Below are 57,671 nucleotides of genomic sequence, written 5' to 3' on the forward strand. Positions count from 1 at the left end.
AACAAAACCTTTGTCCACATCAAGATTTAGTTTTTCTATCCAAACCTGAAGATCAAGAAATTAATTTTATTACTGATTTTAGGCTGAAAATTTCTCAGTTTGTTACTAACATTTTAAAAGATGAAAAATTTATTTCTTTTCTAAAACAGCATAGATTTTATGCTAAAACAGAGGAAAACTTAGAAGAACTCTACAAGTATTCCGACTTCTTTTCTTCAATGCTAATCTTCTTACATGAAGCAGGAGAAACTATTCCTTTTGAAAAACTACGTATATTAGGTTTTGATAAAGATGAAGAGATTGATTTTCCTTCAATTACAAATGAATGGATTCAAATTTTATTTCAACACTTATTGGTAACTGATCGTGAAAACCTTATTGAAGATGAAGTTTATTTAGATTTTTTAGAAAAAAGACTTCGAAAATTGGCAGTTTTCAGTAAAAACAAAGTCAATTTAGTAGGAAATGAACTTTTGTATAAATCACTCAGTAATAGTCCTAGCAAATTAAAAAGTATTACCACCATTGTTCAACAAGAACAACAAAATTTACAGGATGATTTGCGTTGTGTTATTTTATCTGATTATATCAGAAAAGAATACCTAAATTGCTCTTTAACTGAAATAAAAGAAATAAAAAAACTGGGTGTTGTTCCTATTTTTCATCATGTTAGAATAGCTACAAAAAATAAAAATAGTTTAGCAGTTCTTACAGGTAGTTTGGTAATTATTCATAGTAGTAATATTGCAAAGCTTGGTTTAATTGATACTATTGAAAACTACAATTATACTCCTTTAAAATCAGACACTGAATTTGTAATTCTTACAACTAAAAACTCATCTAAACATAGTATTGTTGAAGTCATTACGCAGCTTTTTGAACTCGGACATATTAAAGTGTTAGTGGGAACAAAATCACTATTAGGTGAAGGTTGGGATGCTCCATCTATTAATAGTTTAATTTTAGCTTCTGTTGTAGGGTCATTTGTTACTTCAAATCAAATGCGTGGTCGTGCAATTAGAGTAAACAGTAAAAACCCTAATAAAGTAGGCTTAATTTGGCATTTGGCATGTATTGATATTTCAGATGAGTTGGGAGGACGAGATTTTGAAATTCTTTCACGTCGTTTCGATGCTTTTTTGGGTATTTCTAATGATGAAAAAGCTGTTATTTCTAACGGGATTGAACGTTTACAGCTTCCTGCTAATTTTATTGATGAAGATATTGATAGTTTAAATAAACAAACCTTTGCGCTTTCTGAAAACAGAAATTTGATTGCTAAACAATGGAAAAATGCCGTTAGTCATGGAAAAGGAATTAGCAAAGAACTTACTTTTTATAATGAAAGGAACAAGCAGTTTCCCAAACAGAAAAAGTTATACTATCAAGATATTGTAAAGTACGCGATTGGCGAAATTATTGTTGGTTTATCCTTTTTTATCCCTGAGTTTATCATTAAAAACTTTAACGTACTCTTACAAAAAGGAATTATTTACTTCCTTTTTGCTTTGTCATCAGCTTTGGGATTAACTTTTGGTTACAAAATTTACAAGTCTACACAACTATATCTATACTTCGGATTGATTCATAAGAAAATAGATAAAATGGCATTCGTCATTTTAGAATCTCTTAATGAATTAAATCATTTAACAACTCCTTTAAACAAAATACAAATTCAAACTCAATTATTAGCTAAAGGAAATGTTTCTTGTACTATACATGGAGCAAATAGATATGAGAATACTTTAATTATAAAAGCTTTGAATGAGCTACTCCAACCTATTGATAACCCTAAGTATTTATTGATAAAAACAAATTGGCTTCGTAAAAAATTAAAGCTACATAATTTTTTTTCTGTTCCTGAAATTTTTGGTGTTCGTAAAAAAGAATGCCTAGTTTTTCAATCTTGCTGGAACAAACATCTTGGTAAATCTAAGTTGGTGTATACTCGAACTATGAATGGAAGGAAGCTGTTATTAAAGGCACGTCTTTTCCATATTCACAATGTAAACAATGAATTGACCAAGAAAAATGTTGTTTGGAAGTAGGTTTAGTTATTTACAATTGTATTTTTACGTGAGCAATCACAAGAGTTATTGTAGGGACGGATACAGGTTTAGAGTTGTGAATTGATTTCAAATTGTATTTTTACGTGAGCAATCACAAGTAATGGATGCGATAAGAGGGCATCAAGTAGGTTGTGAATTGATTTCAAATTGTATTTTTACGTGAGCAATCACAAGGGGCTTTTAAATACCCTGTTGAAAGGGTAGGTTGTGAATTGATTTCAAATTGTATTTTTACGTGAGCAATCACAAGACAATGCTTCACAACCTTGTGTTTCTCCTTGTTGTGAATTGATTTCAAATTGTATTTTTACGTGAGCAATCACAAGCTACCGAACCATTAACCACAGCATACAGCGGTTGTGAATTGATTTCAAATTGTATTTTTACGTGAGCAATCACAAGAAATATCCCGATTGAAACCTTCGTTATTTGGTTGTGAATTGATTTCAAATTGTATTTTTACGTGAGCAATCACAAGTAGGGTTAATCGCTTCTCAACCATTACCGCGTTGTGAATTGATTTCAAATTGTATTTTTACGTGAGCAATCACAAGATTAAACATGAAAAGATTATTCTTGACCGAGTTGTGAATTGATTTCAAATTGTATTTTTACGTGAGCAATCACAAGTTTACGCTGTCGTTAATGGTTCCGTGGGTGGTTGTGAATTGATTTCAAATTGTATTTTTACGTGAGCAATCACAAGACTGATAAATAAGAGGAAACCTAGGAACTAGTTGTGAATTGATTTCAAATTGTATTTTTACGTGAGCAATCACAAGAAAGCGGGTGTAGTGAAACTGGAAGTAGTGGTTGTGAATTGATTTCAAATTGTATTTTTACGTGAGCAATCACAAGTCGTTAATGGTTCGGTAGGTGTTAGGGCACGTTGTGAATTGATTTCAAATTGTATTTTTACGTGAGCAATCACAAGTTCCGATTTTTATATCCTTATCAATTAACTGTTGTGAATTGATTTCAAATTGTATTTTTACGTGAGCAATCACAAGATATATGGAAAAGGGCTTACATCCTGACCCGTTGTGAATTGATTTCAAATTGTATTTTTACGTGAGCAATCACAAGTGCTAAATTAGCACTATCTAATGCAACAACGTTGTGAATTGATTTCAAATTGTATTTTTACGTGAGCAATCACAAGATAACGTAACGGTGTTTAACGGACTTTTACGTTGTGAATTGATTTCAAATTGTATTTTTACGTGAGCAATCACAAGGTAAAAACAAGGCGGGTGCTTACATTAGAAGTTGTGAATTGATTTCAAATTGTATTTTTACGTGAGCAATCACAAGCACCATCGTCTAAATCGTGAATCATTATGAGTTGTGAATTGATTTCAAATTGTATTTTTACGTGAGCAATCACAAGAAGAATCTGATAAGGATGAAAAGGATGACAGTTGTGAATTGATTTCAAATTGTATTTTTACGTGAGCAATCACAAGAAAGTAGTAGAACCTTATGAGCGACTTGATGTTGTGAATTGATTTCAAATTGTATTTTTACGTGAGCAATCACAAGATTTATTGCTTGGAAAAGAACAAAACACATGTTGTGAATTGATTTCAAATTGTATTTTTACGTGAGCAATCACAAGGGAAAAAGTACTAAGGCTATGAAGACAGCTGTTGTGAATTGATTTCAAATTGTATTTTTACGTGAGCAATCACAAGGTATGAGCTTGCTGAAGCTTGGAAGTTCTCGTTGTGAATTGATTTCAAATTGTATTTTTACGTGAGCAATCACAAGGTTGCATTGGCAGGTTGTTGATGTTATTGAGTTGTGAATTGATTTCAAATTGTATTTTTACGTGAGCAATCACAAGCAAAGTTAGATTTAAAAGAAAACTTATCTAGTTGTGAATTGATTTCAAATTGTATTTTTACGTGAGCAATCACAAGACGCTAGTGCAGTACCACACACCCAACCAAGTTGTGAATTGATTTCAAATTGTATTTTTACGTGAGCAATCACAAGTATCGAGCATTGAATATCTCTTTTGAGCGGGTTGTGAATTGATTTCAAATTGTATTTTTACGTGAGCAATCACAAGTAAAAAAGTTAATTAGATGTATCAATTATAGTTGTGAATTGATTTCAAATTGTATTTTTACGTGAGCAATCACAAGTTTATGAGATTGAACACCTCTCATTACCCAGTTGTGAATTGATTTCAAATTGTATTTTTACGTGAGCAATCACAAGATACTGTTTGGGAGGCTAAAACGAAAGGTAGTTGTGAATTGATTTCAAATTGTATTTTTACGTGAGCAATCACAAGCTCCAACTCAAGAAGAGATAGAGAGAGCTAGTTGTGAATTGATTTCAAATTGTATTTTTACGTGAGCAATCACAAGAACTTGTTCTAGCTTATCTATAATGTTTCCGTTGTGAATTGATTTCAAATTGTATTTTTACGTGAGCAATCACAAGGTAACTATTTAAAAACCTCCTGTTTTCGGGAGGTTTTTGTATTTTGTAGAAATAGAAAAATTAAAATAATTCTAACTGTTGCACTGGTGTAGGCTTTGGAATTTCTTTTTTACCATGAAAAATTTCCATCATTTCAAATTGCTTATCGGTTATTTCAAACATGCAAATTTTTCCATATTTGGGCAGCATACTTTTTACTCTTTTTGCATGTACTTTACTATTTTCTCTACTCGCACAATGCCGTATGTATATAGAAAATTGGAACATGGTAAAGCCATCATTCAATAATTTTTTTCTAAAGCCACTAGCTGCTTTTCGTTCTGTTTTTGTTTCAGTAGGTAAATCAAATAATACTAGTATCCACATAACTCTGTAAGCATTGTAACGTTCTTGACTCATAATAACTTAGGATATAAAATAGTACGTCTTTCTCCTGTAAAACATTTATACAAACTTGCCGTAGTGGTAGTTACTGCAACCATAAGAGGTCGTTTTTTCTCATCAATTAACACATCTTCAGTAGCCACTTGTAAAAGATGTGTTTTGGCTTGTTTACTTAATTCCTCTTCAAAAGGGTATTTTGTTATATATTCTAAAACTAACTTATCTATAAAGGGGCGATATGGCTCCATAATGTCATCTGCTAAACAATATGGATTGTATTTGTTTTTATGAAAAATACCTTGTGCAGGTAACATACCGCTACTTACTATAGCTCTTGCTACTATACTCCGTAAAACAGCATATCCAAAATTCAAATAATTATTAGGAGCATCTCCAAAACGCTCTCGTTGAAAATCGGTTAAAATATATTTCCAATAATGGTTAGCTGCCTTACCCTCCATATTTGTTTCATCCCCTGAAGTAACTTTTTCTAAATACGTTTGCATAGCTTCAACAGGACTGCTATTATGTTGTAATAATTGTTTCTGATTTTCTATTTTGGCTATAACTGTTTGCTTCCATAATTGTTTTTTTAAAGGGATGGAACTATTTAATTGGTATCGCCAACGTTCGGTAAGTTCAGAGTGTCCTACTAAGGGAAGCATCAATCCGTTAGGTAAATGATGATTGTCACAATGTATTAATGCAACGCCATTTCCCATCAATTGGTTGATAAGTTGGTTAGATATAGTTATTTGATAATGATCTAATAGTAACAAGGCTATATCTTCTATAGGAATTGTTCCTTTTACATCTTTAGTTTCTGGACACTCTACAACTAATTGATTGTGTTTTAGCTTTAAATATGTTGGACTTCCTATATAAATGGTTCTTTTTAACATAGTCTTTCTAATTTTTAACGTTCTACTTTTTCTATTATGCCCAAACGATTAACTTTTAATTTCCAACAAATAGATTTTATCATTTTAGGCTTTCCTTTTTCATCAAGTTCATTTAAATCTTTTAATTGAACCCTTTCGTTTTTATTATTCGATCCATTTTCATTAGAAATTATATTAATTGAATAATATTGAGATACAAAATGACATTCCCCTTTTGTTGCACTTACCATCTTATATACTCTATTAACTTGTTCTTTTGATAAATTAGAAAAATCAACCAAACTAGGAATGTCTTGTTCTTCTTTTGTTGGTACAAAAACCAAATCATTAGGTGATATGAAGAATAAAAATTCTCCTTTTTCTTTATCAATTGGAATTAAAGGTTCGTTAAATGCTTTATTTTTTGCTCTCCATTTTTGCCAATCGATTACTTCTTTTAAAGGAATGGTCTCGTATATTCTTTCTTTTTTACTAGCATTCCAGTAAACCGCAAAAAAGAGGTTAGTACCTTTTGCAGCCTCAACATATTTTTTAGTTTTATTTACGTTTTGCTCATTAGTAGAAACTTGAAATCTACTTCCTTCTTCATAAACCCTAACAGCATGTATTGGTTGGTGTTTTTTACCATTGTTAAATTTTATAATATTTTTATTTAATGCATCAACTCCTTCAGGATTAAACGCCAAATCAAATCGTTCTTTTCCATTCTCATCTATATATTTTTTAACGTGCTTTTCAAGTATTTTTTGAATGCCATAATCTGTAATAGATTCTAATTGTTTTCTGGTAAACGAATCAGATAATTTAACTCTATAAGCTGTGGCGTTTTTCGTCCATTCCCTAACTTCTATTTTATCTATTTTTTTACCATCTTGCTCAATAGGATTCTCTTTTAAATGTTTTACTATTTTCTTTTTATCTGAATCATACAATTTATTTAAAGCTTTTACTTTTTCTCTAATTGTTTTGTTTATTATAAGTTCAGGGTGTTCAATAAAATTTTTAACACTCGAAAGCCTCTTTTTCTTTTCCTTTATATACACCTTCCCATAAACCGTTTCTTTATGTAATGGTTTACGAATTGCTCTATTATCTCCTTTTATTTGTAGAACTAGTTGTTTATTTAGACTTCCTTTTTTATCTTTTACCCATTGCCAAGTTTTATTATTGGTTTTGGTTATTACTCTTGTGTTTTTCTTAAAACTTACAATTGTTTTTTCTAAGCTATATAAAACATCGGTTGTAAAATTTTCCCAAGGTTTTTTATATGAATTAAAAACTTCAATAGTTTCTGTATTTCCATTTCTTTTACGAGCTACTTTTTTAAGATTACATAATTTAGAAACTAGTTTATGATTTTTTCTTTCGGTTTCTAATGAGGTAATGTAATTAATATGATCTCTTGTACAACAAGCAATTACTATTGCATCAAGTGTATGGTGTCTATGGTCTATTCGTTTTTTATTAACTCCAGTTGGTGTAACTAATCTAAAAAATTGTTTACCTATATTATTTCCTTCCCTATCTTTCTGATAATCTAAATATCCATATTGGTTGGAGTTGTTGAGAAGGTTAAGTCGTTCAAAGCGTGGTTGAATCAATTTATTCCATTGCTCATTTAATCCCCAGTCATGTTTGAGCTTTGAAGTGATAGCTCCAGAAACAGAAATAAGATTTTTAGAGGTAGCCTCTTTCTCACCTTCTTCTCTAACAATATTACTAAGTATTCCTTTTATAAACTTAGCTATATACCTACTATCATTTAATTGCCTGTTAATAAACCCTTCAGGTATTTCCTCACTTAATAGATTTTTAAGTTTTGTTCGGTTCTTTTTAAAGTATTGGGTGCAATGATTTTCATACTCACTTAAAGTTAATAATTTTATCCCATGTACTATACTTCCTCCTTTTGCTTTTAAATATTCATAGGCAGTTTTATTACTTTTATCTTCATTAATACTAGCTTCACAAATTACTTTGTTGCTAAATGAATCGTCAAAATAACGTGATTGGGGAATAATATGCTCTATTTGATATTCGTGTGTAAATAACTTACTTATGGAAATTGGTTTGCCCGTATATGGAGAAATATACCCTTGTTCTAACCACAATTTATATCTTTTGATGTCTGTAGCACTAGGGTTAGTATTTTTTTTAATTTTTTCTATTTCATCTTCCTTTACTTTATTATAAGATGCTTGTGGATTTTGTGTAACCCCTTCTTCATATATTTTTAATATTTCTTGATGACTAGGAGAATATGATCGAGCACCATCTTTGTACATTTCTTCTAGTAATAATTTAACTCTATTGTTTGTTTTTTCGTTTTGATTTTGTTTTTGAGAAATGCGTTTACGCTTATCTTTAGAGTTTTTAATATCTCTTCCTAACTCTACATGAATTTCACTAAACTTAAATTCTTTGTCTATACTCAAATTGTAGCGCCAAATGTCTCTAACAGTTCGTAACGTTTCTAAAGCTACTTGTTCTACAATTGGATTTTTTAAACTATGTTGCTTAAACTTTTCGAAATAACTATCAATATCTTTAGGTGTTTTCCATTGCGTAATTAATGAGGCTTCTGAATGCCTTTGGTAAACAGCGTAACATGCTTGGTAAGTATTTAACCCTGTTAATGGATTATCTATAGAATGTTTTAAAAAACTTTTGATAAATTGTTTTGATATAGTATCATCACTAACCAACTCAATAGCTTTATTTAAATTTTCTTCTTGTATATTTTCGAACTTAAGATGTTTGATACGTTCATAAATTTCGGAAACAAAATCTTTTACTTTTTCTGAAATAGTCTTTTCATTCCAATATTTACCTCTACGCATTAAAGGAAGTAATTTTTTTATTGCTTTTCCTGAATAAGCTCCGTAATCTGATGAGTACGGTGGGTGTTTTTTAAATGCCTCAACAAAAGAGTTTTTATCTAATTCTTGTTTCATGGCAAAATTTCCTAAAGCAGTTTCAAACTCTTTTTTATCAGTTACCGAATAAATAATATGCCATAATTGTAGCTCTATTTCTGATGTTAAAAACTTAAAAACGTTGATGTTTCTTACTTTCTTGAGTCGAGTTAAGATACTATTGCGGGTTGGGTTCATCGGATATTTTTTATCAACCACGTAATTCCATCTATATATATCTTTCTCTTTTTTATCAATCTTTTTTAAATCAATAAAATATTTGATGATATTTTTCTGCTCTATTTCTTTTTTATCATTTAAGAAATCGTATAAATCAGCAACATCCTTTTCAGTTGCTAAAAACTGAGAAGTAACATCAATATCTTTTTCTTCTCCTATCTTATAAATTTTTAGATTATGAATAAATTGCCACAATCTAAACTCAATAAAATAAGGGTGTGATTTTGATATGACTTTTAAACCTTGTGTTATTTTCTCACCTTCTTTAATAAATACCCTGTTTTCGTAAGGACAAGAAGCTATATTCGATTTTTTACTTTTTAATGGACGTTGATAAAAAATAATATCGTCCATAAATAAGTAACGAAACATTTCATCTTTCTTTTTGCTGCATATATTATTTTGATGCGCTTCGTTTTTAGAATATAGTTCTTTAACACATTGAATGTAAAGATTCGTGTCTTTTAACTCTGTATGGAATCCTATTTGAGTTTTTAATATTTTTTCCAGTTCTTCTTTATAGTATTTACGCTCAATGGTTTTTATTAATTTTCCATTTACCTTTTGAGATGGATTCTTAAGTAAGAAATCGTAAATAAAAGTCCCTACTGTTTTGTTAGAATTATTAATATCTTGTTCTGTTTTTTTCTTTACAAGATTCCAGTCATCTTCTTTAGGCATTCTAAAACTACGTTTTATATTTCCTTCTTTATCTAGTTTAGGTTTCCCATCCTTTTCTAACTGAGTCGTAACTATAAACTCTTTTACTTTACCAATCCAGCTATCTAATGACTCTTTACTTTGCCTTTTGTAAACAAATCCATTTTCTAACTGCACATTATACCAAACTCCTTTTGTATTTTTATCTTGGGTTTCTTCAATTTCTACAACTTTTAAAGTATAAAACTCTTCATTTTTACCACTGTTTTCTTCTTCTTCACCACGTAGTTGATAATATCCCCTTTTTTGATTAAAATTTAAAAGCAACCAAGCTAGTTCTTCTTTTTCAATCTTTTGAGTTAAGGCTTTTTTACGCAGGTAATAGATCGTCCAATCATAAGGAAGCTTTGTTTCTCTTCCGCTTTTATTTGTGTAAAACAATTGAGGTTGCTCTTTTTTAAATTCAGTAACCATTTCTAAAAATGATTTTTGAAATATAAATTCATCTTTTCCTTCTGGGTTAGGTCTGTAATTTAACTTAATCTCTTGCCCTTTTTTAAATTGACCTAATTGTTTTTTAAAATCAATTGTATTCGCATAATGATCTGGTAAAAACTGAAGAATATTTAGTACTCTATGCAAACGGTCTCTTCTTAAATTATCTCTTTCGTAAAGTCGTCGTACACCTCTGTAAGCTGTTCTGTCTGCTGTTTGAGAAATTGATTGCCCAGTACCAAAATTATTCATAGTTCCTTTATCCATCGGAATAATTCGCACGCCATTATCTATAACTTTTCCTTCTTTTTTTTCAAAATCGCTTTCTACCAACGCCCAACCAATTGAGTTGGTACCTAAATCTAAACCTAGAATTTTTTTAGTCATTTTATTTCGCTTTTTTATACTAGTTCACAACACAAGAGTGAACTTATGATACAATATTTTTATCTTTAAGAGGAAGAAGTCGCAATTGCTTCATTAAGAAACGAATTACTTAATGATTTAAAAATAAGTAAAAAAAAGTTATTCGATATACGACAATCCGTAATCGACTAATTTAAAAAGGTGTATATTAGCAGTACAATTTTGAAATCAATTCACAATAAGGATTATTCCGTTGTGAAAACATTTAAGCTGCCTCGACTTTCAATTCGGGGCTTTTTTATGTTTGTATATTTCATGAATTCCTGTCTAAAAAAAATGTGAATCAAAACATTTAAAAAGCAAAAATATTTTGTTGCTTTCTGTATACGAGAGTATCTTCAAAATAAAAAAGACAAAACTAATTTGTTTTGCCTTCTTCTTTATTCGTTTTGGTTTTAAACTACACCCAGTTTTTAGGTTTAGTCAACACCTCTAATAATTTTGCTTCTTCAGAACCTTCTTCTGGATGATGATTGTATTTCCATTGTACAGTTGGTGGTAAACTCATTAAAATACTTTCGATACGCCCATTAGTTTTTAAACCAAATAAGGTTCCTCTATCGTGTACTAAATTAAACTCAACATAGCGACCTCTACGCACTTCTTGCCAATCTTTATGTTCTTGAGTATACGTTATATCTTTTCTTCTCTCTACAATCGGCATATACGAGTTTAAAAAGCTGTTTCCTACTTCGGTAACAAAATCATATCGATCTTGTATAGAGAACTCTTCTGTTTCTTTTAAATAGTCAAAGAACAAACCTCCTAAACCGCGTGCTTCATTTCGATGAGTATTCCAAAAATAGTTGTCACAGGTCTCTTTAAATTTCGGATAAAACTCTGAATCGTGTTTATCACAAGCTTCTTTACAAACACTATGAAAATGTACTGCGTCTTCTTCAAATAAATAATACGGAGTTAAATCTTGTCCACCACCAAACCATTGTGTAACTATGTTTCCTTCTCCATCATACATTTCAAAATATCGCCAGTTAGCGTGTACGGTTGGTACAAACGGATTCTTTGGATGTATTACTAAACTTAATCCGCAAGCAAAAAAATCTCCACTTTCTACACCAAACTGCTTTCTTAATGCTCCTGGTAACTCACCAAAAACTTTAGATATATTTACGCCGCCTTTTTCAAAAATATTCCCATTTTCAATCACACGAGTTCTACCTCCTCCACCTTCAGCACGTTCCCATAAATCTTCTTGAAACTTGGCTTTACCGTCAATAGCTTCTAATGTTGATGTTATGGTATCTTGTAATTCTTGGATATAGGCGTAAAATTGTTCTTTCATGTGTTTGTTTCTGTTGAAGTGCAAAAGTACTTATTTTGGTAATTTTTTAAGCTGTATTTTCTTAATAGTTTCTGTAGTTGCTGCAGTTACAGATAATGGTAATACGAGGATTACTCCAAGTATAGGAATTAATAAAAATAGCATAAATACAATTCCGTTTCCTATTGCTAATCCTTTATTCTCTTTTACAAAACTGATACTTTCTCTGTATTTAAAATGACGTTCAAGCGTATAATCCATATTTCCGAAACCTGCGTAATAAGCTTGCATTAAAAACAACAATATGGTTGAAATAATACCTATTACCGGAATAAACCCTAGTAATAAAATAGGAATTGTAAACAATAACTCTCTTGTTAAATTTCTAAGGTTTATTCGTATTCCTCTTATTAGCTGCTCTTGAAAAGAAGTAATTCTGTGTGTATGATCTTCCCCTCTTAAATGATCTTCCCCTCTTAAATGGTCTTCTATTTTTTCTGAAACTGGACTCATAAAAGGTGCAGATAGCGCCATTACAATATGTTTATATAACACTAATCCAATTACTACAATTAGTAGTCCACTTATAAAAGTACTAATTACCTCAAAAGCTTCTTTTCCAAACTCCCACTTCCAAAAATTAGCTACGTAGTGCCCAATATTATCGGAGAATGTATACGCCATAAAACCAACAAATGTTGCTGTTAACATGCTTATAAACATCGGAATAATAAAATATTTCCATAATCTTAATTTTGAAATCATTCCAAAAGCCCCAAAATAGGCTTTAACTCCTTTTATAATATTTTGTATCATATCTTTTTTTGTGAAAATAAAAAACCTCTTTCAATAAAGAAAGAGGTCTATGAAATATTGTTGAATCAATTTATTTTAAAATTGGTGCTAAAAAATCTTCAAAATTCTTTGTGTTGATTTCATTGACTTTATCCCAACTTACTTCTTTGGTGGGTGTTGCAGCCCCTCTTTTAATATTAACAAATTGTTTGTCTTTACTAATTAAATAAGCTGTTGGATAATCTAATTTGTGAACAAAACCACTGATATCTAAATATCCTTTTTGAACTTTATCGATATCTCTCGCAGGAACTAACTTAATTCTCTTGTCTAGTTTTTCAGCCATTCTTTTAACTTTAGCTTCCTTGTCCCAGAAAATCATAACAAACTCCAATTGGTCATTATATTTTTCAACCATTTTGTTTAAAGCTGGTACATCTCCCCAACAAGGAGCTGACCAAGTTGCGTTAGCTATCAACACAATTGGCTTGTTAATTTTGTCTGTACTTACCGTTTTACTATCCATTGTAGTAAAGTTATAATTTAATAAATAAGAGCCTTTAATGCACTTATCAATCAAACCTTCGGTGTTTTCTTCTACACAATTGTTTACTGCAAAATTGTAATACGTTTTATTTTGTGCGAAAATAACAGTTGTTAAAAAACACATCAAAACAAAAGATAATTTCTTCATTTTTAATTATTTAAAGGGGGTTATCTATCGGCTTTATACTCTTTAACCGCATCTATAAATGCCTTTGCATTCTCTAGCGGAATATTTGGTAAAATTCCGTGCCCCAAGTTAACAATATATTTGTCTTTACCAAACTCATTTATCATTTGGTGTACCATCTTTTTTATTTCCGCTGGTGGAGACAACAATCTTGAAGGATCAAAGTTACCTTGTAAGGTAATATTTCCTCCTGTTAAATAGCGTGCATTTCTAGCAGAACACGTCCAATCTACTCCTAGAGCTGAGGCATTTGATTGTGCCATTTCATGTAAGGCAAACCAACATCCTTTACCAAAAGCAATAACTGGAGCATCATCTTTTAATGCCTCTATTATTTGATTCATGTATTGCCATGAAAACTCTTGATAATCGGTTGGAGATAACATTCCTCCCCAAGAATCAAAAACTTGTACAGCATTTACACCTGCTTTTACCTTTTCTTTTAAATAAGCAATTGTGGTATCTGTTATCTTCTGAAGCAATTCGTGTGCCAAAACTGGTTGCGTGAAACAAAATTCTTTCGCTTTATCAAAATTCTTAGACCCTTGACCTTGTACAACGTAACATAAAATTGTCCATGGTGACCCCGCAAAACCTATTAGTGGAATTTCATCATTCAATTTTTCTTTGGTTGCTTTAATAGCGTCCATTACGTAGCCTAATTCTTCGTTTACATCAGGAATAATTACGCTATCCAACCCTTTTTTATCTCTTACTGGGTTTGGTAAATAAGGTCCAAAATTAGGTTTCATTTCCACTTCAATATTCATTGCTTGTGGAATTACTAAAATGTCTGAGAATAATATTGCAGCATCCATTCCGTATCTACGAATTGGTTGTACTGTAATTTCTGATGCTAATTCTGGAGTTCTACAACGTGTAAAGAAGTCGTACTTTTCACGAATTTCCATAAACTCTGGTAAGTATCTCCCTGCTTGACGCATCATCCATACTGGTGGACGATCAACTGTTTCTCCTTTTAAAGCTCTTAAAAATAAATCGTTTTTTATCATATTATAGCTGTTGGCTATTAGCTATTAGCTATTAGCTTTTATTTTGTTTATTAATGAATTTATCATCTTAGCTTCTTTTTCTAACATTTTAAAGATAAGTTTTAATTCTTCTGAAGAAACAAAACCTAACCCTTCTACTATTACAAGTTGGGTTTCTACTTCAAAAAGTGATCCCATAGAAATCTCTAAAAATCTTTTAAATTCAATCTCACTATTTCTACTAGCTCCTTCAGCAATATTAGAAGGTATAGAAACAGCTGCTCTTGTTATTTGACTTTTTAATCCAAACTTTTCTTCAGAAGGTAATTTTTCTGAAAGACTGTAAACTTGTTTTACAATCTCAATTCCTTCCCTCCAAATATCTAAGTTTCTGAAATTTCTCATCTTTTTCACACTAGTTCTTGTATTCAACTAAAGGCTAATAGCCAAAAACTAACAACTAAGAGCTACCTTCTCCATCGACTTATCAATTGCGTTAGCGATCTTTTGAATATCTTTTTCTGTTAATGCTGATGATAAGAACCAAGCTTCAAACTGACTTGGAGGTAAAAACACTCCATTTTTAGTCATTTCCCAGAAAAAAGTAGCATATTTCTTCGTATCAGAAGTTTGTGCTTCTTTAAAATTGGTTACAGTAACGTCTGTAAAAAATGGATTGATCATCGAACCAAATTGGTTCACGGTAATTTCTACTCCATGCTTTTTTGCTGATTCTAACAAGAAAACTTCAATAATTTGAGCAATCTCATTAAACTTTTCATACGGATTTTGTTTCTTTAATTCTGTTAAAGTTGAAATTCCCGCCGCCATGGCAATTGGATTCCCTGACAAAGTTCCTGCTTGATACATTCCTCCTAAAGGAGCTACTGTTTCCATAATTTCATTACGTGCACCATACGCACCTACTGGAAATCCACCTCCAATTACTTTTCCTAAACAAGTAATATCAGCTTCTACATCTAACACTTCTTGTGCTCCTCCAAATTTAGAACGGAAACCTGTCATTACCTCATCAATAATCAACAAAGCCCCTTTAGAATTTACATATTCTTTTAGTTCTTTTAAAAAGCCATCTTGCGGAGTTACGACTCCCATATTTCCTGCAACAGGTTCTAAAATTACCCCTGCAATATCATCGTGTGCTTCAAAATGTGCTTTTACACTTTCTAAATCGTTATAGTTGGCAATCAACGTGTTTTTTACTGCTCCTTCAGGCACACCTTTACTTCCTGGTAAACTCAAAGTAGCTAAACCTGATCCTGCTGCTACCAACAAAGCATCTTGATGCCCGTGATAACAGCCAGCAAACTTTATAATTTTATCTTTTCCTGTATATGCTCTCGCTAAACGGATTCCGCTTAATACTGCTTCTGTACCAGAATTCACAAAACGAACTTTGTCCATTCCTGGGAAAGCATCACAAACAATTTTTGCTAATTTAATTTCACCTTTTGTTGATGCTCCAAAAGAATATCCTTTTTTCAAAGCTTTTCTAATAGCTTTTTCTACTTTTTTATGACGGTGTCCTAAAATCATTGGACCATAAGACAATACTAAATCGATGTATGAATTATTATCTACATCAGTAATCTTACTTCCTTTCGCTTTTTTTATAAATAAAGGATTTCCTCCTACGGATTCAAACGCACGTACTGGAGAGTTTACCGCTCCAACTAAGTTTACTAGTCCTTCATTATATAACTCTTGTGATTTTTTAAACATTTTATTTGGCTTTTGGCTATTGGTTTTTAGCTATTAGCAAATTGCCAACAACTAATAACTAACAGCTATTTATTTAAAACTCTAGCTGCTTCTTTGGCAAAATAGGTTATGATAATATCTGCTCCTGCTCTTTTCATTGATAAAAGGCTTTCCATCATTACTTTTTCACCATCAATCCATCCTTTTTCAGCAGCAGCTTTTACCATTGAATATTCTCCGCTTACATTATAGCAAGCGATTGGTCTATCAAAATTATTTTTTAAATCTCTGATGATGTCTAAATACGATAAGGCTGGTTTTACCATTAAAATGTCTGCTCCCTCTTCATCGTCAAAAGTTGCCTCACGTAACCCTTCATCTCTATTAGAAGGATCCATTTGATAGGTTCTTCTATCTCCAAATGATGGTGCTGAATCTACCGCTTCTCTAAAAGGCCCGTAAAAACCTGAAGCATATTTTACAGAATATCCCATGATAGGCAAGTTTGCATAACCTGTATTATCTAATGATTCACGCATCATAGCTATGGCACCATCCATCATTCCTGATGGTGCTACCATATCTGCTCCTGCCTTCGCATGTGAAACTGTTTGTTTTGCTAAGTTCACTAACGTCGCATCGTTATCTACATCGTTATCATGTATTACACCACAGTGACCGTGTGATGTGTACTCACAAAAGCATACATCGGTAATTACATATAAACTTGGATAGTTCTTTTTTATAAATCGGATAGCTTGTTGCATAATTCCGTTATCATTCCAAGTTTCGGTACCTTCAACATCTTTTTTAGATGGGATTCCAAATAATAAAACTGCTGGTATTTTTAACGCTACAACCTCATCTAATTCTTTAGAAATGGTGTCTAATGAATAACGATTAATTCCTGGCATTGAAGGTATTTCAGTTTCAATACCTGTTCCTTCTTCAATAAATAAAGGATATATAAAGTCATCTACCGATAATTTGGTTTCTCTTACCAATCGACGGATGTTTTCAGTTTTTCTTAACCTGCGTGTTCTAAACATAGTTTATTCTTTTACAAAGTGAAGGTTTACCAACTCTAGTACACTTTCTACTGTTGGTAATTTCGCTATTTGTACTTCTTTAAAATGTTTTTTTGCTTCGTTTGCAGTACTATCTCCAATACAAAAGGCTATTTTATCAGCAGTGTTTTTTTCCATATAGCTTTCAACTGTTGATGGACTATAAAACAACACTCCGTTTACTTTTTCATCAACTTTTACAGGACTATACATGGTTTTATATACTTCTACTTCATTTACAACAACTCCATTTGCCTTTAAAAGTATTGGGAGTGTGTCTAGACGTAAATCACTACAGAAATACGTTACTTCTTGACCTTTTAATTCTTTTGATAAGTAGTCAGACAGTCTTTTCGCATTTCTTTCTGAATGTGTTACTTTTCCTATACGTTGCTCGATTAACTTTTTTGTTCTTCGACCAACACAATAAATATTTTTAAATTGTAATTCATCTGAAGTAAATGAATTTAGAATTGCTTCTACACCATTTTTACTAGTAATAATTACATTTTCAATTTCTTTTTTAATTACTTTAGGGGCAATTCTATTAAAACGGATTTTTATAAAATCGCTATCATTCACACTCATGTGTGTTGGTAATAATTTTTTCTGTACTTCTGATAATTTTTTAGTCGAATAGATTGAAAACTCTTTTTCAATCCCTTCATCTTCCATCATAATTAGCTTTCCTCCTTTGTCAATCACATAATTAGCACAATCTTTTGCTACATATTTATGCTTTCCTACTTTTACCTTTTTACTAACTTCAATTTTCTTTTTACCGTCTCTACTTAGTAAAACTCCTTTAAAGTTAATTTCTTCTTCTTTCTCATTTATAAAAGCTAATGCTCCAATTGGCGCTGTACAACCACCTTCTAAACGGTTTAAGAACTCACGTTCAATCCCTGTACAAGTTTCTGTGTCTTTATCGTTTAACTCAGCACAAATTTCTTTGATTTCTTCGTCCTTATCTAACGCTGTAATCATTATTGCTCCTTGTGCTGGTGCAGGAATCATCCATGTTAGGTTTACCGCTCCTTGTGGTCGTAAGCCTACACGTTCTAAACCAGCTGCTGCGAAAACAGCTCCGTTCCAATCGTTATCTTCTAACTTTTGTAAACGTGTATTTACATTTCCGCGTAAACCTTCTACTGTATGAGTTGGATAACGATTTAACCACTGCGCTTTTCTTCGTAAACTACCTGTAGCAATCACTCCATTAGGTTGCGCCATAAACTCTTCGTTATCTTTTAACAACAAAATGTCGTTGTAGTTAGCACGTTTTAAAACTGCCGCTTGAATAATGTCTTCTGGCAATACCGTAGGAACATCTTTCATAGAATGTACCGCAATATCAATATCACCATTTAACATGGCTATATCTAAATTTTTAGTAAAAATCCCTGTGATTCCTAATTCGTAAAGAGGTTTATCTAAAACTAAATCACCCGTTGCTTTAACGGGGATTAATTGAGTTTGATGACCTAATTCTTCTAAAAGTTTTTGAACTTTTTTTGCTTGCCACATAGCCAATTGGCTATCGCGTGTACCTATTCTAATTATCTTCTGCATGGGTGGATTGTAAATTTGCTCCGAACACTTTAGCCATTACTTCAATACTTGTATTTACTGAAGTTTCTTCGTCTTTTAAATGTTTTACAAATTGTGTAGTTATTTTCTGTATAAACCTTGATGTTAATATTTCTGCTTGTTCTTCATCAAAATTTTTAATTTTTTTCTTGTGAAAAGCTATTTCTCCTTGTTGAATGCTTTGTAATGATTCTTTTAAAGCGGTAATTGCTGGTGTAAATCTTCTGTGGTTTAACCATTCTTGAAACTCATGATTATGAGTCTCAATAATTGCTTCGGCAAGAGGTACCTCTTGCTGACGTATCGCTAAAGTTTCGTCTGTTATTTTTGAAAGGTCATCTACATTAACCATCGTGACGCTCTCTAAGTTTACAACTTCTTTTGACACATTTGCTGGCATTGATAAATCTAAAATCAACAAGTCTTTATCAGTCGGAACATGTTCTTTTGTTATAGTAGGAAAACTAGCTCCTGTAGAAACAATTAACACATCACTGTTTTGAACCTCCTCAGCTAAATTTGCATACGACGCTTTTCTTATCGAATTATGGTCTTTTACAAATTCCTCTGTTTTTTCTTCCGTTCTATTAATTAAGCTTACCGATTTATTTTGTGTGTACTCCGCTAGATTTTTACAGGTGTGTTTTCCCATTTTACCTAAACCAAATACTAAAACATTTTTCGAGTTGTAATCTGGTAAGTTATTAATTAAGTACTGAACAGCTGCATATGATACTGAAGTGGTACCTGAACTTAACTTCGTTTCGTTCTTAACTCGCTTACTTGCTTGCATTACATGGTTTAGTAAGCGCTCGAAATATGCATTTGTAGTTCCTACTTCTTTAGCTTGCTTAAATGCCTGACGTAACTGCCCTACTATTTCGTAATCTCCTAAAATCTGGCTATCCAACCCTGTTCCCATTCTAAACAAGTGGTTAATAGCTTCTTTATTTTTATATACGTTTGATACGTTTGCAAATTCTTCTACCGAACCATTTGAGTATTTACACAACATACTTATTAGCTGAAAAGGATGTTCTGCAAAGCCACAAATTTCAGTTCTATTACAAGTAGACAACACAAAAATACCGTCTATTCCTTTTTGTTTTGCTTCTTCTAAAAGTTGTATTTGATTTTCTTTAGAAATACTAAATTTCCCCCTAATCGCAGCATCAGCTTTTTTATAACTAACGCCTATGTTGTATAAATTACTATGATGTTTATTTTCTACTGTCATTGAGTCTTCTTCAAAAAGTCGGTCAAAAATATAAATATTGAACAAAAAAAAGTATCGCTAAAAGAACTTTTAATGTCGTTATTCGTTTTTTCGCTTAAAAACACCTTAAAAACTTACACAAAAGTGTATTTTTGCAGTAAAATAGACTAGGAGAAACATTTTATTTTAGAATCATTCTAAATAGATAGATTTATACAAACCACTGAATCCATGTCAAAAAACATCGCAGAAAGTACATTTAGAGAAGTTCCCATTGAACAAGGTTTTTTCGTACTAAAATTCCAAAATAACTCTGACGAAACAGAGTTTTTTAAAAGAGATATTAACAACTCTTACATACAACTACATTACTGTGTTAAAGGCAATTGCAAATTTCATTTTAACAACAACAGTTATACTTTTAATGTTTTAGACAAGCATTCAATATTCCTATACAATCCCCAACAAGATTTACCAATTAACTTAGAAATATTACCAAAAACCTCTTTGGTATCTGTATTGATATCAATCGAAAAATTCCATACTTTTTTTTCTAAAGAGGCTAGTTACATTCCTTTTTTAAGTGAGAACAATAAAAACAAAAAGTATTACGACAATGCAGAAATAAACGCTAATGTTTTATTAGTCCTTCAACAAATTTTAACGGCTAAAAACCAAAGTTCTATGCGAGACCTTTATATAAAAGGAAAAACATATGAACTCCTAAGTTTACATTTTGATAGTGGCGAAAACACCAATGAAGAGTATTGCCCTTTTTTAGTTGATGACCGAGAAGTTTTAAAGATTAGAAAAGCAAAAGATATTATCATTTCTAGAATGAGTGAACCGCCTAGTCTGCAAGATTTAGCCAATGAAGTAGGTTTAAACTTAAAAAAGTTAAAAGAAGGGTTCAAACAAATTTATGGCGATACTGTTTATAGCTTTTTATTTGATTATAAAATGGATCATGCTCGTAAACTACTAGAAACCAATCAATATAATGTAAATGAAGTTGGTTTACAAGTAGGATACAGCACCTCTAGTCACTTTATTTCCGCCTTCAAAAAGAAGTTTGGCACTACACCTAAACAATATGTAATGAGTTTACAACAGTAGACAGTAGACAGTAGACAGTAGACAGTAGACAGTAGACAGTAGACAGTAGACAAAATAAAAAACCTGGAAACTTACAAAATGAAACAACTTACCCATTACGATATAGAAAACAACCAACAAGAATTTCCTATAACTATTGTATGTGATGCGATCCGTACTCCTGAAAATATAGGTATGTGTTTTCGTATTTCTGAAAGTTTTGGAGTATCCAAAATCTATTTACACGAAAGTTCACCCACTATAGACAATAGAATTGTTAAGAAAACAGCTCGAAACACTATTCAGCAAATACCATATGATACTTATGGGAATTTTGAACAACTTATCCATCAATTAAAAGAAGAAGGAAATACTATTATTGGCATTGAAATTACCGATGAAAGCATAAATATTAGCGATTATGATTTCAGCCCACATTCTAAAATTGTGTTACTTTTGGGCAGCGAAAGAAATGGTATAGAAAACGTTAACTTAGTAGATGCAACAGTCGCTATACCAATGTATGGGCGTAACTCTAGCATGAATGTAATTCATAGTTTAGCTATTGCTCTATACGAAACAACAAACCAATTAAATAAAAATATTCTGAAATAAATTCAGCCAAAATATGAAAGGAGTTTTATTAGTAAACCTTGGATCACCAAAAAGCACCAACCCTAAAGATGTAAAAAAATACTTAGGGGAGTTTTTAATGGATGAGCGTGTTATTGACGTTCCTTATTGGTTACGTACTTTTATTGTGAAAGGCATTATTTTAAATACACGACCAAAAAAATCGGCAGAAGCCTATCAAAAAATTTGGTGGAAAGAAGGTTCTCCTTTAATTGTATTATCAGAACGTTTACAAAACAAAGTACAAACAAAAACAGAACTACCTATTGCTTTGGCAATGCGCTATGGAAATCCATCAATTAAAAGTGGTTTACAAGAATTACATGACAAGGGTGTTACAGATGTTTTATTAGTTCCGTTATATCCTCAGTTTGCCATGGCAACTACTGAGACTATTTTGGTATTAGCTGAAGAATTAAGAAAAGAGTTCTTCCCTGGTATGAAAATTACCGATGTACCTGCTTTTTACAACAAACCAGAATACATTACAGCACTATCTAATAGCATAAAAGATTATTTGTCTGACAAAGATTACGATCATATTTTATTCTCGTATCATGGAGTTCCAGAACGTCACATCAGAAAATCTGACATTACAAAATCGCACTGTAATCCTGAAGCAGGAAATTTAAGTTGTTGTAATACTCCTTCTGAAGCTCATAAATATTGCTACCGTCATCAATGTTATCAAACTACCAAAAATGTCATTTCTGAATTAGGGTTAGACGAAAATAAAGTTTCTACCTCATTCCAATCACGTTTAGGTGTTGATCCTTGGCTACAACCATATACCGATAGAACAATTGTTAATAAAGCTGAAAAAGACGGCATTAAAAAATTAGCTATTGTAACTCCCGCTTTTGTTTCTGATTGTTTAGAGACTTTAGAGGAGATAGCTATGGAAGGTAAACATGAATTTTTAGAAGCAGGCGGTGAAGAATTTTACACTGTTCCTTGTATTAATGATAATGACGAGTGGGTGGATGTTTTAGCAGGATGGATTAACGATTTCAATAAGAATTAATTATGGACTTTTTATACGTAAAAGCATTACATATCATATTTGTAGTTACTTGGTTTGCCGGGTTATTTTACATAGGTCGTTTATTTATTTATCATGTAGAAGCAGAAAAAAAAGACGAACCAGCTAAGTCTATACTACAAACCCAATACAAGTTAATGTCTAAACGTTTATGGTATATTATTACTTGGCCTTCTTTATTTTTAGCGAGTTTTTTTGCTTTTTGGATGTTGTATAAAAACCCTGTTTATTTAGAAATGCCTTGGATGCACGTGAAATTAGCCTTTGTATTAGCACTATATTTTTATCATGGATTTTGCCATAAAGTTTACAAGGAATTACAGCGTAACGAGATTAAGTATTCCTCTAATAAACTTCGCCTCTTTAATGAAATTCCAACAGTAATTTTATTCGCTGTTGTATTTTTAGTTGTTTTAAAAAGTGCTATTAACTGGATTTGGGGTGTTGTAGGAATTATCTTATTTGGAGTATTACTGATGATTGGTATTCGTTATTATAAAAAAGTAAGAGCTAAAAAATCTTGGGATAAATATGAAAAAGAATTGATTGAAGAGGATGAGAAATTAGATAATTAATTTTTTTTTATAACAAATAACTTTACTAGTTTCGCCGCAAATTATAAACCTCAAATTAAATCACATTTAACTATGAAAAAAATTTTAGTTTTAACAATTGCTTTGTTTAGCTTATTAGCTTGTTCTTCTGACGACGAAAACAATTTAGACCCTATAGTAGGAACTTGGTATAAGTTTTCTATAAATGAGCAAGAAGTTAATGATTGTGAAAAAAACACAACAATCAAATTCTCTCAAAATGGTACATTTACAGCTACTTATTCTTATTACAACGGAGAGAACACTTGTCTTACTGAAGAAACGTTTAAAGGAACATGGACTAATAAAGGCAATAATAATTACACAACTTTAGGAGAAGGAGATGATGAATCAAGCAAAATATTACTTAAAGACAACAACACCTATCAAGAAATATTTACTGAAGATACACCTGACGGAACAACAACCGCTATCACTACCTTCAAGAAAAAGTAAAAATTCTTACAAGGACTTCTACAACAAAATTTAATTCTTCTATAAAAGCTCTGTTTTTTAATCAAAAAAACAGAGCTTTTTTGATTAAAAAAGACATAGTTAACAGAAAACTTTTATTTCTACTCTTAACTTTTGAACAGTCTCTTTTTTATCCTTTAATCGACTGTTCAAAAGGTATCCTATTCACAATACTTCTTCCTAAAGTAACTTCATCCGCATACTCTAACTCATCCCCTACTGAGATCCCTCTAGCAATGGTTGATGTTGTTACTCCCCATTGTTCTATCTGCTTATAAATATAAAAATTGGTGGTATCACCTTCCATCGTAGAACTCAACGCAAAAATTAGTTCTTTTATCTCACCTTCTTTTACCTTTTCTACTAGTGATTCAATTTGTAGGTTCTGAGGACCAATTCCTTCAATAGGAGAAATCTTTCCTCCTAACACATGGTACAAACCTCTGTATTGTGCTGTGTTTTCAATCGCCATTACATCACGAATATCTTCTACCACACATACAATCTCTGCATTTCTCTTCGGATTACTACAAATATCACATAACACTGTATCTGAAATATTATGGCACTTTTTACATGATTTTACATCGTTACGCAAATGCGTTAAAGCCTCTGCTAAATACTTCGTGTTCTCTTTCGGTTGTTTTAATAAATGTAACACCAAACGAAGTGCTGTACGCTTACCAATTCCTGGCAATCGACTTACTTCATTTACTGCATTTTCTAATAATTTTGATGAAAAATCCATGCTGCGAATTTACAATTTTTCGATAAGGATTAAGTATCTTCGTAGCTTTAAAATTAAAACTTCAATTCACATGAATTCAGAGATAAGAAACCTAGAACCAAAAGCTGTTTGGAAAAATTTTGCCGACTTAAACGCTGTACCTCGCCCTTCTAAAAAAGAAGAAAGAGTAATACAGTTTATGGTAGATTTCGGTAAGAACCTAAATCTTGAAACTATGGTTGACAACGTAGGGAATGTAATTATTCGTAAGCCTGCTTCAACTGGAATGGAAGACAGAAAAACAGTCGTTATGCAAAGCCATTTAGATATGGTCCATCAAAAAAATGCTGATACTGTTTTTGATTTTGACACCGAAGGAATTAAAATGTTTGTAGATGGTGATTGGGTTAAAGCTGACGGAACTACATTAGGAGCCGACAACGGTTTAGGTGTTGCTGCTATTATGGGAGTTTTAGAATCTACTGACATTGCTCATCCTGCTATCGAAGCCTTGTTTACAATTGATGAAGAAACAGGCATGACAGGTGCTATGGGACTTGAAGGTGGTTTATTACAAGGTGAAATTTTATTAAACCTAGATACTGAAGAAGATGATGAAATAGGAATGGGATGTGCTGGTGGTGTAGATGTTACTGCAACTAGAAGTTATAATGAAGAAACTACTCCTGAAAACACCATCGCTTATGAAATTTCTGTTACTGGGTTAAATGGAGGTCACTCAGGAATGGATATTATTAAAGGTTTAGGAAACGCTAATAAAATAATGAACCGTTTATTATTTGACGGGTTTACCAACTTCGGATTACGTGTTGCTGAAATTAACGGAGGTAGCTTACGTAATGCCATTCCTCGTGAAAGCTTTTCTACTGTAGTTATTGATGCTGTTTCTAAAGAACCTTTCTTATTTGAAATACATGAGCTTATTAACAATATTAAAGCTGAGTTTTCAACATTAGAACCTAACCTTACTATTGAATTAAAAGAAGTTGACACTCCTAAAACTGTAATGGATTTAGGCGTTCAAGAAGGATTAATTAAAGCAATTTATGCTGCTTTAAATGGTGTATATCGAATGAGTCCTGATATTGAAGGATTAGTAGAAACTTCAAATAATATTGCTCGTATTATTGTAAAAGACGGAACTATTAAAATTGGATGTTTAACACGTTCTTCTTCTGAAACTAATAAATGGGATTTAGCAAACTCGTTACGTTCATCTTTTGAATTAGCTGGTTTTGATGTAGAGTTTTCTGGTTCGTATCCAGGATGGTTACCTAACGTAAATTCTGAAATATTAAAAACTGTAACTAACTTATATGAAAAATTACATAGCGATAAGCCGCATGTAGCAGCATGTCACGCAGGTTTAGAGTGTGGTATTTTAGGTCAAAACTATCCAGAAATGGATATGGTTTCTTTTGGACCTAATATTAAAGGGGCTCACTCACCTGATGAGCGTGCACAGATATCATCAACACAAAAATTCTGGAAGTTTTTATTAGAAATTTTAAAGAACACTCCTGTAAAGAATTAAAAACTTATACATAAACTTTAAAACCACAACTCTACAGTTGTGGTTTTTTGTTTACATTTATAAAATGAATTTTTTAGCGCACTTATACCTTTCTGAAGATAACACAAACATCATGATTGGTAACTTTATAGCAGACCACGTGAAAGGCAATAAGTTTTCTCACTTTCATGAAGATATTCAAAAAGGCATTTTATTGCATCGAGAAATTGATACGTATACGGATGCGCATAAAATTGTTAGAATAAGCAAACGACGCTTACATGAACGCTATCGACACTACGATGGTGTAATTATCGATATTTTTTACGATCATTATTTAGCCAAAAACTGGAGAAACTATTCTCAAATTCCGTTAAATATATATGTAAATTCTGTATATAAATTACTTCAAGAAAATATTGATAGTCTTCCTGAAAGAACACAAGAAATGCTTCCTTATATGGTACAATATAATTGGTTATACAATTATCAATTTGCCAAAGGAATTCAAGAGGTTTTAAATGGTATGAATAGGCGTACTGATGGAAAATCAAAAATGAACTTAGCTACGGAAGACTTACTAGAAAATTATCAAATTTTCGAAAACGATTTCACTACTTTTTTTGAAGACCTCCGTGCATTCTCGCATCAAAAACTAAAAGAACTAAGTTAACAAAACATGAAAAAAGCACTCTTATTTTTTTCAATACTCACAGTATTATACAGTTGTAAGAAGAGAAAAGTTGTAGGTACAGTTACCGAAAAAGCCATGGTTGTTTCTGCCCGCAAAGAGGCTTCAAAAATTGGTTCAGATATTTTACAAAAAGGTGGTAACGCTTTTGATGCTATGGTTGCTACCGAACTAGCATTAGCAGTCGCTTACCCTTATGCTGGAAATCTTGGTGGTGGTGGATTTATGGTTTATCGACAAGGCACAGGAGAAATCGGTGCATTAGATTATCGTGAAAAAGCTCCACTTGCCGCTCATAAAGATATGTATTTAGATAGCTTAGGTAATGTAATTGAAAATAAAAGCACTTTAGGAGCTATGGCAATAGGGGTTCCAGGAACAGTAGCTGGTGTTTTTGCCACACATAAAAAGTTTGGTTCATTACCTATTCAAGAAATTTTAAAACCAGTCATAGCTTTAGCTAAAAAAGGCGTTGTAGTTACTCAAAAACAAGAAGACCGCATAAAAAAATATCAACATTATTTTTTAAAAGTAAATAAAGACTCTATTCTTTTTGATAAACTTTGGAAAAAAGGAGACACTATCAAATATCTTGCTTTAGCTTCAACTTTAGAACGTATTTCACAAAATGGTAGAGATGAATTTTACAAAGGTGAAACCGCCAAACGTCTCGTTGCTTTTATGCAGTCGAATGGTGGAATTATAAATGAAGAGGATTTGGCTAAATACGAAGCTAAATGGAGAACTCCGATTACTTTTACCTACGACGATTTACGAATTATTTCTATGTCTCCACCTGCTAGCGGAGGAATTTGTTTAGCACAAATAATGAATGGAATTGAACCTTTTGATTTAGACAAATACGGTCATAATTCAACAAAAACTATGCAGGTAATTACTGAAGCAGAACGTAGAGCTTATGCAGATAGAAGTTTTTATTTGGCTGATCCTGATTTTGTAAAAATTCCAGTTGAAACACTTATTAGTAAAGAATACACAAAAGACCGAATGAATGATTTTTTTTTTGAAAAGGCAACTTCTTCTACCGATGTCTCTCATGGAAGTATTACTATGATTGAAAGTGATGAAACCACCCACTACTCTATCGTTGATCAATTCGGAAATGCTGTTTCTGCCACTACAACAATCAACGGAGCTTATGGTTCTAAATTATATTGTTCAGACTTAGGTTTCTTCTTAAATAACGAAATGGATGATTTTTCAAGCAAGCCGGGTGTACCAAACATGTTTGGGTTAGTAGGTGCTGAAGCTAATAAAATTGAACCTGAAAAACGTATGTTAAGCTCAATGACTCCCACTATTGTAGAGAAAAACGGAAACTTATATATGGTTGTAGGAACACCCGGTGGTTCAACAATTATTACTTCTGTATTACAAACCATTTTAAATGTACATGAATTTGACATGGGAATGCAAGAAGCCGTGAATCAACCACGTTTTCACCATCAATGGTTGCCTGATGTGATTAAAATGGAACCTAAAGGATTTGACAAACAAGTAAAAATAAACTTACAAAGTCTTGGATACGAATTAGACGAAACCAACTCACCAATTATTGGAAAAGTAGATGCTATTTTAATACTTCCTAATGGAAAATTAGAAGGTGGTGCTGATCCTCGTGGTGATGATAAAGCTATAGGATTTTAATGGTTTCAAAAGAAACTCATAAAGTTCCTCTGTTAGAAAATCCCATTCGGTTACAAGAATATGGTGTTGATGTTTTCACCTCACTACCTACCAAATCAGGATTAAAAAAAGCCATTAAAAAAGGGGTCGTTAAAGTTAATGGTAAAATAGCCACAACTGCTTTGTACATTAAAGGAGGGGAAACCATTGAGTTACTTCAATCAAAAGAAAGCATACATAAAAAGCATTTTAACTTTCCTTTAGAAGTTCTTTTTGAAGATGATTATCTAGCTATAGTTTATAAACCTGCAGGAATTTTAGTAAGCGGAAATTCCTTTGCTACAATTGACAACGCACTTGTACAAAACTTACAGAAAAGTACTTTACCTGACGCTACTCGCCCAAGACCTGTTCATCGTTTAGATTATCCAACTAGCGGGTTATTACTCATTGGAAAAACAACTGAGAGTATTATTGCTTTAAATCAACTATTTGAAAAAAAAGAAATTAGGAAAACATACTATGCTATTTGTATTGGTAAAATGGGACGAAGTGGAGAAATTGATTTACCTATCGATAACAAAAGTGCCTTTACTTCGTTTGAAGTTATACAATCAGTAGAGTCTCCTCGATTTGATTTTTTGAATTTAGTAGAACTGAACCCAAAAACAGGTAGAAAACATCAACTACGTAAACATTTACTTATTATAAACAATCCTATTTTAGGGGACAAGGATTATTTTTTAGAAAATAAAATCATGAAAGGGAAAGGATTGTTTCTACATGCATCTACGCTTACTTTTACACATCCTTTTAGTAAAGAAGAAATAACTATCACTAAAGAGCTTCCTAAAAAATTCAAAAAAATATTCCCGCAATAAATCTCCTTTAAAACAGCTATCTTTGCCGCATGCGAATAGATATTATTACGGTAGAACCCGACTTAATAAAGAGTCCATTTCAAAATTCAATGATGAAGAGGGCTATTGATAAAGGACTCGCTGAAGTTCATTTTCATAACCTACGAGAATATGGGTTTGGTAATTATCGTCAAATAGACGATTATCAATTTGGTGGGGGTGCTGGAATGGTTTTAATGATTGAACCTATAGCTAAGTGTATTGAAAAACTTCAATCTGAAAGGACTTATGATGAAGTTATATATATGACTCCTGATGCTAAAACTCTAAATCAAGCTACGGCAAATACACTTTCATTAAAGGAAAGTATTATCATTTTAACAGGACATTATAAAGGTGTAGACCAACGCGTACGTGATAAATTTGTAACTAAAGAAATTTCTATTGGCGATTATGTCTTAACTGGAGGTGAATTAGCTGCCGCTGTTTTATGTGATGCTGTAATTCGATTAATCCCTGGTGTTTTAGGTGACGAAACTTCTGCTTTAACAGATAGTTTTCAAGATAACTTACTATCTCCACCGGTATATACAAGGCCCTCAGAATATGAAGGAATGAAAGTACCTGAAGTCTTATTATCAGGAAACTTTCCTAAGATTGAAGAATGGCGCTCAGAACAAGCTTATAAAAGAACAAAAGAAATACGTCCAGATTTATTAGATTAACTAATAATCAGCGTTTTATTTATTTTTTTTATCAAAAGAAAAGCTTTAAGTTTGCAGCCACAAAATCAACCTCTGACGAAAATCGTGAATGTTGCTTTTATACAACCATAAATAATAATAAAATGGATTTAGTAAAATTTGTTCAAGACGAATTTGTAACAAGAAACGAATTACCAGAATTTACAGCTGGAGATACTATTACAGTATACTACGAAATTAAAGAAGGAAACAAAACTCGTACTCAGTTTTTTAGAGGAGTTGTTATCCAAAAAAGAGGAAGCGGAGCTTCTGAAACATTCACTATTAGAAAAATGTCTGGTACTGTAGGTGTTGAGCGTATCTTCCCTATTAACTTACCTTCTATCCAGAAGATTGAAATTAACAAAACAGGTAAAGTACGTAGAGCACGTATTTACTACTTTAGAGGTCTTACTGGTAAGAAAGCTAGAATTAAAGAAAGAAGACACTAAAAAAATCTTCTACTCAAAAGAACTTAAAAAACACCATGAATATCATGGTGTTTTTTTTATTCACTTTTTGTTAATAACACACTTTCTCAAACTGTTGATAACAAAACACTTAAACTTACTAAAAAAACAGTATTATTCCTTATATTTGGGAATAGAGTTTACAAAGTAAGTGACATCAAAGTTATAGTTAACTATATTAATCACCAAAAGTAAACCTTTAAAGTAACGTTCTTTATATATTTTGTTTTTAAACATACTTAAAGCTAAGTACAATCATTATAATTTTTGATTAATTGTAAGTTATTAATAATTTATAGTTTTCTAGTTATAAGTTTATAAGTATTATTGGTTTTTATTTAGCTTAATTAAGCTGTTTAAAAACATCGAAGCTTTTATTTTATAGGTGACATAATTTATAAAGTAAAGTTTCTTTTGAAGTAGTAACGTAGTTTTTTCTAAGGAAAAAGCATAAACGCAGTTTTATTTGACTATGTAGTAATACAGGTCAGCATCCTTACTATTTCAAGAAAGCCATATCAATTACAAGAAATTGTTTGATATGGCTTTTGTTTTTAATAACAAAACCTCTATTTCACCTATTTAAATTGTCAATTTCGTAACAAAACACCCTAATTAATAACAATTTATCATCAAAAAACTCAACCGTAATTCTTAAATTTGCGTCACTTCAAAATATAATTTAATTTATTACTTATAAATATGAATAAGACTGCTAAAATTATGTACACAAAAACGGATGAAGCTCCAGCATTAGCTACTCGTTCGTTTTTACCAATCGTAAAAGCTTTTACAAAATCATCTAACATAGAAGTAGAAACCAAAGATATTTCTCTTGCGGGTCGTATTCTTGCTAATTTTTCAGACCTTTTACCTAAAGAGCAGCAGGTTGAAGATGCCTTAGCTTTTTTAGGAGATTTAGCAAAAAAGCCCGAAGCAAACATTATTAAACTTCCAAATATTTCAGCTTCTGTTCCTCAATTAAAAGCTGCTATAAAAGAACTACAAGCTTTAGGTTATGCTTTACCAAATTACCCAGAAGAAGCTACAACTGATGAAGAGAAAGCAATTTTAGCACGTTATAATAAAATAAAAGGATCTGCTGTAAACCCTGTTTTACGTGAAGGTAACTCTGACCGTAGAGCTCCAAAAGCTGTAAAAAACTACGCAAAAAAGAATCCTCATTCAATGGGTGCTTGGAGTGCTGACTCTAAAACTCATGTTTCTACAATGACAGAAGGTGATTTTGCACACAGCGAAAAATCAGTTACTGTACCAAACGCAACTGACGTACAAATTGTACACACAAATGCTGACGGAAATAAAACTGTTTTAAAAAATAAAGTATCATTACTAGCTAAAGAAGTTATTGATGCTTCAGTAATGAGTAAAAAAGCATTATTAGCTTTCTTAGAAGAACAAGTTAAAGATGCTAACGATAAAGGAGTGTTATTCTCTTTACACATGAAAGCAACTATGATGAAGGTTTCAGACCCTATCATTTTTGGTCATGCTGTACGTATTTTCTTTAAAGATTTGTTTACTAAACATAGTGAAACTTTTAAAGAAATTGGTGTAGATGTAAACAACGGTTTTGGAAACTTAGTAAGTAACCTCGAAGAGTTATCAGCAGATAAAAAAGCGGAGATTTTAACAGATATTGAAGCTATTTATGCTAGCAATCCTGATGTAGCAATGGTAAACTCTGACAAAGGAATTACCAACTTACATGTTCCTTCAGATGTAATTATTGACGCTTCAATGCCAGCAATGATTCGTACTTCTGGTCAAATGTGGAATAAAGAAGGAAAGCCTCAAGATGCAAAAGCTGTAATTCCTGATAGTTCTTATGCTGGTTTATACCAAGAAACTATCGATTTTTGTAAAAAAAATGGTGCTTTTGATCCTACTACAATGGGTACAGTTCCTAACGTAGGCTTAATGGCTCAGAAAGCTGAAGAATACGGTTCTCATGATAAAACATTTGAAATTACTTCTAATGGAAAAGTTGAAGTGATTGATGCTAGCGGAACTACTTTATTAGAGCATACTGTTGAAGCTGGTGATATTTGGAGAATGTGTCAAACAAAAGACGCACCTATTCAAGATTGGGTTAAATTAGCTGTTACTCGTGCAAGAGCTACAGGAGCACCTGCAGTTTTTTGGCTAGATGAAGAAAGAGCTCATGATAGAGAAATCATTAAAAAAGTAGAAAAGTACTTACAAGACCATGACACCACTGGATTAGAAATTAAAATCTTATCTCAAGTAGAAGCTACTAAATATACATTAGAAAGAGTTAAAGCAGGTAAAGAAACTATTTCTGTTACAGGAAATGTATTGCGTGATTATTTAACTGATTTATTCCCTATTTTAGAGTTAGGAACTTCAGCTAAAATGCTATCTATCGTTCCGTTAATGAATGGTGGTGGATTATTTGAAACTGGTGCTGGAGGATCTGCCCCAAAACATGTTCAACAATTAGTAGAAGAAAATCATTTACGCTGGGATTCTTTAGGTGAATTCTTAGCTTTAGCTGTTTCTTTAGAACATTTGGGAGAAACAAACAATAACAACAAAGCAAAAATATTAGCGGAAGCTTTAGATGATGCTACTGACAAATTATTAGACAATAAAAAAGGACCATCAAGAAAAACTGGAGAATTAGATAATAGAGGTTCTCATTTTTATTTAGCAATGTATTGGGCACAAGCTTTAGCCTCTCAGGACAAAGACACCGAGTTAAAAGCTCAATTTGCTCCTATTGCAGAAAAATTAGCAACAAATGAAACTACAATTGTAGAAGAACTAAATACTGTTCAAGGTAAAGCAGTAAATATTGGAGGATACTACGAACCTAATAACGCATTAGCTAATGCAGTTATGCAACCTAGTGAAACTCTTAATGATATTTTACAAAGTATATAATTAATCAATTATATAAAATTCAAAAGCAGGTGGCAAAAATCACCTGCTTTTTTATTAAAATAAACCAAACAAATTACTAAACAATAATGTCCCCCGAATTATTATTTAATCCCCCATAACATTGCTTGGCTCATAGTTAAGACACAAAAAAATTATAATCGTCACATTCTAATTTCTTGAAATTTTTAATTAGTAAATTTGAAACATGAAGTTTACCAAAACAACCGAACAAGAGTCTAACTACAATAATTTAGAAAAAATGAATATTTCTGAATTATTGTATAACATTAACAAAGAAGATAAAACAGTTCCTTTAGCTGTAGAAAAAGCACTCCCACAAATAGAGAAACTCACAGAACAAATTGTTTTGAAGTTAAAAAAAGGTGGCCGTTTATTTTACATCGGTGCAGGCACTAGTGGTCGTTTAGGTATCCTAGACGCAAGTGAATGCCCTCCTACTTTTGGTGTTCCCCATGAATTGGTCATTGGATTAATTGCTGGTGGTGATTATGCCATTAGAAAAGCGGTTGAATTTGCAGAAGATTCTACTAACCAAGGTTGGAAAGATTTACAAGAACATCAAATCTCTTCAAAAGATGTTGTTATAGGAATTGCCGCATCAGGTACCACTCCTTATGTTATTTCTGCTTTAGAAGAATGCAATAATAACGATATTGTAACAGGCTGTATTACCTGTAATCAAGATAGTCCGTTATCATTAACCACTCAATTTCCCATTGAAGTCGTTGTAGGTCCTGAATTTGTAACAGGAAGCTCTCGTATGAAAGCGGGAACTGCTCAAAAATTAGTATTAAATATGCTATCTACAGCCAGTATGATTCAATTAGGAAGAGTTAAAGGGAATAAGATGGTTGATATGCAACTATCCAACAACAAATTAGTAGATAGAGGAGAAAAAATGTTAGCTTCTGAATTAAACATCGACCAAAAGACAGCTAGCGAATTATTAAAAAAATATGGAAATGTTCGTGAAGCTATAAAAAAATTTACAAATGAATAAACCTACTACTTTTGAAACTGGTATAAAAAAGCTTTTAGTTTTTTTAGGCTTGCTTATTATTTCTCCTTTAATACTAAGTATTGCCTTTAAAGCCTTACGTGCTTTTAAAGAAGCCCCTAAAGTTTTTATTGCTTATGGTTTGCTCGTGGTTGGTGTTTTATTAATACTATTTACTGTATATTATGGTTTTAAAACTTTTAAAACCATATTAGACCATCTTTTTAGCAAATAACTTTTGATAAAAAACAATTCCATAAAAAAAATAATAAATTGGGAGCACTGGCCCTCGGCGATGTTTTACCTTCCTAATCTTCCTTACGCTTTTTATTTAGCTTTTAAAGCTAAACACTTAACTTTTTTTAGTGCTGCAAACCCCTGCATAAAAAGCTCTGGAAACGGTACTGAAAGCAAATACGAAACCATATTATTGGTTCCTGAAAAATACCGACCTAAATCGGTTTTAATAAAACCAAACACTAATTTTGAAACAGTTTATAAAAAAATACAAAAGCAAAAAATAAACTTCCCTTTAATAGCAAAACCTGATGTGGGTTTTAGAGGTTTATTAGTTGAGAAAATAGCTTCAAAAGCAGCCTTAAAAAACTATATTGAAAAGTACTCTATTGATATTATCATTCAAGAATTTTTAGACCATGAGAATGAATGCGGTATTTTTTACCACAGAAATCCAAAAGATGATTCTGGTAAGATTTCTTCATTAACGCTAAAACGTTTTTTATCTGTTACAGGAGATGGTACTTCTACATTAAAAGAGCTTATCCTTGCTGATGAAAGAGCTAAATTATACATCGACTTATTTACTAAAATTCACCAAGATAAACTGACAGAAATACCTATTAAAAACAAAATTATTAAACTTACAGCTATAGGTAATCATTCAAAAGGAACACAATTTATTAATGGTAATCATTTAATAAGTGATAAACTAACCACCACTTTTGATAAGCTTAGTAAATCAATACCAGGTTGGTACTATGGACGAATTGACTTAAAGTACAACACCTTTGACGAACTAGAAAAAGGAATCGACTTTAAAATACTAGAAATCAATGGAATTATAGCAGAACCTACACATATTTATGATGCAGAAAACTACACCTACTTAAAAGCTTTAAAAGCTATAAGAACCCACTGGAAATCGCTCTTTACTATTGCTATTACAAATCATAGAAACTTCAACACTCCATATAAAAGTTCTATAAGTTTTCTTAATGAAATTATTTTATTAAAAAAGTACACAAAAAAAATCAAACGTCTCTCCAAATAAAAATTATTTTTTATATTTGCCCGCCGATACATATTCATGTATTATTAAGAATCCCCCCGAGTCTTAAAAAAACAATTAATTATTTAACTGAATGGGAAGAAAATTACTTTTTTCTTTGATTCTTTTTTGTGCCATTACTCCAACTTTTTCACAAGTAAAAGTTGGAAACAATCCGTCTTCAATTCATTTAAATTCAATTTTAGAATTAGAAAGCTCAGATAAAGTATTAGTTATTAGCAGAATGACAGATACTCAAATGAATGCTATACAACCTTTACGTGGTGCCTTAGTCTTTAATACTGATCAAAATTGTGTTTTTATGTATGATGGAACTACATGGATAAGTTTATGCAATGGTTCTGGGAATACAAGAGAAACTATAAAAGTAACCACCTCCTCTACTCCACCTTCCGATAATAACATAGGTGATTTTTGGGTTAACGACACTCTAAGTAACACTACCAGTATTTGGGACGGAACCAATTGGATTTCTATAGACAATAACCCTAGAAGAGGTAACGGAATACCTAATACTAGTACTGCTCCTGACCCAACCTCTGGAGATGTTTATGTAGATACAACTACTGGTGTAATTTATGCTTATAACGGTACAACTTGGGTAGCATCTAACGCAACGCTTTCTGCTAATAACGGACTTTTTATAAACGCAAGTAACACTATTCAATTAGGTGGGGTATTAATTCAGCCTACTACTATTGAAACTAGTACTGCAAATACGTTAGCCATTACAGGTTTAGAAAATGGAAGCACTTCTACTGATGATATCGTTACAGTAGATAGAACTACTGGCGTTTTAAAAAGAACTACTGCCTCTAACTTACTAAAAGAGGAAATTACAAAAATTACAGCTACAGATGGTCAAATAACTTTTACAGGGCTTACATTATATACAACTGACAAAATTAATGTGTACAGAAATGGAGTTAGAATAGACTTTACTGTTGATAATGCCACAACGATTACCATAGAACCTGATGCTACATGTTATGCAGGTGATGAAATACGAATAGTTCAACTTTATTAATAATAATCCTCAATTTAAAATCTTAAAAACAATTTAATTATCAATTCATGAAAACAATTACAAACAAATTTAAATTAACATTGGCTACTTTAGGTCTTTTAGTTATTGGTACAGCTAACGCACAGCAAGAGACTGGAGATGTAACCACTAACAATAAAAACATTCAAACAGGTTTAAACAAAACTGTTAGAGTTATTGATAATAAAGGTACCATTAAGTATTTACAATCTAAAAATGGTATAACTATGATTACAAATACAACTACAGATCAAACTACAACAACCTGGCAATTAGGAGGTACACTAACTGACAATACATATATTGATGCTAGTGGTGCTATTTTTGCTTTAGATGGTATTGCTTTAGAAACTGGTGCAGCATCTACAAATGCAGTTGATGGTGAAGTTGCCAAAGGAGGTACTGCGACTGGAACAGGTTATACTTTTTTAGTAAGAGATGAAGCTACTGGTGAAACTAAGAAAATTTTAGCTGCTGATGTAGTTCAAAACGGACATTCAGTATTTACAGCTACTGCTGGTCAAACCGCTTATGATTTATCTGCATTAGTACCAGCACCTAACTTAACTAGTTATCAAAAAGTATGGGTATATAGAAACGGAGCTAAATTAGTTGCTAATTTAGACTATACTGTAGCTGGTTCTACGGTTACATTAGTTCCTAGTACTACTGCTCCTAACGATTGGTCGGTATATGATGGTGATATTATTGAAGTACAATTCAATTATTAATAATATTAATGCGTAATAACATTATTATACAAAAATTAGTATTTATAACTTCTGTATTGGCACTATTTTCTTTTAGTGCCAATGCACAAGAAGTTAGGGTTATAGATAATAAAGGAACTATACAAACGGTTAACAATAATACTGTAACCACATCTACAACTACACCAACCAACCCTGTTGAAAATGATGTTTGGTTCGATACAACCAATAGTCAAATAAAAATATATGATACTGTAGATGGTTGGAAGTTAATCAGCTCTACCCTTTCCTCTCAAAATATTTACACTGCCAACGGTAATTTAACTTCAAACCGTACTTTAAACGGTACCAACAGCTTTGGTTTAACTTTACAAAACTTAAACTATCTACAACTATTTAGTAACAGTATCCAAATAAATGGTATTAACAGTACCCAAATAAGTACTACAGGAGGTCCTATGCAGCTATCTGCTTCTTCAACAATGCAGTTAACAGCGCCAAGTAATATTATTTTACAAAGTCCAGCAGAGTTTAACAGCTCACTAATAGACATTAATGGTAATGCTGGTTCAACAGGTCAAATATTAACCTCTACAGGTACGGGTGTAGATTGGATAGATAACCCTGCTTTGAATAACTGGCTAATTACAGGTAATACTGGTACTACGAATACAAATTTTTTAGGAACGATTGATGATGTTAAAATGCAGATTCGTTCGAACAATACTCCAATGCTTGAATTTGGAAGAAGAGCTACTCTTAATTTAGTACAAGGCTACCCAGACTATAACGCCCCAGATCAATCATTAGTTTATTTAAATGGTTCTAATGGTGTATCTGCATTACAATTTAGAGCTGATGGTGCTAGTTTTTATAAACCTATGTTTTATACGACTTCTAATGGTAGCTTTAGATTAAAAGGAAGTTCTGGAAATACAGATTTATTTGAAATAGGTTCTGCAGGACCAAATAATCAAGGTCGTCTAGAGTTTATTATTGGTGATGACGGTAATGAACCTATGATATTTAAACGCTATTACTATTCTCCTCAAATATACAAAGAGTTCTTTAGAGTTCAAGGTAGTACGACTGGAAGATATGCTAAAACAAGATTTGGAATAAATATCAACCAACAAGAAATACCTATTTCTGGTGATATAAACGCAAACTATAATACTGGGAGTTTTAATATTGCAAACTCTACTTTACAAGTTCAAGGTTCCATTTCAAAATCTACTTTTACTACAACAAATAATTTAACACTAACTGAAGATCATTATTCTATAATTATTAATGGTAACCATACCATTACATTGCCTAATGCTTCTACCTGTGAAGGAAGAGAGTACGTGCTTAAAAATATAACGAGTAATAACATTAACATCTCAAGTTATCGTAACTTATCAAATGTAAATACAAACTTCATAGAAGCCAATACAGTTTTAAAAATTCAAAGTACAGGATCTAATTGGCATCAAATAAACAATTCAAATACGACAACTAGCGGAGGTGGGAGTTCAACCTTAACATATATCGATAAATATAACAGTACAAACTCTACAATAAGAGTAAATGATTATAATACAAACGGAACTTTAATACCGTTGAATTCTGTTAGGCTCTATAACGGACCAATTAATAATAGAAATAATAGTCAAGTACAAGTCACAGAAACAGGTTTATATGAAATTACATATACTGTTTCATTAAGAAAAGAGAATTCAAATGACTTCAATGATAGAACTAATAGCTCTTTTGAAATAGTTGTATGTCAAAACAACAACCCTATACCTAATACTGGTAGCATACTAACTCTTATAGGAAACACAAACCAAAGATATGTAAGTGCTTCTAGAACTGTGTTGTTAAACCTAACTGCCTATCAAAGCTATGGAATAAAAATTAGAGAAAAATATATAGGTGAAAATGGTGATGTAGTTATTGATGCTAATGCTACAGGCATGACAATTAAAAAAATTAACTAAATTATTGTAAGAGCTTTTATATATAACTATAAATACTGAAGTATTATGAAACTTTTTTTAACTTCACTATTCCTTTTGTTTATTCCTTTTTTTATTAAAGCTCAAACAGCCTTTCATAATTTAGGGAATGTACAATTTCATGATGGAGCTCAATTAGGTTTCCATACCAATGTTATTAATAATGGTACACTAGATAACTATACCGGTTTTGCTGGTTTTTATGCTGATAATGAAGTTAGAACTATTTCAGGAACTAATAGAGTTACTTTTTTCAATGTAGAGGTTGATGCTCTACAAAACTTAGAGCTATACAATTCTTTGGGTGTGCATAATCAATTAAGTTTTATTAACGGACAAGTGATTACTCCAAGAAACAACACTAGCATAACACTCAACTTTATTGATTATGACTTTTATGCGGGTGAAGATAATGAGCGACACGTTAATGGATACACCTCACTAAAACAAGGAAATAAAAACACTTCTAGCTTCACCTTCCCTGTGGGGGATGGAACAATGTTACGCCCAATGAGCTTACCTTATAAAGACAAGTATTATATTTTTAAAGGAGCATATTTTTACGAAGACCCAAACTTTCCTACCACTTTTACTGCTAACTTTTTAACAGATCAGAAACAAGCAATAATTGAAAATATTAGCAACATTGAATTTTGGGATTTAGAAGGTAAAAATGAAACCCGTATTACATTAACTTGGAATACCCGTAGTGATATAAGCTCTTTGGCTAATCAAGTTTCTCAGTTAATCGTTGTAGGCTGGAGTAAAACAGAAAATCAATGGGTAAATTTAGATGTATTAGAAGTTACTGGAGATTTATCGGAAGGAACAATTACATCAGCTGCGTTTGTTCCTGATAACTACGAAGTAATCACTATTGGTTCGTTATTAGATGATGAGATTAAAACAAATAATAATAATATTTTAATCTCCCCAAATGGAGATAATCTTAACGATTATTTAGTTTTTGATGAAGTAAATGAATATGCCCATAATAAACTTATTATTTATAATCGATGGGGAAATATTGTATATCAAACTGAAGATTATAAAAACGATTGGAATGGTACTTCTAACGGACGATCTACTATTAACAGAGAAAGTAAACTTCCAGCAGCAACTTACTTCTACTACCTAGAGTTAGGTGACCAACCAAACGCTTATCAAAAGCTTAAAAAAGGCTGGGTTTACATTAATCGATAATTATCTTACTAATTCTTTCTTTGAAGTTGTAGGGTTGTACCCAAAATCTGCATCAGGTAACTCTATTCCTAATTGATTTATAATAAAACCTATACTAGCAAAATGGTGTATTGCATGGCTATGCGCTTGTATCAAAGCACTACCTAACGTATAATTTGCAGTTACTTTTCCAGTTCCTAAATCATCTGTAACAGAAATAATTATATCAAAATCTTCTGTTTCTAAACAATATAGTTGCTCAATTACCTCTTTAAAATATACAATTCCAAACTCCGTCTTCTGCTCTGCTAGTTGATTACGTTCTCTGTCAGAAAAATCAACACATTTTTTATCTAACCCTTTAAAAATACAGACGAAAACATCCAGAATATGTCTCATATTAGCACCTATACTCGAATAATATGGTGGAATTGATGTATCACTATACTGTTCATCATTAATTGCTTCTAATAGTTTAATTCCTCTTTGTAAATTTTTATTAATAGCTGCTATCATTCGTAAGTATAAGTTTTCGAGTAAGTCGTATAAATATAGAACTTTTTACGGGGAGAAATAAATTATTTTTTAAATCCTAAAAAAGACACTAAATATCAGTAGTTTAAAGTAAAAAATCACTTTATATTATCACTTTTAAAAAGCTTTAAAATATTTTTTGGCACGTTCTTTGGAAAATTACATAACAACTGCGGAAGCCGAAAAGCATATAGAGTAAGCATAACCCTAAAATTAGCAATTATGAGAACAGGGATACTTTTATTATTAGCAATGATGTCATTAACAACTGTAAATGCCGACAATATTGAAAAATCAACTAGCAAAATTGGGGTTACAAATCGTAATAATGATGCTGTTACCTTTGTAGAAAAGGGAATTCAATTCCATGTATTTTTAAACGGAGATTTCGACTTTAATACCCATTACAATAGATACTCTGATTACGGCGTACGCATTAAACGTGATAGAAGAGGTCGTGTTAGAAGTGTAGGAAACGTTTATATAAACTACGATGCCAGAGGAAATGTAAAAAGAATTGGTAGTGTATTTATGAGGTATAAGTTTGGAAACTTATTTAAAGTAGGAAACTTACATATTCAATACGATAGATGGGGTAATCCAAGGTTTAGAGGATTTGTAAAACCAGGACACCGCCATCACCATGATGATGATCATTACTATTACGATGATGGATTTGATGTAAATATCGATATAAACATAGGAGATATTTTTGATTATGATGACGTTTATTTTTACAGAAAAGACTTTGGAAGAAACTATCGTCAGTTTAGAGAAGATAATAACTTTTACTACTACAGAGCGTTACCAAATGCTAAAATTGGAAAGCATAGTAAAATTATAAAAAGACGTAAACACAAAGCTTTCAAAAACAAAAAATATAAAAACAAATACAGAAAAGGAAAGCCTGAACAAAAAGGTAAATCAAGAAGAAGCCATGATTAAACAAAAAATCCCTCATCAAAATTGATGAGGGATTTTTTATATTTTATAATTTAATAATTACTTCGCTACATTTACTGCTCTTGTCTCTCTAATTACAGTAACTTTTACCTGTCCTGGATAAGTCATATCATTCTGGATTTTTTGAGAAATATTAAATGATAATTCAGCTGCTTTAGTATCGTTTACTTTAGCACTCTCTACCATAACTCTTAATTCACGTCCTGCTTGAATAGCATAAGCCTTTTGTACACCATTAAATCCAAAAGCAATGTCTTCTAAATCTTTTAAACGTTGAATATAAGAATCTAATACTTGACGACGTGCACCTGGTCTTGCTCCAGAAATAGCATCACATACTTGAACTATTGGAGCCATTAAACTCTTCATTTCTATTTCATCGTGGTGAGCTCCAATTGCATTACATACATCAGGTTTTTCACCATATTTTTCAGCCCATTGCATTCCTAACAATGCGTGTGGTAATTCACTTTCTGTTTCTGGTACTTTACCAATATCATGTAATAAACCAGCACGCTTAGCAGCTTTTGCATTTAAGCCCATTTCAGCAGCCATTATACCACAAAGGTTCGCTACTTCACGTGAGTGTTGTAACAGGTTTTGACCATAAGAAGAACGATATTTCATTCGTCCAACTGTTTTGATTAATTCAGGGTGTAAACCATGAATTCCTAAATCAATAACAGTACGTTTACCAACCTCTATAATTTCTTGAGTAATTTGCTTTTCAGTTTTCTTTACAACCTCTTCGATTCTTGCTGGGTGAATTCTCCCGTCCGTTACAAGTTTATGCATTGATAAACGAGCAATTTCACGACGAACAGGGTCAAAACAAGATAAGATAATTGCTTCAGGAGTATCATCAACAATAATTTCAACACCTGTTGCAGATTCTAGAGCACGAATATTACGCCCTTCTCTACCAATAATTCTACCTTTAACATCATCTGATTCAAGATTGAATACAGACACGCAATTTTCAACCGCTTGCTCTACGCCTACTCTTTGAATGGTATTTAATACTACTTTACGAGCTTCTTGTTGAGCCGTCATTTTGGCTTCTTCTATGGTATCTTGAATAAAAGACATTGCATCAGATTTTGCTTCGTCTTTTAAAGATGCTACCAACTCTGTTTTAGCTTCATCGGCAGATAGTCCAGAAATTTGTTCAAGCATATCTACATGGCGCTTGTGCATTTTTTCTAATTCAGACTCTTTCTTTTCTAAGAAATCTAATTTATAATCAAAATCAGCTTCTTTCTTTTCTAACTGCTTATTAAGTTTTTTGTTTTTGTCTAGCTCTGATGATACTTGGCTCTCTTTATCTCTTACTCTTTTTTCTACATCAGAAACTTTCTTTTCTCTAGATAAGATTACTTTTTCGTGCTCAGACTTCAGTTCTATAAACTTCTCTTTAGCTTGTAAAATCTTATCTTTCTTTATTGCTTCGGCTTCTACTTTAGCTTCTTTTATAATGCTACCAGCCTCTTTTTTAGTTTCTTGTATTAATTTATTTGCATTAGATTTTTCTAACATTTTAGCAATAAAAAAACCTACTGCTACACCTATAATTCCTGCTAAAACAGGAAATAATATTCCCTCCATAATTTTGATTTGATTGTATAAAAAAGCCTACATTAATAGGGTTTTAAAAACTCCAAAATAACAAGTTTAGGATTAACTGATTGATCAAGGATCCGAGGTAAAATCGGCTTGCTTTACTAACCACGACTCATCCTTTATAATTGAATAACGTTGAGTTTAACAAACAATGTACTAATGTAGGCAGTATATTAAATAATATATTTTAAAGAACGTTTTATAAATGATTTTCTAACAAGTTAGTCAATTCATTTATCTTTTGCAATACTTCGGCTTTTTCTTTAGTATTTTTTAACGATACTATTTCTGCTTTTGATGCAAACTGTAAAGCACTCATGGCTAAAACATCTTGCTTATCTGCTACCGCATAATTTTGTTCAAACTTGGCAATCAATTCATTAATACCTTTCGCTGCCTTACGTAACCCTTCCTCTTCATCGGTACTATTCACACTCAACGGATACGTCCTACCAGCAATTACTACATTAACTTTTATTTTTGCCATGTAAAGAACTTTATATTATGTATTCAAAAGGGTGATACATTTATCAATCTCTCGAACCAAAGCATTTATTTTGAGTTTTGTTTCTCTTGTATTTTCATTACTGCCCTCAATAGTTTTCGCAACTTTTAGCAAATTAAATTGTTTTTGCTGCTCTTTTAGTTGCCTCTCTTTTTCTTGTAATAAAACTTGTAACTCTGCGTTATTTTGAAGTAAAACTTTATTTTCTTCTTTCAAAAACTCGTAGTTCGAAAGTAAGTTTTTCAACCTATCTTCCAGTAAATGAACTGCTTTTAAAGGGTTACTCATTTATTTTAGAGAATAAAACTATATTCACAAAGTTATTAATATAACTTATAATTAGCAACTCTTTTAGTGTTTTTTACCAAACCACTGATTTTAAACCTGTAAGGTTTTTAATAGAATTTCATTAGTTTTGCTTTAAAACTATTGCATTTTGAAATTTTATTTTTCTCTTATTCTATTTATATTTTTTGTTAGCGGACAAGCTCAAAACAAGTATCCACGAAACTATTTTTCAAACCCTTTAAAAATCCCTATTGTGTTGTCTGGTACTTTTGGAGAATTACGAAGTAATCACTTTCATTCTGGCGTAGATATTAAAACCCAAGGAAAAGAAGGTATTCCTATTTACGCTCCTGCTAATGGATATGTTTCTCGTATAAAAGTGCAGCAGTATGGTTTTGGAAAGGCTTTATATATAACGCATCCTAATGGGTACACAACTGTATATGCACATTTAAAACGTTTTGAACCAAGTATTCAACAATATGTAAAAAGTATTCAGTACAAAAAAGAAAAATATAGTACAGGAAACCTTTTTCTTAAATCAGATAAATTCCCTGTAAAAAAAGGACAACTTATTGGTTATACTGGTGATACTGGTAGTTCTGGAGGTCCGCACTTACATTATGAAATTCGAGATACTAAAACAGAACATATTATTAACCCAATGCATTTTGGTTTAACAGCTAAAGACGATAAAACTCCTACTGTTCAAAAATTAGTAGCCTATCCATTAAGTGATGATGCTAGAATTAATAATTCGGCATTAAAATCTGTCATTTCATTTAAAAACAACGGTGATGGTAATTATGTTGCCGAAAAAATTACTGCCAGTGGCACTATTGGTTTTGGTATTAGCGTGTTTGACCGATTAAATGGCGCATTGAATAAAAATGGAATTTATAGTTTAGAAATGAAAGTAAATGGAAAACGTGTGTATTATCATGATGTTGAAACCTTTTCTTTCGCAGAGAGTAAATATATTAACTTATTAATTGACTATAAACATTATAAAAAATATAGAAATAGAGTACAAAGAACACACAAGGTAGACGCAAATAGACTTAGCTTATATGAAGATTTAATAAACAACGGAAAAATATATATTGAAAACGGAGCTAATTACAATATTGAGATTATTGCCAAAGACTTCAAACATAACACTTCTAAAGTAAGAATACCAGTTAAAGGAACTGCAAGCAATTTAGTATTTAAGGAAAAAGATACCACTAACTATAAAATTATAGCAGCTAACTTTAATAAATTTCAACAAAAAAATGTAACAGTTGCTTTTCCTAAAAACACTTTTTATAAAGATTGTTTCATTGATTTTAAAGTTGAAAATGGTACTGCTAAAATTCACAATCCTACAATTCCTTTAGACAAACGTTATACACTAACTTTTGAGACTTCTTTTTTAACAGAAGATCAAAAACAACATGTATATATTGCTAATGTTACAAACCCTAAATATCCAAGATACACATCTACAAGAAAAAAAATTGACAAAGTATATACTACCACAAAACTCTTAGGTAGCTATGCTTTACGTTTTGACACTCAAAAACCAACTATTCAGCTATACAATTTTAGTAACAATCAGTGGATTTCTAAAAATAAAACACTGAAAGTTAAAATTGGAGATAAAGAAACGGGAATAAAAAATTACCGCGCTACTATTGATGGTGAATGGATTTTAATGGAGTATAACCATAAAAAAAGAATACTTACATACGATTTTAATGATAAAAAGTTGGTTGGTAGCAAACATATTTTTAAACTTGTAGTCTCTGATAATGTGGGTAATACTGAAACAGTTTCAGCAACATTTTTCAGAAAGTAAACTAAACAAGCTTGAAAAAATTTATTCTTTTATTACTGTTCCCTTCACTCGTTTTTGCACAAAAAACAGCTACAGTAAAAGGAATCATTACCAATAAATTCAATACACCAATTGAAGGAGTTGCGATTTCCTATTTATCAAAAGGAACTACTACCGATTCTAATGGAATGTATCAATTTACCATTCCTATTCGCAAAACTGTTACTGTTACATTTACACATGTTTCTTATAAAACTTTGGTGAAAAAATTCACTTCTAGAGGAAAAAGAAGCTTTAACTTCTCTCCTACTTTACAAATTAAGAGTGAAAAATTAGAAGAAGTCATTGTCAAAAACCAACAAAAAGAAGCACAAGGTATTACCAAAATAAAATCTAAAAAAGTAAAAAACATACTTGGTGCCAATGCCGGTGTTGAAAACATACTAATGACACTCCCTGGAGTTAGTAATAATAACGAATTGAGTACTCAATACAATGTTCGCGGAGGTAACTTTGATGAAAACCTAGTATACGTAAATGGAATAGAAGTATATCGTCCGTTTTTAATCCGTTCTGGTCAACAAGAAGGCTTAAGTTTCACCAATCCACATATGATTCAGAATATTAATTTTTCTGCAGGTGGATTTCAAGCAAAATATGGTGATAAATTATCTTCTGTTTTGGATATTACATATCGAAAACCAACCAATTTTGGCGTTCAACTAGATTTAAGTTTATTAGGAGGTAGTTTTACTATTGAAGATACTTTTGCTAACAATAAGCTTAGTGCTATAGTAGGTGTTCGTTATCGTGATAATAGTTTATTTGTTAATAGTAAACAGACAGAAGTTAACTTCAGACCCCGTTTTACTGATGTACAATCATTTTTAAGCTATCAAGTTACCAATAAACTCACTTTAAATTTCTTAGGTAATTTCTCTCTCAACAACTACAACTATAAACCATTAACTCGTAAAACTCGATTTGGTACCTTAAGCTCCCCGCTAGAGTTAATTGTTTTTTATCAAGGACAAGAAGAAGATCGTTTTCAAACCTTATTTGGAGCTTTTTCTGCTGATTATCAAGTTAACGACAATCTAAAACTTACTGGTACTATTTCATCTTTTAATACACAAGAAGAAGAATACTTTGATATTACTGCCGCTTACGCCATAGGTGAAGTAAATAGCAATATTGGTTCTGAAAATTTTGGCGAAGTTGAATTTTCTCAAGGAATAGGTTCACAAATTAATCATGCACGTAACGACTTGGATGCTTTAATTAGTAACATTCAACTAAAAGCTACTTTAAAAGACGGTAACAATGAGTGGAAAGCTGGTATTAAATACCAAAAAGAAAATATTAAAGATCGTATTCGTGAATGGGAAGTTATAGACTCTTTAGGTTTTTCTGTACGTCCATCGCATCATACCCCAAACAATCAACCATACGAACCTTTTACAGGTCCTATTGAGCCTTACAGAAATGTAAGAGCAGAAAATGAAACAGACATCAATCGTATTACTAGTTTCCTACAATTCAGTAGAAAAGCAATTTGGAATGACCACCAAGTTTGGATGAATATTGGAGTCCGTTCTCATTATTGGTCTATAAAAACAGTTTCTACTAATAGTTATTCTCAAACAATCTTTAGTCCTAGAGCGCAATTTGCTATAAAACCTGATTGGGAAAGCGATATGCTATTTAGAATATCTGGTGGGTGGTATTCACAACCTCCATTTTATAAAGAATTACGTGATTATGACGGACAAGTACACCCCAAAGTAAAAGCACAAAAGTCAATTCACATAGTTGCTGGGAATGAATATAGTTTCAACGTATGGGAACGTCCTTTTAAATTAGTTACTGAACTTTATTACAAAGATTTATCAGATGTAAATGCGTACTCAGTAGATAATGTACGTATTCGTTATCGCGCAGACAATGTTACTGATGCCTATGCTTACGGTTTAGATGTTCGTTTAAACGGAGAGTTTGTACCTGGTAACGATAGTTGGGTAAGTTTTGGGTATTTAAAAACCGAAGAAAACATCAACAATAGAGGTTATATTGCTCGACCAACCGATCAACGTTTAAAATTTGGTGTATTATTTCAAGATTATGTGCCTAACTTACCTGACCTAAAAGCCTACTTAAACTTAGTTTACAATACTGGTTTGCCAGGTGGAGCTCCTGCTTATTCAGATGTATATCAATTTCAAAACCGTTTGAACGATTATAAACGTGCCGATGTAGGAATTTCTTATGTTTTTGCTGATGCTAACAAACAACATAAAACTGGATTATTACATAACTTTAAAGAACTTACCGCTGGTTTAGAATTATTTAACATTTTCGATATCCGTAATTCCAACACCAATACATGGGTACGTGATGCTTACAGTAAAAACCAATACGGTATTCCTAACTACATGACAGGAAGAGTATTGAACTTTAAGTTAGGAATGCAGTTTTAGCCTTCTCTACTCTTTTTTAACGAAAAATTAGCGAAAAAACTTCCTTAAGCCTTTTCCACACATAGTATTTTAGCTTCAACATTTCAAAGGTGCTATGAAAAGCACTATCTATTTTTTTACAAGAAGTTTAGTAAGCACTAATATTACACTACAAAAAATAATTACAATGAAAAATCAAAAAGTTGAAATTGAAATTTTATGGAACCATTTTAAAAATTGGATTTCTTCTAATGCTCCACATTTATCAAAAGAGCTTCAACCCGCTATTCAACCAGAAGAAATAAAACAACTTCAACAAACCATACAAACAGAATTACCTGAAGACTTTATAGCATTTTTAAGTATACACAATGGTCAGGATAGAAATGCCGAAGGCTTAATAGATGCTGAAGAACTACTTTCTTCTGATAGAATAATTGATGAATGGAAAATTTGGTACGATTTATATAAAGGTGGAGATTTTGAAGATAGTGAAGCTGAACCCGATAAAGAAATTAAAGATTTTTGGTGGAACCCTAAATGGATTCCAATCACTTATGATGGTTCCGGAAATCATCTATGTATAGATATGGATCCTACAGAAAATGGAACTAAAGGACAGATAATAAGAATGTGGCACGACGATAGTGTAAGAGAGTATATAGCACCTTCTTTTAAGGTTTTCTTTGAGAACTACTGTACCAATCTTGAAAACAACAAATATGTATATTCTAACGAGTGGGGAGGAATAATTATTAAAGAAGATTTGTAAAACCTTTAACTCAGCTCAATAGCAGTAACATTTTAACTTCAAAATAAAACAAGTGAAAAGGTAGCACTCCTTAGCTTGTAATTGAATAAAGTTATTGTATTTTAGTATCTAAAAAGTAATTACAAATGAATTGGATTTTGTTAATTATAGCTGGTTTATTTGAAGTAGCTTTTGCAGCTTGTCTTGGAAAAGCTAAAGAAACTACTGGAATAGAAGCCACATATTGGTATATTGGCTTTTTAATCTGTTTATCTATCAGTATGTTGCTTCTTATAAAAGCAACCCAAGAGCTACCTATTGGAACTGCCTATGCAGTTTGGACAGGAATTGGTGCTGTAGGAACAGTACTAATTGGAATTTTAGTTTTTAAAGAACCCGCTACATTTTGGCGATTATTTTTTATCACAACATTAATTACTTCAATTGTAGGACTCAAAATTGTTTCACATTAATCTAAGCCATGAAAACAACACCTAAACACGACGAAAGAATAGCGAGCATGACTTTTGCTTCTGTTTACCCTCATTATGTTACTAAAGTTGAGAAAAAAAATAGAACTAAAGAAGAATTGCATCAAGTAATTGAATGGTTGACTGGTTTCAACAACGAAAAATTAGACAAATTGATTAATCAAAAAGTAACTTTTGAAACCTTTTTCAAAGAAGCCAACTTAAACCCTAATGCTCATTTAATTACAGGAGTTATTTGTGGTTACCGAATAGAAGAAATAGAAACCCCTTTAACGAAGCAAGTTCGTTATTTAGACAAACTTATAGATGAATTGGCCAAGGGTCGTAAAATGGAGAAGATTTTACGTAAACCTAGTTAATACCCTCCTATTTAAACCCTTAAGTACTTTATTTCAATAAAAAGAGGCTCTAAAAGCTTCTTAAACTAAGAAACACCTTTATTTTCTTGCTATCTTATAAATTATAATTATTTCAATTAGCACAACTGGTATTAACAAGAACAATCCTAAACTTGCCAAAACTACTGTAGCTAAGAAAGTTCCTGTAACAATTTCTAAAATACCTCCTATTTGTACTAAAACCCCTAATTTATCTTTTAACTGAAGTAAGCTCATTCCAAAGATTATTTGAATTGCTCCAAAAACAAGTAGTTCTGCAACAAGAGATATTGCAATAGTTTCTTCACTAAAATTTATTAAAAAAATATCATAAAACTCAAAAAACACAAAAACTATCATAAACACATAAACCACTATTTCTAATAATTTATGAGCATAAATTTTGGCTATTCTTAAAAAACCCATAAAAAATAGTACAAAAGCTACAGAGGACACTACTTTAATGCTAGTATATATAGCTACATTAAAAATTGACTCATCTTTTGTAAACTGGTATATATCTGCGATAGTTTCAATAAATCCAAAAACAAAATAGATAATTCCAAAAACCCAAGCTAAGTTTAATCTCTTCCTGTCTTGACTTGTGAGTATTTCTTTATTTGTAAATTCTTCTAAATTAATAGTTGCATCTAATGCTTGTAGTATTGTCTTTATGGTAAAACTCCTAGGCATAGTTTCACCAGCCTCTATGCGTTGTATTGTACGAACATTAATATTACATTTTTCAACAAGCTCTTCTTGAGTTAATCCCTTTTGTTTTCTTAATTCAAGAATCTTTTTTCCTAAATCTGGTTGTTTCATGGTAAGTAAATTTTTATTTCTCATACAATATTACTTTTGATTCTAAATTTGATAAAACTATTTAATGTTTTTTAACCCGACTTTTACACGACATCTCTTTATTTACAATACTTTCAAGAAGAATTCATTTTTTATAAAAAATAAAAACACCAACAAAGATGATAAAAATTGAATACATTTGCTTTTGTTAATTTTCAACACATGAAACTAGTTTTTGCTACCAATAATCTAAATAAACTTGCTGAAGTACAAAAAATGTTACCTAACTCTATTGAGTTACTTTCTTTGAAGGACATCAATTGCTTTGATGATATTGAAGAAACTGCAACTACTTTAGAAGGAAACGCCCAAATTAAAGCAAATTATATTACTGAAAAGTTTGGATATAATTGTTTTGCCGACGATACGGGTTTAGAGGTGGAAGCTTTAAATGGAAAACCTGGAGTATATTCTGCTCGCTATGCAGGTGAACCTGCTAATGCAGAAAACAACATGCAAAAACTATTAACAGCGTTGAACAATAAAACTGATAGAAATGCTCAGTTTAGGACTTCTATTTGTTTAAATTTAGATGGAAAACAGATTTTATTTGATGGAGTTTGTAAAGGAACCATTTTAACATCTAAACAAGGCGAACAAGGTTTTGGATACGACCCTATTTTTCAGCCTGAGGGTTATAACAAATCATTTGCAGAAATGACTTCAGAAGAAAAAAACAAAATAAGTCATAGAGGCTTAGCAATTCAACACTTAGTAGCATTTTTAAAATCAATTAACTAGTTGAATTTATCAAAAACATACACAGTTCACTTTTTACTTTTATCGGTTTTACTGATAGTTTTTTTACTACTTAACATTAGTTTTGGTTCCGTATCAATTCCTCTAAAAGAAATTTTCAACTCCTTATTTGGCAATCCTGTAGCAAAAGATAGCTGGGAAACTATAATTATTAACTACCGTTTACCAAAAGCAATTACTGCAATGTTAGTAGGATCAGGATTATCAATAAGTGGTTTATTAATGCAAACATTATTTAGAAACCCACTTGCTGGTCCTTTTGTATTAGGTATATCTTCTGGCGCAAGCCTTGGTGTGGCATTGCTTATTTTAGGCTCTAGTGTTTTTGGAGGATTTTTTCTTGTAGCTATTTACTCTAACTGGGCATTAGCCATAGCTGCAAGTGCAGGGTCTTTCTTAGTATTATCAGCCGTTATTATAGCTGCAAATAGAGTTCGTAATACGATGTCTATTCTAATTATTGGATTAATGTTTGGCTCGTTAACATCGGCGGTTATTAGTGTATTAGCTTTTTTTAGTGAAGCTGAGCAAATACAACAATATTTGTTTTGGAGCTTTGGAAGTCTTGGAAATTTAACTTGGACAGAACTTTCGGTTTTTGGAATAATTTATCTTATCGGAATCTTAGGAACATTCTCTGTAATAAAACCTTTAAATAGTTTCTTATTAGGTGAAAATTATGCAAAAAGCTTAGGAATTAATATCAAAAAAAGCAGAAATATTATTTTATTAATTACAAGTATTCTTACAGGTGTAATTACTGCTTTCTCGGGACCTATAGCTTTTGTTGGACTAGCTGTTCCGCATATCGCTAAAATGATTTTTGCTACATCAAACCATAAAATTTTGTTGCCTGCCGTTGCTTTAATTGGAGCAATTATTCTGTTAATTTGCGACAGTATAGCACAATTACCCACAAGTGAATTTACTTTACCTATTAACGCAATAACCTCATTATTTGGAGCACCTGTTGTTATTTGGTTATTAATAAGGAAGAAAAAAATATATGTATAGCATAGAGTTACTAAAAACTTTATAAACAACTAAACGGATAAACATCAAGCAACAAGAAAAAAATATCGTCTTACAAACAGAAAACCTTTCTATAGGGTATCAATCAAAAAAGCAACAAACCGTTATTGCTTCAAATATTGATTTAGCTATTAAAAAAGGAAAATTTGTTGCTTTATTAGGTAAAAACGGAATAGGAAAATCAACTCTGCTACGTACAATTTCTAAAGTTCAAAAACCTTTAAAAGGTTTTGTAAAAATCAATCAAAAAGAACTTTCATCTTACACGAATCAAGAATTGTCAACTACGCTAAGTTTAGTATTAACCGAACGTTTACCGTTAAGTCAGCTAACCGTTTTTGAATTGGTAGCTTTAGGGCGCCAACCCTACACCAATTGGATTGACAAACTAACTCAAGATCATTTAAAAAAAATTCTCTGGGCAATTGAACAAACTGAAATCACACATTTAAAAAACAAACGTTTTTATGAATTAAGTGATGGTCAATTACAACGTGTACTTATTGCTCGTGCTTTAGCTCAAGATACCGAAATCATCATTTTAGATGAACCTACAGCTCACTTAGACATTCATCACACATTTAAAGTATTTTCTTTATTAAAAAAACTTGTAGAGAACACAGGAAAAACTATTATTATTTCTACTCACGAAGTAAATTTAGCTATTCAACTTGCTGATGAATTCATACTCCTTTCTGAAAAGCAATTATACACTGGTACTTCGCAAGAATTAATCACTCAGAATGCTTTTGAAGAACTTTTTCCGAAAGAATTAATAAGTTTTAACAAAACATTAGAACAATTCGTTATCAAGAAAAATTAAATTTGAATGACAGTAACATTTTGTTACTTTTGAAGCTAATCAAACTAAACAAACCTTAATTATTGATGAAGAAATTACTTTATATGGCTAGTGCAATTGCACTGGTAGCATGTGGTTCTAGCAAAGAAACTGCAAATACAGATAATGACGTAACCACAGACCAAGCTGCAAAATATGCAAAAACCATTACTGCAAAAGATTTAGGCAAACACCTATTCATCTATGCTTCTGATGAATTTGAAGGAAGAAACACTGGTGAGCCTGGACAAAAAAAAGCAGTAAAGTATTTAAAAGACTTTTATGTTAGTCAAGGAATTGCTTCTCCTTTAGGTGGTGATGATTACTTTCAAGAAGTACCCTCTGAGTACTTAAGTAACAATCGTAGAGGAATGACTTTAAAAGATTCTGAAAACGTTGTTGCTTTTATCAAAGGAACGGAAAAACCAGATGAAATAGTGGTTATTTCTGCTCACTTAGATCACGAAGGAGTTAAAAATGGAGAAATTTATAACGGTGCAGATGATGACGGATCAGGAACTGTAGCCATTTTAGAAATTGCTGAAGCTTTTAAACAAGCTGCTGATGCTGGCAAAGGCCCTAAGCGTTCTATTTTATTCTTACATGTTACTGGTGAAGAAAAAGGTTTATTAGGGTCTAAATATTACACAGAAAACCCTATTTTCCCATTAGCAAATACTGTTGCTGATTTAAATATTGATATGATTGGTAGAGTTGATGACCGCCATAAAGGAAATCCAAATTACGTATACTTAATTGGTTCTGATAAGTTAAGTACTGAATTACACGATATCTCTGAAGCGATGAACAAAAAGTATACAAACATCGATTTAGATTATAAATACAACGATGATAACGACCCAAATCGTTTTTATTATCGTTCTGACCATTATAATTTTGCTAAGCACAACATTCCAATTATTTTTTATTTTAATGGAACACATGCCGACTATCACAGACCAACTGATACTCCTGACAAAATCAATTACGAAATGTTAGAGAATAGAGCTCGTTTGGTTTTCCATACTGCTTGGGAAGTTGCGAATCGTGAAAATCGTGTTGTGGTTGATAAAGCCGCAGAATAAGGTCTTAACCAAGTTTAAATTATAAAGTTTAAAAGCTCATCTAATTAGATGAGCTTTTTTATTAATTCTAATCTATATATCGTTCCTAAAATATATCTTCTTTTCTTCCTGTAAAAAACCGTTAATAGATTATTTATCTACTACAACAATTAAATTAGAAAAATAATCTAAATACTAAACCTATACCTGATAAATAATATTACTTCATTTACTTTTGCTTGCTTAAATTTAATACTATGGTTAACGAGGGAAAGTTATCATTAGAAAATCAGCAAAAACTAAATAAATTACAAGAAGAATTAGCTTCTGCTCGCGATACTTTTTTAGGGTATCCTGTATCAAAAGACTTTGATTATTCAGAATTAAATAAGTTTTTTCAATATCCAATTAACAACCTTGGTGATCCTTTCGAACAAGGTACTTATCGTGTACGTACCCATGAAATGGAACGTGAGGTTATAGCTTTTTTCGCAAAGCTATTTAGAGCTAACCCTAAAGATTTTTGGGGATACGTTACCAATGGTGGTTCAGAAAGTAATTTATATGGCTTATACATCGCTCGTGAATTGTTTCCGAAGGCTATGGTATATTATTCAGAATCTACTCATTACAGTGTTCGCAAAAACATTCATTTGTTAAACATTCCTAGTATTGTAATTAAATCGCAAGAAAATGGTGAGATGGATTATGAGGATTTTGAAAATACTGTTCGTATGAACCGTCATAAGCCTGTAATTGTATTAGCTACTTTTGGTACGACTATGAAAGAAGCTAAAGACAACATAGGTAAAATAAAAGGGATATTACACAATTTAGCTATTCAAGATCATTATATTCATTGTGATGCTGCTTTGGCAGGCTCATTTGGTCCGTTTATGCAACCTCGTCTTCCTTTTGATTTTATGGATGGTGCTGACAGTATTTCTATTAGTGGACATAAATTTATTGGTTCACCAATACCTACCGGAGTATTAATGGCTAAAAGATCTAATAGAGATAGAATTGCTAAAGGAATTTCATACATCGGTTCTTTTGATACCACTATTACAGGTTCTCGTAACGGGCACTCTCCTTTATTCTTATGGTACGCCTTAAAACAGCTTGGTGTTGAAGGTTTACAACAACGTTACCAACATAGCTTAGCTGTAGCTGAATATTGCGAAGCCCAATTACAAAAAATCGGAGTCAATGCTTGGAGAAACCCAAATGCAATTACTGTTGTATTACCAAAAACCCCACAAAGTATTAAAGATAAATGGCAATTAGCTACTGAAGGGAATATTTCTCATGTTATTTGTATGCCTAACGTAACGAAAATTCAAATTGATGAATTTGTAAATGATTTAAAAAATTGTACAGAACAAATTACTGAAGAGGAATTTTCCTATGATTTTTCATTAAGCTAACCTTATATTAATCTAAGACAAGTACTTTTGATTGCTATAAAAGAAAATTTAATTATGAAGAAATTATTATTAAGTACAATGCTACTTGCATTGTCATTTGCTTATGGGCAAGAAAAAAAAGAAAAATTAACTATTGAAAAAGGTACATGGTATACTAGTGCCAATTTTTCCATAGGACACAATAGTAATGAATTTGAAGGTTCTCCTGAAACTTCTAAATATTTTAATTTTAACTTCTCTCCTAAGGTGGGATATACTATTAACGACAACTTAATTATAGGTTTAGGTGTAGGATATGGATATTCAAAAAGTGAATCAGGGAGTGAAATTGGAAAAGGTAACTCCTATAAAATCTTTCCTTACATCAAAAAACACTTTCCACTTGGAAAGAAATTAACTATTTCGTTACAAGGAGAGTTTAGCTATAGTTATTCTGACTATTCAAACAATATTAATCCCACCCCACACGAAAGAAGCACTAACCAATATTTTGTAGGGATAAGACCTGGACTTACTTATTTTTTAAACAAAAACATCGCCTTAGAGGCTAATATAGGTAGCTTAGGTTATTCTAAAACAGACCAAGATGAAAGTAGTTTTCCTGACAGAGAATCTGATTCATTTCAGTTTAATATAAACTCAACTGATTTAATGTTCGGTTTATCATATTATTGGTAGTATTAAAGTTACAAATCAAACAAAAAACGCTAAGAAAATTCTTAGCGTTTTTTTATACATTCTATTATTTGAAACTTTTTATTTTGTTGTAACACACTCACCGAATTAAAAAGCTTTGTTAGGTGCGTACTATAATTCAAATGGGAATTAGCTACTAACAAAAATCTTCCGTTGTTTTTCAAACAATTTTCTACTCCTTTAAAAAGGTTTAGTGCTACTTCAATATTATTCTCATGTTCAAAATGAAAAGGTGGATTTGATACAACTAAATCAAATGAGTTTTTATCTAATTTTTCTAAAGTATCATCACATACAAACTCTGCTTTTTTTCCTTCTAAGTTAACTTTAGATGACTCAATAGCTAAATTAAAATCATCTAACAAAGTTACTTCTGCTTGTGGATTTTGCTTGGTAACTTCATAAGCTATAACTCCATTACCAGAAGCTAGATCTAATACTTTTAACTCTCTAGAGTCAACTACTAAGTTTTCTAAAAAAAATTGTGTTCCTATATCTACACTTCCAGAAGAAAACACACCGTAATATTGTTGTAAAGCTT

The 57,671-nt window shown here is 31.7% G+C and carries 50 protein-coding genes, 1 other RNA gene and 1 CRISPR repeat array (1 of these 52 only partly in view); of the genes, 31 read left to right on the plus strand and 20 right to left on the minus strand.

The annotated features are described in order from the left end of the window. Positions 1 to 2,045: 2,045 nt before the first annotated feature. Positions 2,046 to 4,523: direct repeats of the CRISPR family, unit length 46 nt; unit sequence GTTGTGAATTGATTTCAAATTGTATTTTTACGTGAGCAATCACAAG. Positions 4,524 to 4,583: 60 nt separating this feature from the next. From cas2 to hemA, 12 genes are all read right to left on the minus strand, one after another. Next, the gene (gene cas2 / locus MK851_RS06755; RefSeq protein WP_320242591.1) at positions 4,584 to 4,922 is read right to left on the minus strand and encodes a CRISPR-associated endonuclease Cas2; all 339 of its coding nucleotides are present in this window, start codon (positions 4,920 to 4,922) and stop codon (positions 4,584 to 4,586) included. Then, a complete protein-coding gene (gene cas1 / locus MK851_RS06760; protein WP_320242593.1) occupies positions 4,919 to 5,809 on the minus strand; it encodes a type II CRISPR-associated endonuclease Cas1 in 891 nt (296 codons plus the stop codon). The genes cas2 and cas1 overlap by 4 nt, the downstream gene beginning before the upstream one ends. A 14-nt stretch (positions 5,810 to 5,823) precedes the next feature. Continuing rightward, positions 5,824 to 10,506, minus strand: coding sequence for a type II CRISPR RNA-guided endonuclease Cas9 (cas9, locus tag MK851_RS06765; RefSeq protein WP_320242595.1), 4,683 nt, complete (start codon positions 10,504 to 10,506; stop codon positions 5,824 to 5,826). A 439-nt stretch (positions 10,507 to 10,945) separates the two neighbouring features. After that, on the minus strand, positions 10,946 to 11,848 hold the full coding sequence (gene hemF / locus MK851_RS06770) for an oxygen-dependent coproporphyrinogen oxidase (RefSeq protein WP_320242597.1): 903 nt from the start codon (positions 11,846 to 11,848) through the stop codon (positions 10,946 to 10,948). A 30-nt stretch (positions 11,849 to 11,878) separates the two neighbouring features. After that, on the minus strand, positions 11,879 to 12,643 hold the full coding sequence (locus tag MK851_RS06775) for an EI24 domain-containing protein (RefSeq protein WP_320242599.1): 765 nt from the start codon (positions 12,641 to 12,643) through the stop codon (positions 11,879 to 11,881). A 70-nt stretch (positions 12,644 to 12,713) separates the two neighbouring features. Then, the gene (locus tag MK851_RS06780) at positions 12,714 to 13,316 is read right to left on the minus strand and encodes a TlpA family protein disulfide reductase (protein WP_115901209.1); all 603 of its coding nucleotides are present in this window, start codon (positions 13,314 to 13,316) and stop codon (positions 12,714 to 12,716) included. A 20-nt stretch (positions 13,317 to 13,336) separates the two neighbouring features. Further along, a complete protein-coding gene (gene hemE / locus MK851_RS06785; protein WP_303506414.1) occupies positions 13,337 to 14,368 on the minus strand; it encodes a uroporphyrinogen decarboxylase in 1,032 nt (343 codons plus the stop codon). Positions 14,369 to 14,392: 24 nt separating this feature from the next. Next, a complete protein-coding gene (locus tag MK851_RS06790; RefSeq protein ID WP_303506412.1) occupies positions 14,393 to 14,752 on the minus strand; it encodes a four helix bundle protein in 360 nt (119 codons plus the stop codon). 48 nt (positions 14,753 to 14,800) lie between these two features. Next, positions 14,801 to 16,090, minus strand: coding sequence for a glutamate-1-semialdehyde 2,1-aminomutase (hemL, locus tag MK851_RS06795; RefSeq protein ID WP_320242604.1), 1,290 nt, complete (start codon positions 16,088 to 16,090; stop codon positions 14,801 to 14,803). Positions 16,091 to 16,155: 65 nt separating this feature from the next. Then, the gene (gene hemB / locus MK851_RS06800; protein ID WP_303506408.1) at positions 16,156 to 17,118 is read right to left on the minus strand and encodes a porphobilinogen synthase; all 963 of its coding nucleotides are present in this window, start codon (positions 17,116 to 17,118) and stop codon (positions 16,156 to 16,158) included. A gap of 3 nt (positions 17,119 to 17,121) precedes the next feature. Beyond that, positions 17,122 to 18,708: a hydroxymethylbilane synthase gene (hemC, locus tag MK851_RS06805; protein WP_320242606.1), complete on the minus strand. Its 1,587-nt coding sequence runs from the start codon at positions 18,706 to 18,708 to the stop codon at positions 17,122 to 17,124. Next, entirely contained in the window at positions 18,692 to 19,963 is a 1,272-nt protein-coding gene (gene hemA / locus MK851_RS06810; protein WP_320242608.1) for a glutamyl-tRNA reductase, read from the minus strand. The genes hemC and hemA overlap by 17 nt, the downstream gene beginning before the upstream one ends. Positions 19,964 to 20,173: 210 nt before the next feature. Here hemA and MK851_RS06815 point away from each other — a divergent pair, with 210 nt between their 5' ends. The 5 genes from MK851_RS06815 (at position 20,174) to MK851_RS06835 (ending at position 23,761) form a co-directional block, all read left to right on the plus strand. Beyond that, positions 20,174 to 21,058: a helix-turn-helix transcriptional regulator gene (locus MK851_RS06815; RefSeq protein ID WP_303506400.1), complete on the plus strand. Its 885-nt coding sequence runs from the start codon at positions 20,174 to 20,176 to the stop codon at positions 21,056 to 21,058. A 78-nt stretch (positions 21,059 to 21,136) separates the two neighbouring features. Then, a complete protein-coding gene (locus MK851_RS06820; RefSeq protein ID WP_303506398.1) occupies positions 21,137 to 21,652 on the plus strand; it encodes a TrmH family RNA methyltransferase in 516 nt (171 codons plus the stop codon). Positions 21,653 to 21,665: 13 nt separating this feature from the next. After that, positions 21,666 to 22,694 carry a ferrochelatase gene (gene hemH / locus MK851_RS06825; protein ID WP_320242611.1) on the plus strand — a complete coding sequence of 343 codons (1,029 nt, stop codon included), beginning with the start codon at positions 21,666 to 21,668 and terminating at the stop codon, positions 22,692 to 22,694. A gap of 2 nt (positions 22,695 to 22,696) precedes the next feature. Beyond that, the gene (locus MK851_RS06830) at positions 22,697 to 23,287 is read left to right on the plus strand and encodes a CopD family protein (protein WP_320242613.1); all 591 of its coding nucleotides are present in this window, start codon (positions 22,697 to 22,699) and stop codon (positions 23,285 to 23,287) included. A gap of 72 nt (positions 23,288 to 23,359) precedes the next feature. Beyond that, entirely contained in the window at positions 23,360 to 23,761 is a 402-nt protein-coding gene (locus MK851_RS06835) for a lipocalin family protein (RefSeq protein ID WP_303506391.1), read from the plus strand. 148 nt (positions 23,762 to 23,909) lie between these two features. On the opposite strand, the gene recR is transcribed toward MK851_RS06835, so the two are convergent. Beyond that, positions 23,910 to 24,527, minus strand: a complete 618-nt coding sequence (recR, locus tag MK851_RS06840; protein WP_320242615.1) for a recombination mediator RecR — start codon at positions 24,525 to 24,527, stop codon at positions 23,910 to 23,912. Between the two features lie 70 nt (positions 24,528 to 24,597). Between recR and MK851_RS06845 the strand changes: the two genes are divergently transcribed. From MK851_RS06845 to MK851_RS06910, 14 genes are all read left to right on the plus strand, one after another. Further along, entirely contained in the window at positions 24,598 to 26,061 is a 1,464-nt protein-coding gene (locus MK851_RS06845; protein WP_320242617.1) for an aminoacyl-histidine dipeptidase, read from the plus strand. Between the two features lie 64 nt (positions 26,062 to 26,125). Next, complete coding sequence (locus MK851_RS06850) at positions 26,126 to 26,713, plus strand: ACP phosphodiesterase (protein ID WP_303506384.1); 588 nt, start codon at positions 26,126 to 26,128, stop codon at positions 26,711 to 26,713. Between the two features lie 6 nt (positions 26,714 to 26,719). Further along, positions 26,720 to 28,399, plus strand: coding sequence for a gamma-glutamyltransferase (ggt, locus tag MK851_RS06855; protein ID WP_320242620.1), 1,680 nt, complete (start codon positions 26,720 to 26,722; stop codon positions 28,397 to 28,399). Next, positions 28,399 to 29,259, plus strand: coding sequence for an RluA family pseudouridine synthase (locus MK851_RS06860; RefSeq protein WP_320242622.1), 861 nt, complete (start codon positions 28,399 to 28,401; stop codon positions 29,257 to 29,259). The genes ggt and MK851_RS06860 overlap by 1 nt, the downstream gene beginning before the upstream one ends. A 29-nt stretch (positions 29,260 to 29,288) precedes the next feature. After that, on the plus strand, positions 29,289 to 29,963 hold the full coding sequence (gene trmD, locus MK851_RS06865; RefSeq protein ID WP_320242624.1) for a tRNA (guanosine(37)-N1)-methyltransferase TrmD: 675 nt from the start codon (positions 29,289 to 29,291) through the stop codon (positions 29,961 to 29,963). Between the two features lie 122 nt (positions 29,964 to 30,085). Continuing rightward, entirely contained in the window at positions 30,086 to 30,433 is a 348-nt protein-coding gene (gene rplS / locus MK851_RS06870; RefSeq protein ID WP_303506377.1) for a 50S ribosomal protein L19, read from the plus strand. 720 nt (positions 30,434 to 31,153) lie between these two features. Then, entirely contained in the window at positions 31,154 to 33,379 is a 2,226-nt protein-coding gene (locus tag MK851_RS06875; RefSeq protein WP_303506375.1) for an NADP-dependent isocitrate dehydrogenase, read from the plus strand. A gap of 205 nt (positions 33,380 to 33,584) precedes the next feature. Continuing rightward, positions 33,585 to 34,400 carry an N-acetylmuramic acid 6-phosphate etherase gene (gene murQ, locus MK851_RS06880; RefSeq protein WP_320242628.1) on the plus strand — a complete coding sequence of 272 codons (816 nt, stop codon included), beginning with the start codon at positions 33,585 to 33,587 and terminating at the stop codon, positions 34,398 to 34,400. Next, positions 34,393 to 34,632: a DUF6095 family protein gene (locus MK851_RS06885; RefSeq protein ID WP_303506371.1), complete on the plus strand. Its 240-nt coding sequence runs from the start codon at positions 34,393 to 34,395 to the stop codon at positions 34,630 to 34,632. The genes murQ and MK851_RS06885 overlap by 8 nt, the downstream gene beginning before the upstream one ends. Before the next feature lie 3 nt (positions 34,633 to 34,635). Continuing rightward, the gene (locus MK851_RS06890; protein ID WP_320242630.1) at positions 34,636 to 35,688 is read left to right on the plus strand and encodes a D-alanine--D-alanine ligase; all 1,053 of its coding nucleotides are present in this window, start codon (positions 34,636 to 34,638) and stop codon (positions 35,686 to 35,688) included. 91 nt (positions 35,689 to 35,779) lie between these two features. Continuing rightward, on the plus strand, positions 35,780 to 36,733 hold the full coding sequence (locus MK851_RS06895) for a hypothetical protein (RefSeq protein ID WP_320242632.1): 954 nt from the start codon (positions 35,780 to 35,782) through the stop codon (positions 36,731 to 36,733). 47 nt (positions 36,734 to 36,780) lie between these two features. Continuing rightward, on the plus strand, positions 36,781 to 37,482 hold the full coding sequence (locus tag MK851_RS06900; RefSeq protein ID WP_303506365.1) for a hypothetical protein: 702 nt from the start codon (positions 36,781 to 36,783) through the stop codon (positions 37,480 to 37,482). Between the two features lie 8 nt (positions 37,483 to 37,490). Continuing rightward, entirely contained in the window at positions 37,491 to 39,446 is a 1,956-nt protein-coding gene (locus MK851_RS06905; protein WP_303506363.1) for a hypothetical protein, read from the plus strand. 45 nt (positions 39,447 to 39,491) lie between these two features. Further along, the gene (locus MK851_RS06910; protein WP_320242635.1) at positions 39,492 to 40,667 is read left to right on the plus strand and encodes a gliding motility-associated C-terminal domain-containing protein; all 1,176 of its coding nucleotides are present in this window, start codon (positions 39,492 to 39,494) and stop codon (positions 40,665 to 40,667) included. Here the strand turns inward: MK851_RS06910 and MK851_RS06915 are convergent, their stop codons facing one another. Beyond that, positions 40,668 to 41,162, minus strand: coding sequence for a DinB family protein (locus tag MK851_RS06915; protein WP_320242637.1), 495 nt, complete (start codon positions 41,160 to 41,162; stop codon positions 40,668 to 40,670). A 240-nt stretch (positions 41,163 to 41,402) separates the two neighbouring features. On the opposite strand from MK851_RS06915, the gene MK851_RS06920 reads away from it, so the two are divergent. Further along, complete coding sequence (locus MK851_RS06920; RefSeq protein ID WP_320242639.1) at positions 41,403 to 42,125, plus strand: hypothetical protein; 723 nt, start codon at positions 41,403 to 41,405, stop codon at positions 42,123 to 42,125. A gap of 57 nt (positions 42,126 to 42,182) precedes the next feature. Here the strand turns inward: MK851_RS06920 and rny are convergent, their stop codons facing one another. From rny to MK851_RS06940, 4 genes are all read right to left on the minus strand, one after another. Next, entirely contained in the window at positions 42,183 to 43,748 is a 1,566-nt protein-coding gene (rny, locus tag MK851_RS06925; protein WP_320242642.1) for a ribonuclease Y, read from the minus strand. A 47-nt stretch (positions 43,749 to 43,795) separates the two neighbouring features. Continuing rightward, positions 43,796 to 43,904, minus strand: a non-coding RNA gene (gene ssrS / locus MK851_RS06930) — 6S RNA. 58 nt (positions 43,905 to 43,962) lie between these two features. Next, positions 43,963 to 44,250, minus strand: coding sequence for a cell division protein ZapA (locus MK851_RS06935; protein WP_320242644.1), 288 nt, complete (start codon positions 44,248 to 44,250; stop codon positions 43,963 to 43,965). Positions 44,251 to 44,265: 15 nt separating this feature from the next. Beyond that, on the minus strand, positions 44,266 to 44,484 hold the full coding sequence (locus MK851_RS06940) for a hypothetical protein (protein WP_320242646.1): 219 nt from the start codon (positions 44,482 to 44,484) through the stop codon (positions 44,266 to 44,268). Positions 44,485 to 44,704: 220 nt separating this feature from the next. On the opposite strand from MK851_RS06940, the gene MK851_RS06945 reads away from it, so the two are divergent. The 5 genes from MK851_RS06945 (at position 44,705) to MK851_RS06965 (ending at position 50,432) form a co-directional block, all read left to right on the plus strand. Next, positions 44,705 to 46,396 carry a M23 family metallopeptidase gene (locus MK851_RS06945; protein ID WP_320242648.1) on the plus strand — a complete coding sequence of 564 codons (1,692 nt, stop codon included), beginning with the start codon at positions 44,705 to 44,707 and terminating at the stop codon, positions 46,394 to 46,396. Positions 46,397 to 46,407: 11 nt separating this feature from the next. Then, a complete protein-coding gene (locus tag MK851_RS06950) occupies positions 46,408 to 48,852 on the plus strand; it encodes a carboxypeptidase-like regulatory domain-containing protein (protein WP_320242650.1) in 2,445 nt (814 codons plus the stop codon). 166 nt (positions 48,853 to 49,018) lie between these two features. After that, positions 49,019 to 49,603, plus strand: a complete 585-nt coding sequence (locus tag MK851_RS06955; RefSeq protein ID WP_320242652.1) for an SMI1/KNR4 family protein — start codon at positions 49,019 to 49,021, stop codon at positions 49,601 to 49,603. Positions 49,604 to 49,728: 125 nt separating this feature from the next. After that, positions 49,729 to 50,055 (plus strand): DMT family transporter, encoded by a 327-nt coding sequence (locus MK851_RS06960; protein WP_159490652.1) that lies wholly within the window; start codon positions 49,729 to 49,731, stop codon positions 50,053 to 50,055. 8 nt (positions 50,056 to 50,063) lie between these two features. Continuing rightward, the gene (locus MK851_RS06965) at positions 50,064 to 50,432 is read left to right on the plus strand and encodes a DUF2200 domain-containing protein (RefSeq protein WP_320242657.1); all 369 of its coding nucleotides are present in this window, start codon (positions 50,064 to 50,066) and stop codon (positions 50,430 to 50,432) included. A gap of 78 nt (positions 50,433 to 50,510) precedes the next feature. Here MK851_RS06965 and MK851_RS06970 read toward each other — a convergent pair whose 3' ends face one another. Next, positions 50,511 to 51,296 (minus strand): helix-turn-helix transcriptional regulator, encoded by a 786-nt coding sequence (locus tag MK851_RS06970; protein ID WP_320242659.1) that lies wholly within the window; start codon positions 51,294 to 51,296, stop codon positions 50,511 to 50,513. 177 nt (positions 51,297 to 51,473) lie between these two features. Here MK851_RS06970 and MK851_RS06975 point away from each other — a divergent pair, with 177 nt between their 5' ends. The 6 genes from MK851_RS06975 to MK851_RS07000 all read left to right on the plus strand — a co-directional run bounded on the left by MK851_RS06975 (position 51,474) and on the right by MK851_RS07000 (position 57,112). Further along, the gene (locus MK851_RS06975; protein WP_320242660.1) at positions 51,474 to 52,052 is read left to right on the plus strand and encodes a non-canonical purine NTP diphosphatase; all 579 of its coding nucleotides are present in this window, start codon (positions 51,474 to 51,476) and stop codon (positions 52,050 to 52,052) included. Next, positions 52,053 to 53,084 (plus strand): iron ABC transporter permease, encoded by a 1,032-nt coding sequence (locus tag MK851_RS06980; protein WP_320242662.1) that lies wholly within the window; start codon positions 52,053 to 52,055, stop codon positions 53,082 to 53,084. It abuts the gene before it with no gap. A 136-nt stretch (positions 53,085 to 53,220) separates the two neighbouring features. After that, entirely contained in the window at positions 53,221 to 53,925 is a 705-nt protein-coding gene (locus MK851_RS06985) for an ABC transporter ATP-binding protein (protein WP_320242708.1), read from the plus strand. A 65-nt stretch (positions 53,926 to 53,990) separates the two neighbouring features. Then, a complete protein-coding gene (locus MK851_RS06990; protein WP_303506332.1) occupies positions 53,991 to 55,028 on the plus strand; it encodes a M28 family metallopeptidase in 1,038 nt (345 codons plus the stop codon). A 236-nt stretch (positions 55,029 to 55,264) separates the two neighbouring features. Beyond that, a complete protein-coding gene (locus tag MK851_RS06995; protein ID WP_320242665.1) occupies positions 55,265 to 56,434 on the plus strand; it encodes a histidine decarboxylase in 1,170 nt (389 codons plus the stop codon). Between the two features lie 54 nt (positions 56,435 to 56,488). Then, positions 56,489 to 57,112, plus strand: coding sequence for an outer membrane beta-barrel protein (locus MK851_RS07000; protein WP_303506328.1), 624 nt, complete (start codon positions 56,489 to 56,491; stop codon positions 57,110 to 57,112). Positions 57,113 to 57,153: 41 nt separating this feature from the next. Here the strand turns inward: MK851_RS07000 and MK851_RS07005 are convergent, their stop codons facing one another. Further along, positions 57,154 to 57,671, minus strand: partial view of a methyltransferase gene (locus tag MK851_RS07005; protein WP_320242668.1) — the 3' portion only. 580 nt of this gene lie beyond the right edge of the window; 518 of the gene's 1,098 nt are visible here — the last part of the coding sequence; its start codon lies beyond the right edge, outside the window; its stop codon occupies positions 57,154 to 57,156.

Origin of the sequence: Tenacibaculum sp. 1B UA, assembly GCF_033978845.1 — a bacterium.
Lineage (GTDB): Bacteria > Bacteroidota > Bacteroidia > Flavobacteriales > Flavobacteriaceae > Polaribacter.

Coding starts and splice junctions, on each gene's coding strand:
- hemA (WP_320242608.1), bottom strand. CDS start 19,963: ATGACAGTAGAAAATAAACATCATAGTAATTTATACAACATAGGCGTT.
- MK851_RS06960 (WP_159490652.1), top strand. CDS start 49,729: ATGAATTGGATTTTGTTAATTATAGCTGGTTTATTTGAAGTAGCTTTT.
- MK851_RS06885 (WP_303506371.1), top strand. CDS start 34,393: ATGAATAAACCTACTACTTTTGAAACTGGTATAAAAAAGCTTTTAGTT.
- MK851_RS06820 (WP_303506398.1), top strand. CDS start 21,137: ATGAAACAACTTACCCATTACGATATAGAAAACAACCAACAAGAATTT.
- trmD (WP_320242624.1), top strand. CDS start 29,289: ATGCGAATAGATATTATTACGGTAGAACCCGACTTAATAAAGAGTCCA.
- MK851_RS06815 (WP_303506400.1), top strand. CDS start 20,174: ATGTCAAAAAACATCGCAGAAAGTACATTTAGAGAAGTTCCCATTGAA.
- MK851_RS06995 (WP_320242665.1), top strand. CDS start 55,265: ATGGTTAACGAGGGAAAGTTATCATTAGAAAATCAGCAAAAACTAAAT.
- MK851_RS06935 (WP_320242644.1), bottom strand. CDS start 44,250: ATGGCAAAAATAAAAGTTAATGTAGTAATTGCTGGTAGGACGTATCCG.
- cas9 (WP_320242595.1), bottom strand. CDS start 10,506: ATGACTAAAAAAATTCTAGGTTTAGATTTAGGTACCAACTCAATTGGT.
- murQ (WP_320242628.1), top strand. CDS start 33,585: ATGAAGTTTACCAAAACAACCGAACAAGAGTCTAACTACAATAATTTA.
- hemB (WP_303506408.1), bottom strand. CDS start 17,118: ATGTTTAGAACACGCAGGTTAAGAAAAACTGAAAACATCCGTCGATTG.
- hemF (WP_320242597.1), bottom strand. CDS start 11,848: ATGAAAGAACAATTTTACGCCTATATCCAAGAATTACAAGATACCATA.
- MK851_RS07000 (WP_303506328.1), top strand. CDS start 56,489: ATGAAGAAATTATTATTAAGTACAATGCTACTTGCATTGTCATTTGCT.
- MK851_RS06955 (WP_320242652.1), top strand. CDS start 49,019: ATGAAAAATCAAAAAGTTGAAATTGAAATTTTATGGAACCATTTTAAA.
- MK851_RS06850 (WP_303506384.1), top strand. CDS start 26,126: ATGAATTTTTTAGCGCACTTATACCTTTCTGAAGATAACACAAACATC.
- MK851_RS06790 (WP_303506412.1), bottom strand. CDS start 14,752: ATGAGAAATTTCAGAAACTTAGATATTTGGAGGGAAGGAATTGAGATT.
- hemH (WP_320242611.1), top strand. CDS start 21,666: ATGAAAGGAGTTTTATTAGTAAACCTTGGATCACCAAAAAGCACCAAC.
- hemL (WP_320242604.1), bottom strand. CDS start 16,090: ATGTTTAAAAAATCACAAGAGTTATATAATGAAGGACTAGTAAACTTA.
- MK851_RS06970 (WP_320242659.1), bottom strand. CDS start 51,296: ATGAGAAATAAAAATTTACTTACCATGAAACAACCAGATTTAGGAAAA.
- recR (WP_320242615.1), bottom strand. CDS start 24,527: ATGGATTTTTCATCAAAATTATTAGAAAATGCAGTAAATGAAGTAAGT.
- MK851_RS06895 (WP_320242632.1), top strand. CDS start 35,780: ATGGGAAGAAAATTACTTTTTTCTTTGATTCTTTTTTGTGCCATTACT.
- MK851_RS06860 (WP_320242622.1), top strand. CDS start 28,399: ATGGTTTCAAAAGAAACTCATAAAGTTCCTCTGTTAGAAAATCCCATT.
- MK851_RS06775 (WP_320242599.1), bottom strand. CDS start 12,643: ATGATACAAAATATTATAAAAGGAGTTAAAGCCTATTTTGGGGCTTTT.
- MK851_RS06780 (WP_115901209.1), bottom strand. CDS start 13,316: ATGAAGAAATTATCTTTTGTTTTGATGTGTTTTTTAACAACTGTTATT.
- MK851_RS06875 (WP_303506375.1), top strand. CDS start 31,154: ATGAATAAGACTGCTAAAATTATGTACACAAAAACGGATGAAGCTCCA.
- hemC (WP_320242606.1), bottom strand. CDS start 18,708: ATGCAGAAGATAATTAGAATAGGTACACGCGATAGCCAATTGGCTATG.
- MK851_RS06910 (WP_320242635.1), top strand. CDS start 39,492: ATGAAACTTTTTTTAACTTCACTATTCCTTTTGTTTATTCCTTTTTTT.
- MK851_RS06845 (WP_320242617.1), top strand. CDS start 24,598: ATGAATTCAGAGATAAGAAACCTAGAACCAAAAGCTGTTTGGAAAAAT.
- hemE (WP_303506414.1), bottom strand. CDS start 14,368: ATGATAAAAAACGATTTATTTTTAAGAGCTTTAAAAGGAGAAACAGTT.
- rny (WP_320242642.1), bottom strand. CDS start 43,748: ATGGAGGGAATATTATTTCCTGTTTTAGCAGGAATTATAGGTGTAGCA.
- MK851_RS06920 (WP_320242639.1), top strand. CDS start 41,403: ATGAGAACAGGGATACTTTTATTATTAGCAATGATGTCATTAACAACT.
- MK851_RS06835 (WP_303506391.1), top strand. CDS start 23,360: ATGAAAAAAATTTTAGTTTTAACAATTGCTTTGTTTAGCTTATTAGCT.
- MK851_RS06905 (WP_303506363.1), top strand. CDS start 37,491: ATGCGTAATAACATTATTATACAAAAATTAGTATTTATAACTTCTGTA.
- ggt (WP_320242620.1), top strand. CDS start 26,720: ATGAAAAAAGCACTCTTATTTTTTTCAATACTCACAGTATTATACAGT.
- MK851_RS06900 (WP_303506365.1), top strand. CDS start 36,781: ATGAAAACAATTACAAACAAATTTAAATTAACATTGGCTACTTTAGGT.
- cas1 (WP_320242593.1), bottom strand. CDS start 5,809: ATGTTAAAAAGAACCATTTATATAGGAAGTCCAACATATTTAAAGCTA.
- MK851_RS06830 (WP_320242613.1), top strand. CDS start 22,697: ATGGACTTTTTATACGTAAAAGCATTACATATCATATTTGTAGTTACT.
- MK851_RS06915 (WP_320242637.1), bottom strand. CDS start 41,162: ATGATAGCAGCTATTAATAAAAATTTACAAAGAGGAATTAAACTATTA.
- MK851_RS06965 (WP_320242657.1), top strand. CDS start 50,064: ATGAAAACAACACCTAAACACGACGAAAGAATAGCGAGCATGACTTTT.
- MK851_RS06990 (WP_303506332.1), top strand. CDS start 53,991: ATGAAGAAATTACTTTATATGGCTAGTGCAATTGCACTGGTAGCATGT.
- MK851_RS06975 (WP_320242660.1), top strand. CDS start 51,474: ATGAAACTAGTTTTTGCTACCAATAATCTAAATAAACTTGCTGAAGTA.
- cas2 (WP_320242591.1), bottom strand. CDS start 4,922: ATGAGTCAAGAACGTTACAATGCTTACAGAGTTATGTGGATACTAGTA.
- rplS (WP_303506377.1), top strand. CDS start 30,086: ATGGATTTAGTAAAATTTGTTCAAGACGAATTTGTAACAAGAAACGAA.